The sequence below is a fragment of the Microvirga sp. genome, assembly GCF_014699075.1.
GTDB lineage: Bacteria > Pseudomonadota > Alphaproteobacteria > Rhizobiales > Beijerinckiaceae > Microvirga.
Window position 1 is genome coordinate 1 of sequence record NZ_JACXAB010000030.1, and the last position, 47842, is coordinate 47842.

At 59.5% G+C, this 47842-nt stretch carries 52 protein-coding genes and 1 pseudogene; 11 read left to right on the forward strand and 42 right to left on the reverse strand.

Annotated elements, in window-relative coordinates:
• The 3 genes from IC232_RS23685 to IC232_RS23695 form a co-directional block, all read left to right on the forward strand.
• Nucleotides 1-203: DDE-type integrase/transposase/recombinase (locus IC232_RS23685; protein WP_190847422.1), on the forward strand; the 203-nt coding region annotated here is incomplete at its 5' end.
• Between the two features lie 9 nt (nt 204-212).
• Nucleotides 213-776, forward strand: coding sequence for a carbon-nitrogen hydrolase family protein (locus tag IC232_RS23690; RefSeq protein WP_190847423.1), 564 nt, complete (start codon nt 213-215; stop codon nt 774-776).
• Between the two features lie 71 nt (nt 777-847).
• Nucleotides 848-1237, forward strand: coding sequence for an ester cyclase (locus tag IC232_RS23695; protein ID WP_190847424.1), 390 nt, complete (start codon nt 848-850; stop codon nt 1235-1237).
• Nucleotides 1238-1458: 221 nt separating this feature from the next.
• Here the strand turns inward: IC232_RS23695 and IC232_RS23700 are convergent, their stop codons facing one another.
• The 11 genes from IC232_RS23700 to IC232_RS23745 form a co-directional block, all read right to left on the reverse strand.
• Entirely contained in the window at nt 1459-1665 is a 207-nt protein-coding gene (locus tag IC232_RS23700; RefSeq protein ID WP_190847425.1) for a hypothetical protein, read from the reverse strand.
• Between the two features lie 106 nt (nt 1666-1771).
• On the reverse strand, nt 1772-1996 hold the full coding sequence (locus IC232_RS23705) for a hypothetical protein (protein WP_190847426.1): 225 nt from the start codon (nt 1994-1996) through the stop codon (nt 1772-1774).
• A gap of 72 nt (nt 1997-2068) precedes the next feature.
• Nucleotides 2069-2269 carry a hypothetical protein gene (locus IC232_RS23710; RefSeq protein WP_190847427.1) on the reverse strand — a complete coding sequence of 67 codons (201 nt, stop codon included), beginning with the start codon at nt 2267-2269 and terminating at the stop codon, nt 2069-2071.
• Nucleotides 2270-2278: 9 nt separating this feature from the next.
• Entirely contained in the window at nt 2279-2545 is a 267-nt protein-coding gene (locus IC232_RS23715; RefSeq protein ID WP_190847428.1) for a DUF6894 family protein, read from the reverse strand.
• 266 nt (nt 2546-2811) lie between these two features.
• The gene (locus IC232_RS23720; RefSeq protein ID WP_190847429.1) at nt 2812-2961 is read right to left on the reverse strand and encodes a hypothetical protein; all 150 of its coding nucleotides are present in this window, start codon (nt 2959-2961) and stop codon (nt 2812-2814) included.
• 434 nt (nt 2962-3395) lie between these two features.
• Nucleotides 3396-3650, reverse strand: coding sequence for a DUF6894 family protein (locus IC232_RS23725; RefSeq protein WP_190847430.1), 255 nt, complete (start codon nt 3648-3650; stop codon nt 3396-3398).
• Nucleotides 3651-4113: 463 nt separating this feature from the next.
• A complete protein-coding gene (locus IC232_RS33365; RefSeq protein ID WP_409564959.1) occupies nt 4114-4245 on the reverse strand; it encodes a DUF6894 family protein in 132 nt (43 codons plus the stop codon).
• Nucleotides 4191-4364, reverse strand: a complete 174-nt coding sequence (locus IC232_RS32545) for a DUF6894 family protein (RefSeq protein ID WP_246812366.1) — start codon at nt 4362-4364, stop codon at nt 4191-4193. Before IC232_RS32545 ends, IC232_RS33365 begins: the two co-directional genes overlap by 55 nt.
• A 313-nt stretch (nt 4365-4677) precedes the next feature.
• Entirely contained in the window at nt 4678-4884 is a 207-nt protein-coding gene (locus IC232_RS23735) for a hypothetical protein (protein WP_190847431.1), read from the reverse strand.
• Between the two features lie 480 nt (nt 4885-5364).
• Nucleotides 5365-5502 (reverse strand): hypothetical protein, encoded by a 138-nt coding sequence (locus IC232_RS32550; protein WP_246812367.1) that lies wholly within the window; start codon nt 5500-5502, stop codon nt 5365-5367.
• A gap of 473 nt (nt 5503-5975) precedes the next feature.
• Nucleotides 5976-6395 carry a GFA family protein gene (locus IC232_RS23745; RefSeq protein ID WP_190847432.1) on the reverse strand — a complete coding sequence of 140 codons (420 nt, stop codon included), beginning with the start codon at nt 6393-6395 and terminating at the stop codon, nt 5976-5978.
• Nucleotides 6396-6617: 222 nt separating this feature from the next.
• On the opposite strand from IC232_RS23745, the gene IC232_RS23750 reads away from it, so the two are divergent.
• The 3 genes from IC232_RS23750 to IC232_RS23755 all read left to right on the forward strand — a co-directional run bounded on the left by IC232_RS23750 (nt 6618) and on the right by IC232_RS23755 (nt 9408).
• Nucleotides 6618-8276, forward strand: a complete 1659-nt coding sequence (locus tag IC232_RS23750) for a pyridoxal phosphate-dependent decarboxylase family protein (protein ID WP_210335477.1) — start codon at nt 6618-6620, stop codon at nt 8274-8276.
• 88 nt (nt 8277-8364) lie between these two features.
• The gene (locus IC232_RS33370; protein WP_409564960.1) at nt 8365-8541 is read left to right on the forward strand and encodes a hypothetical protein; all 177 of its coding nucleotides are present in this window, start codon (nt 8365-8367) and stop codon (nt 8539-8541) included.
• A 483-nt stretch (nt 8542-9024) separates the two neighbouring features.
• On the forward strand, nt 9025-9408 hold the full coding sequence (locus tag IC232_RS23755) for a GNAT family N-acetyltransferase (protein ID WP_190847433.1): 384 nt from the start codon (nt 9025-9027) through the stop codon (nt 9406-9408).
• A 31-nt stretch (nt 9409-9439) separates the two neighbouring features.
• On the opposite strand, the gene IC232_RS23760 is transcribed toward IC232_RS23755, so the two are convergent.
• Nucleotides 9440-10623, reverse strand: a protein-coding gene (locus tag IC232_RS23760) for an IS3 family transposase (RefSeq protein ID WP_190847434.1) whose coding sequence is annotated in 2 segments (ribosomal slippage) — nt 9440-10359 and nt 10359-10623 — 1185 coding nt in all. Because the reading frame shifts where the segments join, the coding sequence is not laid out codon by codon here.
• Nucleotides 10563-11390, reverse strand: coding sequence for a sodium:calcium antiporter (locus IC232_RS23765; protein ID WP_190847435.1), 828 nt, complete (start codon nt 11388-11390; stop codon nt 10563-10565). Before IC232_RS23765 ends, IC232_RS23760 begins: the two co-directional genes overlap by 61 nt.
• A 700-nt stretch (nt 11391-12090) precedes the next feature.
• Between IC232_RS23765 and IC232_RS23770 the strand changes: the two genes are divergently transcribed.
• The gene (locus IC232_RS23770) at nt 12091-13101 is read left to right on the forward strand and encodes a zinc-binding alcohol dehydrogenase family protein (protein WP_190847436.1); all 1011 of its coding nucleotides are present in this window, start codon (nt 12091-12093) and stop codon (nt 13099-13101) included.
• Between the two features lie 186 nt (nt 13102-13287).
• Here the strand turns inward: IC232_RS23770 and IC232_RS23775 are convergent, their stop codons facing one another.
• The 7 genes from IC232_RS23775 to IC232_RS23805 form a co-directional block, all read right to left on the reverse strand.
• Nucleotides 13288-13572, reverse strand: a complete 285-nt coding sequence (locus IC232_RS23775; RefSeq protein WP_190847437.1) for a hypothetical protein — start codon at nt 13570-13572, stop codon at nt 13288-13290.
• Nucleotides 13573-13607: 35 nt separating this feature from the next.
• Nucleotides 13608-15128 (reverse strand): UxaA family hydrolase, encoded by a 1521-nt coding sequence (locus IC232_RS23780; protein WP_190847468.1) that lies wholly within the window; start codon nt 15126-15128, stop codon nt 13608-13610.
• Nucleotides 15129-15230: 102 nt separating this feature from the next.
• Nucleotides 15231-16280, reverse strand: a complete 1050-nt coding sequence (locus tag IC232_RS23785; protein ID WP_190847438.1) for an L-idonate 5-dehydrogenase — start codon at nt 16278-16280, stop codon at nt 15231-15233.
• The gene (locus IC232_RS23790) at nt 16277-17683 is read right to left on the reverse strand and encodes a TRAP transporter large permease (protein ID WP_190847439.1); all 1407 of its coding nucleotides are present in this window, start codon (nt 17681-17683) and stop codon (nt 16277-16279) included. The genes IC232_RS23785 and IC232_RS23790 overlap by 4 nt, the downstream gene beginning before the upstream one ends.
• Nucleotides 17684-17727: 44 nt before the next feature.
• Nucleotides 17728-18300 carry a TRAP transporter small permease gene (locus IC232_RS23795; protein ID WP_190847440.1) on the reverse strand — a complete coding sequence of 191 codons (573 nt, stop codon included), beginning with the start codon at nt 18298-18300 and terminating at the stop codon, nt 17728-17730.
• Between the two features lie 105 nt (nt 18301-18405).
• Complete coding sequence (locus tag IC232_RS23800) at nt 18406-19389, reverse strand: sialic acid TRAP transporter substrate-binding protein SiaP (protein ID WP_409564961.1); 984 nt, start codon at nt 19387-19389, stop codon at nt 18406-18408.
• A 5-nt stretch (nt 19390-19394) separates the two neighbouring features.
• The gene (locus IC232_RS23805) at nt 19395-20195 is read right to left on the reverse strand and encodes a FadR/GntR family transcriptional regulator (protein ID WP_190847442.1); all 801 of its coding nucleotides are present in this window, start codon (nt 20193-20195) and stop codon (nt 19395-19397) included.
• A gap of 550 nt (nt 20196-20745) precedes the next feature.
• On the opposite strand from IC232_RS23805, the gene IC232_RS23810 reads away from it, so the two are divergent.
• A complete protein-coding gene (locus tag IC232_RS23810) occupies nt 20746-21462 on the forward strand; it encodes a GntR family transcriptional regulator (protein WP_190847443.1) in 717 nt (238 codons plus the stop codon).
• Between the two features lie 175 nt (nt 21463-21637).
• Nucleotides 21638-22672: pseudogene (locus tag IC232_RS23815) on the forward strand (Ldh family oxidoreductase).
• Between the two features lie 416 nt (nt 22673-23088).
• On the opposite strand, the gene IC232_RS23820 reads toward IC232_RS23815, so the two are convergent.
• From IC232_RS23820 to IC232_RS23865, 10 genes are all read right to left on the reverse strand, one after another.
• Nucleotides 23089-23826: an ABC transporter ATP-binding protein gene (locus tag IC232_RS23820; protein WP_190847444.1), complete on the reverse strand. Its 738-nt coding sequence runs from the start codon at nt 23824-23826 to the stop codon at nt 23089-23091.
• A 3-nt stretch (nt 23827-23829) separates the two neighbouring features.
• The gene (locus IC232_RS23825) at nt 23830-24576 is read right to left on the reverse strand and encodes an ABC transporter ATP-binding protein (protein WP_190847445.1); all 747 of its coding nucleotides are present in this window, start codon (nt 24574-24576) and stop codon (nt 23830-23832) included.
• Complete coding sequence (locus tag IC232_RS23830) at nt 24573-25553, reverse strand: branched-chain amino acid ABC transporter permease (RefSeq protein WP_190847446.1); 981 nt, start codon at nt 25551-25553, stop codon at nt 24573-24575. Before IC232_RS23830 ends, IC232_RS23825 begins: the two co-directional genes overlap by 4 nt.
• The gene (locus tag IC232_RS23835) at nt 25553-26431 is read right to left on the reverse strand and encodes a branched-chain amino acid ABC transporter permease (RefSeq protein WP_190847469.1); all 879 of its coding nucleotides are present in this window, start codon (nt 26429-26431) and stop codon (nt 25553-25555) included. The genes IC232_RS23830 and IC232_RS23835 overlap by 1 nt, the downstream gene beginning before the upstream one ends.
• Before the next feature lie 156 nt (nt 26432-26587).
• Complete coding sequence (locus IC232_RS23840; RefSeq protein WP_190847447.1) at nt 26588-27724, reverse strand: ABC transporter substrate-binding protein; 1137 nt, start codon at nt 27722-27724, stop codon at nt 26588-26590.
• A 493-nt stretch (nt 27725-28217) separates the two neighbouring features.
• Nucleotides 28218-28934, reverse strand: a complete 717-nt coding sequence (locus IC232_RS23845) for an ABC transporter ATP-binding protein (protein WP_190847448.1) — start codon at nt 28932-28934, stop codon at nt 28218-28220.
• Nucleotides 28934-29650: an ABC transporter ATP-binding protein gene (locus tag IC232_RS23850; RefSeq protein ID WP_190847449.1), complete on the reverse strand. Its 717-nt coding sequence runs from the start codon at nt 29648-29650 to the stop codon at nt 28934-28936. Before IC232_RS23850 ends, IC232_RS23845 begins: the two co-directional genes overlap by 1 nt.
• On the reverse strand, nt 29628-30581 hold the full coding sequence (locus IC232_RS23855; RefSeq protein WP_190847450.1) for a branched-chain amino acid ABC transporter permease: 954 nt from the start codon (nt 30579-30581) through the stop codon (nt 29628-29630). Before IC232_RS23855 ends, IC232_RS23850 begins: the two co-directional genes overlap by 23 nt.
• The gene (locus IC232_RS23860; RefSeq protein ID WP_190847451.1) at nt 30578-31462 is read right to left on the reverse strand and encodes a branched-chain amino acid ABC transporter permease; all 885 of its coding nucleotides are present in this window, start codon (nt 31460-31462) and stop codon (nt 30578-30580) included. The genes IC232_RS23855 and IC232_RS23860 overlap by 4 nt, the downstream gene beginning before the upstream one ends.
• A gap of 120 nt (nt 31463-31582) precedes the next feature.
• A complete protein-coding gene (locus tag IC232_RS23865) occupies nt 31583-32773 on the reverse strand; it encodes an ABC transporter substrate-binding protein (RefSeq protein WP_190847452.1) in 1191 nt (396 codons plus the stop codon).
• Between the two features lie 228 nt (nt 32774-33001).
• Here IC232_RS23865 and IC232_RS23870 point away from each other — a divergent pair, with 228 nt between their 5' ends.
• Entirely contained in the window at nt 33002-34393 is a 1392-nt protein-coding gene (locus IC232_RS23870) for an amidase (protein WP_190847453.1), read from the forward strand.
• Between the two features lie 560 nt (nt 34394-34953).
• On the opposite strand, the gene IC232_RS23875 is transcribed toward IC232_RS23870, so the two are convergent.
• Nucleotides 34954-36291 carry an aspartate aminotransferase family protein gene (locus tag IC232_RS23875; RefSeq protein ID WP_190847454.1) on the reverse strand — a complete coding sequence of 446 codons (1338 nt, stop codon included), beginning with the start codon at nt 36289-36291 and terminating at the stop codon, nt 34954-34956.
• Between the two features lie 153 nt (nt 36292-36444).
• On the opposite strand from IC232_RS23875, the gene IC232_RS23880 reads away from it, so the two are divergent.
• The gene (locus IC232_RS23880) at nt 36445-36993 is read left to right on the forward strand and encodes a cupin domain-containing protein (protein ID WP_190847455.1); all 549 of its coding nucleotides are present in this window, start codon (nt 36445-36447) and stop codon (nt 36991-36993) included.
• Nucleotides 36994-37039: 46 nt separating this feature from the next.
• Here the strand turns inward: IC232_RS23880 and IC232_RS23885 are convergent, their stop codons facing one another.
• The 11 genes from IC232_RS23885 to IC232_RS23930 all read right to left on the reverse strand — a co-directional run bounded on the left by IC232_RS23885 (nt 37040) and on the right by IC232_RS23930 (nt 47470).
• Nucleotides 37040-38320 (reverse strand): D-amino acid dehydrogenase, encoded by a 1281-nt coding sequence (locus IC232_RS23885; protein ID WP_190847456.1) that lies wholly within the window; start codon nt 38318-38320, stop codon nt 37040-37042.
• A gap of 11 nt (nt 38321-38331) precedes the next feature.
• Nucleotides 38332-38454 (reverse strand): hypothetical protein, encoded by a 123-nt coding sequence (locus IC232_RS32960; RefSeq protein ID WP_281413421.1) that lies wholly within the window; start codon nt 38452-38454, stop codon nt 38332-38334.
• A gap of 226 nt (nt 38455-38680) precedes the next feature.
• Nucleotides 38681-39127 carry an Lrp/AsnC family transcriptional regulator gene (locus tag IC232_RS23890; protein WP_190847457.1) on the reverse strand — a complete coding sequence of 149 codons (447 nt, stop codon included), beginning with the start codon at nt 39125-39127 and terminating at the stop codon, nt 38681-38683.
• A gap of 86 nt (nt 39128-39213) precedes the next feature.
• Nucleotides 39214-39993: a FadR/GntR family transcriptional regulator gene (locus IC232_RS23895; protein WP_190847458.1), complete on the reverse strand. Its 780-nt coding sequence runs from the start codon at nt 39991-39993 to the stop codon at nt 39214-39216.
• Nucleotides 39990-41492 carry a M81 family metallopeptidase gene (locus IC232_RS23900; protein WP_190847459.1) on the reverse strand — a complete coding sequence of 501 codons (1503 nt, stop codon included), beginning with the start codon at nt 41490-41492 and terminating at the stop codon, nt 39990-39992. The genes IC232_RS23895 and IC232_RS23900 overlap by 4 nt, the downstream gene beginning before the upstream one ends.
• Nucleotides 41493-41576: 84 nt before the next feature.
• The gene (locus IC232_RS23905; protein WP_190847460.1) at nt 41577-42830 is read right to left on the reverse strand and encodes a Zn-dependent hydrolase; all 1254 of its coding nucleotides are present in this window, start codon (nt 42828-42830) and stop codon (nt 41577-41579) included.
• 21 nt (nt 42831-42851) lie between these two features.
• Nucleotides 42852-43562, reverse strand: a complete 711-nt coding sequence (locus IC232_RS23910; protein ID WP_190847461.1) for an ABC transporter ATP-binding protein — start codon at nt 43560-43562, stop codon at nt 42852-42854.
• Nucleotides 43559-44332 carry an ABC transporter ATP-binding protein gene (locus IC232_RS23915; protein ID WP_190847462.1) on the reverse strand — a complete coding sequence of 258 codons (774 nt, stop codon included), beginning with the start codon at nt 44330-44332 and terminating at the stop codon, nt 43559-43561. The genes IC232_RS23910 and IC232_RS23915 overlap by 4 nt, the downstream gene beginning before the upstream one ends.
• A complete protein-coding gene (locus IC232_RS23920; protein ID WP_210335479.1) occupies nt 44329-45324 on the reverse strand; it encodes a branched-chain amino acid ABC transporter permease in 996 nt (331 codons plus the stop codon). The genes IC232_RS23915 and IC232_RS23920 overlap by 4 nt, the downstream gene beginning before the upstream one ends.
• Nucleotides 45325-45335: 11 nt before the next feature.
• Complete coding sequence (locus IC232_RS23925; protein ID WP_190847464.1) at nt 45336-46190, reverse strand: branched-chain amino acid ABC transporter permease; 855 nt, start codon at nt 46188-46190, stop codon at nt 45336-45338.
• 74 nt (nt 46191-46264) lie between these two features.
• Nucleotides 46265-47470 (reverse strand): ABC transporter substrate-binding protein, encoded by a 1206-nt coding sequence (locus tag IC232_RS23930; protein ID WP_190847465.1) that lies wholly within the window; start codon nt 47468-47470, stop codon nt 46265-46267.
• Nucleotides 47471-47842 lie beyond the last annotated feature (372 nt).

Sequence of the window (47842 nt, forward strand, 5' to 3'; positions counted from 1 at the left end):
ACATCGTGGAGCAGGATCACCGGCGCATCAAGCGGCTGGCTCGCCTTGGATTGGGCTTCAAGAGCTTCGTGACTGCCGCGCAGACGATTGCCGGTTATGAGGCCATGGCGATGATCCGCAAGGGACAGGTTGCCGGTGCCTTAGCGAATGACATCGTCGCTCAGCGCGATTTCATTGCCACCCTGTTCGACGCAGCCGCGTAACCAGCGTCCTTGTCTGGCCTCCGCTCGACCTATGTCAGGAGTTGCAACAGAACCGTTCTATCTACGCTGGAGAGATACCCGCCCACGATCATCCTTGGCCTGATTGAGCGGCGAGGAGCATCATTCCTCAACTCGGCCCTCGTGATCCGCGAGGGGCGATTGCTGGGGGCTTACGCCAAGACTCATCCGAACGAACCAGGGTTCGACGCGGGAGCGGATTATCCGGTCTTCACCACCCATGATTGGTCGTTCGGCATCAATATCTGCAACGACGCCAACTTTCCCGATGCTGCCTTGAACGTCAGCCGCCAGGGCGCGCAGCTCCTCTGTTATCCCCTGAACAACATGCTGCTCCCGAAGAACGCAACAAAGTGGCGTTCAAAGAGCGTCAGCAATCTACAGGCTCGCGCTGTCAAGACAGGCTGCTGGGTTGTGTCGTCGGACGTTGTTGGTCACCACGGCAACCAGATGAGCTACGGCTGTACATGCATTGTCAGCCCGAGCGGTGATGTCGTCACTCGTGCTCCGGAGGAGGCAGCAGTACTATTCGATCTGAGCCCATTCGTCCCGTGAGGGCCTTCTATCACTCAGGTTCCGTAAATGGGCTACCGGAAATTACAGCTCACATGACATGAGAGGAAGACATGACCAGTGCCGAGCTCCGGTCGATCTATCAGGCATACCTTGACTGCCTCAACGTACAGGACTGGCCCCGCCTAGGTGAATTCGTGCATGACGAGGTAAGCCATAACAACCGCCCGTTCGGCGTAGCAGGGTATCGAGCAATGCTTGAGAACGATTTCCTGCAAATACCCGATCTCCGGTTTGAAGCTGAATTGTTGGTTTGCGAGCCACCCGTCATCGCTGCCCGCCTCAAGTTTGATTGCTCGCCAAAGGGCAGCTTCCTCAATCTGCCGGTCAATGGCCGCACTGTGTCGTTTACTGAGAACGTCTTCTACGAGTTCAAAGCCGGCCGGATCAAAAGAGTCTGGTCGATTATCGACAAGACTGCAATCGAAGCTCAGATTTCATAAGGCGCATTATCGGAACTTGGCCCTGGAGACGGCGAAGGCCCCGAGGGGCACCCGAGGCCTTGCCTATGGGGAAGAGCACCGAGCGCGTATGAGCCCGAGCACGGTGCTCGACCACCACAGGCCTTGATCGTGCGCCTGGCACCAGGCGCAGTCAACGGCAAACGCCCGAGGTTGAACCGCTTGTCAGAATGGGCTTATGCGAAATTCGCGGCTCTCAACTGCTACTTTGATGGTGCGTGAGCCTTGGTCATGTTTTTGGAGGTGTCGAACTCGGGATGGTTGCGGACTAACGTTTCCCGATCCCTGGCCAGGTTGTCCCAGGTGCGGGCCATCTCCAAAAGCTGATCGCGCTGCTCCCCCTCGGGCACCTGCTTGGCGAGGACCCGGCATTCTTCAGCGTGTTTTCTGTATTCGGCTGCGGTTTTCATGATTGAGGTGCCCCATAAAGCGGAGCCTTTTATCGAGCGCGATAGCGGAATGGCAACAGCCTCTGTCCTGTCAAAGTTGAGCATTCAATACAAAGCGTTATCGGAATTATTTGGTCCGAGTGAGAAAGTTGCGGATGGCTGAAGTGGCAGCAAACAAGACCGCGCCACCCAAAGCAAAGGCAGCATATTCACCTAACATATGTGCGGGGATCTGGTTCGTGATGGCATGATGAACATGGTGTAGGGAGGCGGCGATGATGCCAAACAGCGCTCCATACTGTGCGCTATCTGCATAGTCACAGCATCGCCCAGGCTGGCGTTCTTTTTTCATGGCGTCGGTCTGTTCGCTTTCCTAAGGTCTGGCGATGGGCGCTAAACCCCACCCCATGAAGGCTCACCGGGATTACGCCTCTGACTGAGACTTCGGCTTGGAGCCGTCGGTATGAGCCTTGCGCTCCTCTTCCTGCGCGAGCCGCTCAAGGCGCTCGGCTGTCTCAAGGAGTTGCTCACGTGCGTCGTTGATTGAGATCTTCTCAGCAATGGTTCGGATTTCCTGCGCCTGCCGGCGATACTCGGCAGCTTTCTCAAAGCGATCGGCAGACATGATTGACCGTCACATGACGTACGGTTGCCGCAGTCCGGCCCGTTCAACCTGGATCGACACGGTCACGGTGAAGACCGGCTGTCGCTGTTCATCCTTCACCTCGACCCGGATGTCCTCGGAGGTTGCACCCTGCCACAGGATCAACCGGTCCCGGGTCAGTTCGCCTACGGTGCGCAGGGCCTCGATCTCGGCCATGTGAAGGCTGTCAGCCTCGGAACCAATCTCGTCGCGGTTGGTAGAAGCACCCATGGTAAAGTCGAAGTAGAAGCGCGGCATCGGCGATGTGAACCGGTGAGAGAAACGACAGTCCGCCCGCCTGCTGGCGCTCTTGATAGGCCACCTTGCAGGCGAGCGGATTCGGCACCGGGATTGCCCCACGGTCCGTGAAGCCAGGTTATTAGTGGAAAATAATCAGAATGCCTTGCTTCTTTGGGCCAACGTCTTATTGGAGTGGGCCAGCCTGCTGCGCCAGCACCTGTTCCATACTGGACGTTATGCGAGATTGGCCGCGCGGTTTCGCCCGCGCCTTGATACCTGTCCCCTCAGCGTTGACCAGTTGGCAGTCCTCCTGGACCTGAACTTCCCCCGTGCCCGTAGGCAATCATCACGAACAGCAGCCCCGCCAAGGCAAAAACCAGCCCCATAAAGATGACGATCATGACGACCTTCGTCGTGCGACTGTCCTGTTGCAAGCGTCGTCTCCTGGGCTGTGATGAGCCGACAACGCCTGAGGGCTGTCACAAGTGGCAATCTCCTCATCCCCCTCGGCTTTGCCACGCCGGTTACCAGTGTGGCGGACAACCCCTCCGCCACACCCCCGAGGGAAAACCGGCCGATCCGTGCCTCTTCCCCACCGGCGCGGTCTGTGTCGGCTCACGCTAACGGCTGAGTGGCTGAAATTCGCAGGTTGCTTTCGCACGAGAGCGACAGGCGCAAGAACGCCCTGGCTAAGGCACTGTCAGGAAACCCTCAGCCAGGGCGTCAGCGGAGGGTAAGGTCCCCGCATTGAACCGGGCTGATACGCCACGCGCCCGGTGCAGGCATCCTGCATCGGGCGACGTAAATAATCCGTAGCAGCAAGCGCATCCCATACTTGGGGTTATGCGAAATTGCGGGCCCGTATTTTTCACGCGCGCGGGGGCTCTGGCTCCACTCGGTGGAGCTCCACTGACACCGTCACGGTCAGCACCCACTGGCCGTGTTCATTGCGCACCTCGACCGTGACCGCCCGGGCGTCACCTTTGGCCAGCCGGTCCCGCCCGATCTGCGCCGCTTCGGTCACAGCTTCGCGTTCGGCGGCGTCCAGGCTGTCGAGTTCACGGCCTTCGTCATCAGCAAAGAACCGTGGTCCGTCGCGGACGTCGAAGTAGAAGCGCGGCACCGCGCTTTCCTTCCTGAAGCAATACCTGCCAACTCAGGGCGGCTCGGGGCGCGGTATCGGAGCTCGAGAGGCACGAGAGAGGCGAGGTTCAAGTCTGGGCTTGAGAATACGCCTATTCGGCCACGCTTACAATGAAGCCGGGGTCAGGAGCCTTTCCCAGTTCCATACTGCAGCTTATGCGATGTCGCGCCGCGGTTTTCACTCACACGAGGCTGGTAGAACTTTGTCCGGTTCAAGGCGTACAGTGTCGTGTCATACCCCTCCGAACGAGATGAGCAACGCCGCAAGGTTGAGGGCGCCCTTGCCCGCCATGAGCGGCTGAGCCGCATTGCTCTCCTCTTAGCCCTGCTTCTGGGTGTCGGTCTTATGGTCTTGCTGATGGCGCGTATCTGAGACGCTCAGAGAGCGTCGCAGGCGCCTCGAACCCCATTCCATACTCGGTGTTTTCGAAATCGCGCGGCGCTTATTCCGGAGCCTTGGACGGGTATTCCATCGCCAATGAGAGCGCGGCCCGCAGCACCACCTGCCCAGCCTCATCCCTTACGCTGATGATGAAGACGCGCTCGTCCCCATCAGGGAGCCCGTCCCTGGCCATGTGCGGCAGGGTGGCTTGGGGGCCTCGCGCTTGACCGCCTCAAGGTCCTCCAGCTCCAGTCCCTCGTCATCGAGGATGAGGCGGTCACTGTCGTACGTGTCGAAGAAAAAGCGGGGCACTGGCACTCCGACACAGGAACAATAGACATCAACTACCCACCGGCGACCTCATCGAGGTTCCATACTGCGGGTGTGCGAAATTCGCGACCGCGGCTGGACATCAAGGACCAAGGTATAGCCGATCGTTAGACTAAGGGCAGATCTCCACCGTTTTGCCGGCTAGTACCGTGAGGATAACCGTCGAGTGTAGCCCCCAGCGTATCTGCGGTCAGACCGCTGGAGATAGCCCCGCCGTCTCCAGCGGTCGTAGCATCTCCGTTGCCAATGATGAGTTCCATACTGGGATTTGTGCGAAATTCGCGGCCCTCAGTCGCTACTTTAATGGTGCGCGCGCCTTGGTCAGATTTATTGAGGTGTCGCGTTCGGGATGGTTCTGGACCAACTTTTCCCGATCCCTGGCCAGATTGTCCCAGGTGCGGGCCATCTCCAGAAGCTGATCGCGCTGCTCCCCCTCGGCTAACTGCTTGGCGAGGACCCGGCACTCCTCGGCGTGTTTCCTGTACTCTGCTGCGGTTTTCATGATTGAGCCCCCATAAGGCGGAGCCTTTTATGGAGCATGATGACGGCACAGCAATAGCGTTCATCCTTGGACGAAGGTCTAATGCGGGAGGCGTGCCGCGGCCTAGGGGATCAGGTGTATCGGGCCGAAGCTCCACGTTGTCGAGGCGGTCGAGGCTACGCCGCTCAAGAGGAGAGAGCCTAAGATGATGATCCCGACAGGCATCCGCCGGTAGGCTCGGGAGAGGCGGACAGCTTCTTTGTGGTCTGGACTGGCAGACATGGGGCGCTCCCCTTCTCGGGTTAGCAGTTAGCCCGAAAGTGCTAACTAGATGGCTCGCACAATAAGACAAAACTGTGAACGTTGAGCTACTGACATAGCTTACAGATTCTAGTAGCCCCGCCGGCTTTTCGCTCAGGCGACAGCCTCAAGCGCCTGACCAGCCTCGGTCTCGCTGGCGAACACCTTGACCAGTTCCTGGCCGTTGGTGCCAATACAGTCCTAGTTGCGCACCAGGCGCACGATCCCGAATAGATCCCGCTCGATCAACAGCGAGTAAAAGCGCTGAATCCCCTGCCTCGGGTCGATCCGGTGCAGCACCAGATGGTGCTTGATCGGGGATCGCAGCTCGTCATGCATTAGGAACCCGAGGCAATGGCATCCAGCCCCGAATACTCTGATCGAAGTAGTTTGACGAGCCGCTGGCCGAGAAGACGCGCCAGGAGCCCACTTCGAAGACGGTGTTCGTTTCCCAGAAGCCAACCGTCACTGGGAAATCTGGTGGGTCCTCATCATCCTGGATCCACAGGAGGATGGGAGATCGATCGCGTGGCGCGGCGCTCACGTCGAGCCAACGGCTTCTTGGCATTCGTCCGTCTCCAATCCAATCAGGATCTAGCTCTGCCCTACCCTCATCCGCTCCGGCTCTGCCGAACGCGAGGCAGCGGCCGCCAGCCGACGACGTTCTGGTCGAAGTAGAGGTGTGTTCCGGAGCGCATCCCGAAAACACGCCAGACATTCGGTCTACATCGCAAATGTGCCATGACCGGACCTTCCTTGTTTCGGTTCGATTACGCGGAAGGCCATTGATGGAACGCGCGCCAGTAACGGTTCTACGGGCGTCGATCTGGTCCCGTTTCGAAACGCTCTTGGCTCTTGATGTCGGTGGTCCAAGGCAGGGCCGAACGGCACCAGATTTGTGCTCGCGGCACGAGGCCCCAACGCTGCCGGATCGTTCCAATCCGGAGGTTGTAGACCTTGGGTCCGTCACCCTCCGACGTCGAGTAGATGGGCGACCCACACTCGGGGCAGAACCCGTGCAGTCGTTTCGCTCCACTCGTTCCAATCTTCACGTAGTTCTTCACCTCACCCGAGAGCAGCGTGAAGGCACCTGTCCGTGTGGGAACAACGGCGCGGAAGGCTGATCCCGAGAGCGTCTGACAATCGGTGCAATGGCAGAGCCACGCCTTCTCAGGCTCGATCCCAGCCTCAAAGGTGATGAAGCCGCAGTGGCAGCGCCCGTCGACCTTCATGGCGCAACCCCTCCTCGTTCCAAGTTGATCCTACATCCAAATCGAACCTGCGTCGTGCGTGCGAAGGGGGATAATGTCATTCGGGTAAGACCCCTTAAGGGAATCGGACAAGGTTGCATCTGCACGCCTTGCGAAGACGCCTTCGGTGCCGGGGACGTGATGCAGTCAAGAACCAGTCTCAATGGCACCTCTAGTCGCGACCCGCCGCCGCTTTTGCACACTGTGTGGATTTCATCTATCCTGCGGGTGTTCTCCCGCCTGCCCGCCGTCCGGCGCGACCCGCCGCGCGGCTATGATGGAGGCGCACCGATGCCCCAGGACGATCTCCAGGACCAACCGCTGGGCGCCGTGCCGAGCGCGACGACAATGGAAGCCGTGAACGTGGCAGGTCCGGGTGGGGTTGCTCCACCGCTCGGCGACATGAGCACCGAAGGGTTCCGGCACTACGGCCGTTCCGTCGTCGACTATATCGCCAATTACTTCGAGGGCGTCGAACGGTTCCCCGTCCTTGCCCAAGTCGAGCCGGGCGCGCTCATCGCGAGACTCCCGACTGAACCGCCGGAAGCCGGCGAGTCGATGGAGGCGATCATCGCCGACGTCGACCGCCTCATCGTGCCGGCGCTCACGCACTGGAGTCACCCGGGGTTCTTTGCCTACTTCGCCACCTCCACCTCGGCACCCGGCATCTTCGGTGAGATGCTCTCGGCCGCGTTCGATACGAAGGCGCTGCTCTGGCGCGCCGCGCCGGCAGCGCAGGAGCTCGAGGAAGTCACCCTCTCGTGGCTGCGCCAGATGATCGGCCTGCCCGCGGCCTTTTCGGGGATCATCTACGACACGGCCTCGGTCTCGACCCTCCACGCCATCGCCGCCGCGCGCGAGGGCCTCGATCTGCGTGTGCGTGAGGACGGCATGAGCGGGCGCGCCGACCTGCCGCTGCTGCGCGTCTACGCCTCCGAGCAGGCCCACTCGTCGGTCGAGAAGTGCGTCATTACGCTCGGCCTCGGCCAGCGGTCCTTGCGCAAGATCCCCACCGACGCCGAGTTCCGCATGGATCCGGCCGCGCTCGCGCACGCCGTCGAGGAGGACCAGGCTGCCGGCCACCTCCCCTTCTGCGTTGTCGCCACTGTCGGGACGACCTCGACATCGAGCATCGATCCCGTGCCGGCCATCGCCGAGCTGTGCGGGCGCGAACGGCTCTTGCTGCACGTCGATGCCGCCTATGCAGGCTCGGCCGCGGTCGTCCCAGAGCTGCGCCACATCCTCGACGGTAGTGAGCGGGCCGACTCGCTCGTGCTCAACCCGCACAAATGGCTCATGACGCCCTTCGACCTGTCCGTCCTGTACACGCGGCGGATGGATTTGCTGCACCGCGCCTTCTCGCTCGTGCCCGAGTACCTGCGCACGCTCGACCAGGAGCAGGAGGCCGTCCGCAACCACTCCGAGTACGGCATCCAGCTCGGGCGCCGCTTCCGTGCTCTCAAGTTCTGGATGGTCCTGCGCTATTTCGGCCGCGACGGTCTCGCCGCGCGCATCCGCGAGCACTGCCGGCTTGCCCGACTGTTCGCCTCGTGGGTCGAATCCACGCCGGGCTGGGAACTGCTCGCGCCCGTCCCCTTGAGCCTCGTCTGCTTCCGCGCCTGCCCGCTCCGCGACGCCGAGGCGGTCGACGAGCGCGCCGCCCGCCTCGACCGCTTGAACGAGCAGATCATGCATGCCGTCAATGCGTCCGGCGAGGCGTTCCTCTCGCATACGAAGCTCCACGATCGCTTCACCCTGCGTCTCGCCGTTGGCAACATCCGCACCACTGAGGCTCACGTTGCACGGGTGTGGCAGCTCCTGCAGGACGCGTGCGATCGGCTCGACTCCGCCGACGGGGTTTGAGGGGGCCTCATGTCTGCGGCCATGCCTGCGGGATGAGGAGGGCCTGATGCCCCGCTACTTTTTCCATCTCAGACTGGGCTCCCAAATCATTGCCCATGATGGTGTCGGCCATGAATGTCTCGATGATGCTGCTGCGCGGGATCTCGCGCGGCTCGGCATCGGGCTCTTTGTCCTGGGCCCATTCTTGTACAGTCTATTCGAGCAGTACTGTTTCGAGGTCGTCACCGAGGGTGGAGTGATAGTCTCTCCATCCGGGGAGGGATGACATCATGACCCCGCCGGGTTCGCAGACATGCTCCACGGGGCCGCCGATGTTGACCCCGATCCGGAACCCGGTCCTCCGTCCGGTGGACCCTCCACCTACAACTCGGCAACGCCGCTCTGCACGGCCATCGCACAGGCGACGGCGTCGACCAGGATGGCGGCAATGCGTCGTTAGGAGCGGATCGTAGCCATCAGCGATGCCTGCTTACGAAGAGATGGTCGCCACAATTGTATGGCGGCTCCCCTTATCAATCCATTCAGTGGAATATCTGGGTTGGGTCGTGAAGTGGGATTCCCTGTGTTTTCGGAACGTCCGGTTCGATGAGGATTGCTGCCCTCCGGCTAGAGAGGCCTAGGTGTACCAAGATGCGACATTGCGGTTCTCCGGCTGGAATTTCCGATGAGCTCCTTTAGGGAATGCGCTTCACGCCCTCAAGGCGTCCAGATTTGACGATACAAGACGGATCACCCTGAGGGTGGCCCCATGTTGAAGCCATTCACCACAGAACGCTTGGCCATCCGTCAATTGCAGATCCAGGACGCCCCCGGGTTGTCCAGGATCAGCGACACCCCAGCCGTGAGCCAATGGATGGCTTTTATGGAGGATGGCTTCCCCCTCGAGAAGGCGGAGGCTCTTATTGCGAGCCAGAACGACACCAAGGAATACTTCTTCGCTGTGCGGCTCTCCGATGGAACGCTGATCGGGGCCATGGGGGTCATCGATCACCCGGATAAAACCATCGAGGTCGGCTACTGGTTCGGCGTCGATCATCAAGGCCGAGGCTACGCGTCGGAGGCACTCCGAGCGACCCTGGATCCCGTTGTGGCAACCAAGTTGAAATGTCACTTGAGGCGCAAAGTCAAATGACCCGCCCCCATGGAGAGGTCCGGTGGGAATGTTAATGGAGTGATGGCCTTTCCACCAGCCCGGACTGCGACGCTGGTGGCTGGGGTTGCTGAGCCGCCCGTGCGGACATGGCGGGCACGAAGACCTCCGGCGCCGGCGGTTTGTAGCCGAGGGATCCATGAGGCCTCAGAGTGTTGTAGTGCCGCCTCCAGCTTTCGATTACGACCTTCGCCTCCTTGAGCGAATAGAACATCTCCCCATCGAGCAGCTCGTCTCGGAGCCGGGCATTGAAGCTCTCGATGAACCCGTTCTCCCACGGACTGCCAGGAGCGATGTAAGCCGTCTTCGCTCCGACAGCGGCGATCCACTCCTGGACCGCCTTCGCGATGAACTCTGCGCCATTGTCTGACCGAACATGTCCGGGTACGCCGCGCAGAATAAAGAGGTCCGAGAGCACATCGATCACATCGACCGCTTTCAGCTTTCGGTTGACTCGGATGGCCAGGCACTCATGTGTGAACTCGTCGATCACGTTGAGCATCCGGTACTTCCTTCCGTCATGGGTGCGATCCTCGACAAAGTCGTAGCTCCAGACGTGGTTGGGCTGTTCGGCTCGCAGCCGGATACAGGATCCGTCAGATAGCCACAGACGCCCTCGCTTGGGTTGTTTGGCAGGCACTTTCAGCCCCTCCCGTCGCCAGATCCGCTCGACCCGCTTGTCATTGACGACCCAGCCGGCAGTTGAGCGCAGGAGTTCTGCGATCTTCCTGTAGCCGTAGCGGCCGTACTGGCGGGCGAGATCGATGATATCGGCGGTGAGCCGCTCCTCATCGTCCCGCCCGTGCGGAACACGCCGTTGCGTCGAGCGATGCTGTCCAAGCACACGGCAGACCCGGCGCTCGGACAGCTTCAGGGTGGATCGGACGTACTCGATGCAGGCGCGGCGACGGGCGGGGCTCAGAAGTTTCCCGAGGCGGCCTCTTTCAGGATCTGCTTGTCGAGCGTCAGATCGGCCACCGCGCGGCGGAGCCGGGCATTCTCCGCCTCCAGATCCTTCAGACGCTTGACTTGGTCCGTTTTGAGGCCGCCGAACTCCTGCCGCCAGCGATAGTAGGTCACCTCCGTCACGCCAATCGCGCGAACCGCATCGGCAACAGACTGGCCTTGTGAGACCATCACATCAACCTGGCGTAACTTGGCGACAATCTCTTCCGGCTTGTGACGCTTCTTCGGCATTGGGGTCCTCCTGTGAGCCTCAAGACATACTTCAAGGTGGACCATTTCAATGGGGGTGGATCAGAGTAGGATTCTGGCAGCGCACAGAGAAACCCGATGGCAAACAACCCCACCACCAGATCGGACCAGCCAAGTGCACTGCCAACCTTTTGCGCTGCGTAAACGCTGGCGAGGGCTCCCAAAGCGACTGCGGGAAGCCCAAACAGAACAGCCTTTCTGGCCGCAAGCGGAGCAGAGGGGCGCTCCTGTTGCCGCCACGGCTTGCGCCAGACGGCACGGCCAAAGAAGGCCACCCATGCGAGGAACAGGATAACGCCGTCGATTGGTTGGAGACCAGCCCACGCCGGAGGCAACGTCAGCAAAGCAAGGAGCAGAACAATACCAAGATACGGGAGAACCTGGACCGGCACTGCTTGTGGCTTGACGGTTGGTGTTCCGTCCTCGCTGATGGTGGATGGTCTGTTTGCACTGCGGTCAGCGTAGCGGCCTCCAAGGTATGCGAGGCCGAACGCGAGGGGCAAAGCAGGGACATTGGACCCAAGGGCTGCGCCAAGACCTACATCGGGCCAGCCGAATGCCACGCTCGCGACATTGACGGCTGTTTCGGGAGATGCGGTTGCAAGGCCCATCAGCGCGCCGCCCGCGGTCGCGGGCAAAGCGAAACGGTCGCGAATACGCTCCAGAAGATCAGCAGCGGACGACGCTCCCCATTGCATGACCGCGATTCCGACTGGGATGACGGCGAGCCATAGGACGAGTGCAAGCATGATGAAAAGTGCATTCCAGTGGAGTGAGGATGATTAGCTGCGCCGAGGAACGGGGCCGGTCGAAAGGCTTATAGCGGGCGTGCCAGCAGGACAACCATGAGAACCAAGGCCAACATGACTGCAATGTTCACGAGCGCCCGTGTGCTAACGCCCTCCATGTCTGACACCACGCCTAAAGCTTTGACGCTCCAAAAGGTTCACTGGAAGGGAGGAAAATAGCAGAGAGGGGTCTTTTTGGAACGCTCTTGGCTCGTCGCGATGTGCGGGATCAACTCTGGTGCACCGCTCATCCCTGATGATTTTTCCGCATAGGCTTGGGACGGTGTATCTTTGCCAGACTTTCAGGTCCGAAAGGTCTGGTGGGGTCAGCCTTTAACAATCCCCTCCCCACACAAATGTCTGCTTTCGCCCGGTCCGCTGCCTTCATCTCTTGAGCCGCATCAGTTCAGCGACATTTGCGCTCTTGCAACAAAACTTATTTCTTGACATGAGCATCCCTCACGGCGGCAGTGCGGATGGCCATTAAGGCCTTCCGGTTCGTGACCTACCGAACTGCGCGGGCGGCATCAAAATGGAACCCAGAAGCCTAGCGTCTAGCAGAATGACGCTACAGTAATATCCAGCACTAGCTTGGTCCTTTCGGCACAACGCACTAAGCTCGGATAAAGTAAACAGGTCCACCTACCAGGAGTGAATGCTGATGAAAGCTCTGAGATGTGATGAGCCTGGGAAGCTGAGCGTTATCCAGCGGGGTCTCCCGAAGCCCGGACCAGGCGAGATCCTGGTGCGCATCCGCCGGGTTGGGATTTGCGGAACCGACTATCACATCTTTCATGGAAATCAGCCTTATCTCGAGTACCCGCGGGTGATTGGCCACGAGCTTGCAGGCGAAGTGGCTGAGGCGCCGGCTAAGAGTTCATTGCAGATCGGCGACATTGTCTGCATCGAACCCTATCTCTACTGCGGTACGTGCCGCGCCTGCCAGCAGGGCAAGACGAACTGCTGTCAGAATTTGCAGGTGCTGGGAGTCCACCGCGACGGCGGGGCCTGCGAATATCTTGCAGTGCCCGAGCGCAATGTCGTGCCAGCAGCCGGTTTAGAACTGGACGAGGCGGCAATGGTCGAGTTCCTGGCGATCGGTGCTCACGGCGTGGAACGCTCCGGCGCAAAACCCACGAGCCGTGTTGCAGTGGTTGGAGCTGGGCCAATCGGAATAGCAGCAGCAATCTTTGCAAAGGCCCGGGGCGCCGAGGTGTCGGTTCTCGACATGAACGTCCGGCGACTTGCCTTTTGCAAGGACGAGATCGGCGTCGATCATGCATTCGAGGTGTCAACTGATATTGATAGTCGCCTCAAGAAAGCCACTGAGGGTGATTTCTTCGACGTCGTTCTTGACGCAACCGGAAGCTCCAAAGCGATGACGAAGGGCTTCTCCTATGTTGGTCATGGCGGCACCTATGTGCTCCTGTCAATCGTGCGGGCTGACATTACGTTCAACGACCCGGAGTTCCACAAGCGTGAGACGGCGCTGCTGGGCAGCCGCAATGCCACACGGTATGATTTTGAGACGGTTCTTAACGCCATACGAGATGGCAAGGTGCCGGTCGCGGCACTTGCAAGCCACCGTAGCAGCCTTGATGAGGCTCCAAGCCGTGTCCCGGCGTGGTCGAGTCCCGAGGCCGGTGTGATCAAGGCACTTGTCGAGTTGTAGCGCGATCCGGCCTCAGCCCTGCCCAGTCTCAGTCTCAGTTGATGCCGCGTCGGGAGAGGGCATTTGCCATGAGGCTCTTGGACACACTTCGCCAAGGATTATCCAGGATTGATCAGCCAACGGATCGAAATTGGGAGGTTCTCCTTCAGGGAACCCGCGAAGACTAGGTTCGATCCACTCGTCGGCTCATCCGCTGGACTGCTCGGGTCCGGGTTTGATCCGCGGAAGAGCGCGTTCTACATCCTGATCCGCCGTCTTCTGCAGCCTTGCATCAGGTGATCGCGCAGCGTCGTGCTCGCGCAGCACTTCGGCGACAGCTTCAGGATCAATCTCTTGAGCTTGGATGAGCAAGCGATCCGCCTCCTCGTTGTGGCCGATCGCTTGTTCATGTAGGCCCTGTTCCGCTAGTCTTCGAGCCTGCGCCGCTGAGCTTAGGTCCTCACTGGCCTGAACTTGCTTGTGATCTGCCACATTGTCCTCCACCCACTAGGCATAGTGGTCGATGATCACACGGTCACGCCAAGCGGCCACGGTGCGAACTCGGCGGAGCCAAAATCGTACAGCTCGCTTTTCGTGCGCTCGCCAGACGCAACCCGTAGGATCAGGTCAAAGATACGCTGCCCAGCCTCCTGCACGTTCTCCTCACCATCGACGATTGTGCCGCAGTTCACATCCATGTCCTCTTCCATGCGCCGGTACAGAGGTGTGTTGGTGGCGATCTTGATCGATGGCGACGGCTTGCACCCGAAGACACTACCGCGTCCCGTAGTGAAGCAGACGACGTTGGCTCCACCGGCCACTTGACCCGTGGCGGAGACGGGGTCAAAACCCGGGGTATCCATGAACACAAAGCCGCGCGCTGTCACAGGTTCGGCATACTTGATCACGTCAACGAGGTTCGTGCTGCCGGCCTTGGCCATGGCGCCGAGCGACTTTTCCAGGATTGTGGTTAGCCCACCAGCTTTGTTGCCAGGTGACGGGTTGGCGTTGATCTCCGCTCCGTGTTTGTGCGTGTACTCTTCCCACCAGCGCATCAGCTCAACCAGTTTCCCCCCGACCTCGCGGCTGACCGCCCGCCGGGTGAAGATGTGCTCGGCACCATATGTCTCGGTTGTCTCAGACAGGATCACCGTGCCACCATGGCGTACGACAAGGTCGCTGGCGATCCCAAGAGCTGGGTTGGCCGAGACACCCGAATAGCCGTCCGAACCGCCACATTGCAATGCCACCTTCAGCTCGCTCGCAGGCACCGTCTGGCGTTGCACCTTGTTCGACTCGGCCAAGACCTCTCTCACAAAGGCTATGCCGGCCTCAACGGTCTTGCGTGTGCCGCCCATGCCCTGGATATCCATATTGCGGATCCGGTCGGTGAGCTTATGCTCCTTCAGCAACCCGCTGATCTGGTTCACCTCGCAGCCGAGGCCGAGCACCACGATGTGGGAAAAGTTCGGATGGCGGGCATAGCCAGCGAGAGTGCGGCGCAGGAGCTGAAGGGGCTCACCTTCCGGCATGCCGCAGCCTGTTTTGTGAGTTAGCGCAACCACGCCATCAACATTCGGGAATTCTGCGAGAGGATCAAAGCCGGTGAAAGGGTGGCGCTTGAAGGCATCCGCCACCAAGTTGGCTGCATGGGCGCTGCAGTTGACCGAGGTTAGAATGCCGATGTAGTTGCGGGTCGCCACACGCCCATCCGGGCGGAGGATGCCCTCGAAGGTGGCCGGGGTATCGACATACTCCGTCGGCTTTACATCTTGGCCATAGGCATAGTCTTTGGTGAACTCACCCATGCCAAGGTTATGAACATGCACGTGCTGTCCCGGAGTGACTGGGGCTGTGGCGAAGCCAATGATCTGATTGTAGCGCCGCACCGCCTCACCTGCTGCGATCGGGCGCACGGCGACTTTGTGTCCAGCCGGGATCCTGTCAGAGGCTACGATGCCATCTGCAACTTGCGCACCCGGCAACAGTGTCGCGCGCGCTATGACCACGTGGTCGTGGGGGTGAAGGCAAATCACCGGAAGAGACATGGCAGCATGCATAGTCATAGAAGTACTTTCTCACCGCTCGCGAAGAGCATCTCGGGTGCACAATGACGGCGACCAGCAATTTCTTACATGAAGTAGTCAGACTTAAGAAGCTGTCAGGACGACTTTAACACTCCGCGAACGGTCTAGAGCAACGCGGAAACCTTCTGTAGCTTCGGAAAGCGGGCACTCAGAGGTGACGATGGATAGGACATCAATCTCCCGGTCGTCGATGAGACGGACAGCTTGCTCAAATTCATTGCCAAAGCGGAACGAGCCCTTGAGGTCTATCTCCTTAGCCATCACAGCGTTGGCAGGGATCGGGATCTGGCCGCCAGGTAAATTGCCGACTTGGACGACTGTCGCACCGCGACGCACGTTGGATATCGCAGAAGATAAACCGGAGGCCGTTCCAGAGACCTCAAAGGCCAAGTCAAAAGATTGAGCTTCAGCAAGCTCTTTCAAAGCATCCTCGCCCCCAGAGATATCAACGCTATGATCAGCACCCAGACGCTGCGCAAAGGCGAGCGGAGCGGCCGCGACATCGACGATCGCGACCTCCGATACTCCAGCTAATCGAGCCACAAGAAAGGTCAGAAGACCAATAGGTCCGGCGCCAAACACAATTGCTTTCCGCCCTTCCACTTGGCCAGCCCGACTTACCGCGTGAAGACAAACAGCAAGGGGCTCTGCCAGCGCAGCAGCAGCCATTGGCGTGCGGTTTGAAACTCTGACGCACTGGGCTGGGGTAGCGTCAAAATATGTAACAAAGCCACCCTGCATGTGCGGTGTCTTTGATGCCGATCCCATGAAATAGATGTTTTCGCATAGGTTCGGACGGCCTTCCTGACATCTTGCGCAGTGACCGCACCACCGTGATGGGTTGACTGCGACGCGATCGCCGATCTTGAGATCTCCGCTGTCTGCGGCGATATCCACGATCTCGCCAGCGATCTCGTGGCCAAGGATCAAAGGGGATTTCACAACAAAATCCCCGGTCCGACCATGTCGGTAGTAGTGCATGTCCGACCCGCAGATCCCGCCTGCGCCGAAGCGCACCCGAACCATGCCAGGGGCTAAAGGACCGATCGGCGCTTCTACCAGGCGAAGATCTTCCGCTCCAAAGAGCGTTGCAGCAAGAGCAGTTTCGGTCACTTTGCCACTCCCATCGTTCGCGGCAGCCAGAGAGTTAACTCAGGAATGTAGGTGATCGCGACAAGCGCAAGCATTAGTGGAATTAGCCAAGGCAGAATGGCCACGGTCGTACGCTCAACCGAGAGCTTCGCCACGCGAGCTAGTACGAACAGAACCATCCCGAGAGGCGGATGGAGTAGCCCGATCATAAGGTTAAGGGTGATGATCAAGCCGAAGTGAATGGGATCAATGCCGAGCTTGAGTACGATCGGAAGAAGGATCGGTACAAGGATGGTAATGGCCGCGATCGTGTCGATGAAACAGCCAACAAACAGCATCAACAGATTGGCTAGCAGCAGGAAGACCCATTTGTTTTGGGTAATACTGAGGATCGCGTCTGATAGGATCTGGGCAGCCTGACTTACTGTGAGGAGCCACGCAAAGATTGATGCGGCTGTCACGATGAACAGCACCGAGGCTGTGGTCTCAATGGTGTCAAAGGTTGCTTTGATCAGCGTCTTCAAGGTCATCGAGCGATAGCGCACGAGACCAAGGAAGAGTGACCAGATGACTGCGGCGACGGCAGCCTCAGTTGGTGTGAACAATCCGAGAGTCATGCCGCCGATCAGGATCACAGGCGCCATAAGGGCCATGACGGCCGAGAAATCGAAGTACCAATCGAGTGCAAGCAGGACCGCAAGTGCAATGCCAATTGCAACGTTGGTCGACAGGCCGAACTGGACCATAGCCCAGACAGCAACCGGAAACATCAGGACAACGATGACTTCGACCGTCGCATTCCCGAGTTGGCGCCAGGAGAATGGACTATCACTGCCCCAACCGTTCTTATGTGCAAAATATGCCACCGTTGCCATCATCATGAGTGTCATGACGACGCCGGGGATTAACCCTCCAAGGAAAAGTGCCCCAATCGAAACGTTGGCCATCATGCCATAGATCACGAATGGCAAGGACGGCGGTATGATCGGCCCAAGTGTCGCGGAAGCCGCGGTCACGCCGACGGCAAACTCAGTCGAGTAACCGTGGTCCTTCATAGCCTTAATTTCGATTGTGCCAAGGCCAGCAGCATCAGCGATCGCGGTTCCCGACATCCCAGAAAAAATTACCGAACCAATGATGTTGACTTGACCCAACCCACCCTTCATCCAGCCGACCAATGCGACCGCGAAGCTGTAGATCCGCCCCGTGACACCAGCAGTATTCATCAGGTTGCCCGCGAGAATGAAAAACGGCACGGCAAGCAGCGGAAAGCTCTCCACGCCGGCGATCATGCGCTGCGCCAGAACAACATCGGGCGCGGTTCCCGTGGCAAGGATGTAAATCAGGGACGACACAGCCATCGCTATCGCGACTGGGAGGCCGAGGAGCATTAAAGCGAGAAACGAACCGATCAGGATAAGCATGGGCGAGCTCCGACCAATCTCAGGACAAAGGATTATTGAACTTGTTAGATCGGGGCTGCGTCAAAGGCCTCTGGTTTCTCCAGAATCGAGTAGCCGCGGCGCCAGTTATCAATCGACACCTGAACTGATCGCAGGAACATAAGGATGAACCCAACGAAGACGCTGCCATAAACCCAGTTCTTCGGCAGCATGATTGTGGTCATCGTCTCGCCTTCGACAATCGCCATGAAGTTCCAAACCAGATAGGCGGCATAAGCGAAAAAGAGCGTACGTATGGCATCGATCATAGTTGCCAAAGCCCGTGCTACCCTTGCTGGCAGGTAGCGGAAGAGCAGATCAACGTGGATATGGCGGCCCAATCGAACGCACATCGCGGCTCCAAGAAACACCACTGCTACCAGGCAGTAGGTTGCAATTTCCTCGGTCCACGCGAAGGAGTCATTGAGCACGTACCGCGTGAAGAACTGCAGAAAGACCGCAAATGCCATCAGCCAGAAGATCGCTAATGTCGCCCAGTCCTCAATACCGTACTGCTTGAGATCGACCTCAGGAGCGGGTTCCTCGAAAGCGTGGGCCAGTTCCTCAGCCGTGATCTCAGTATGAACCTCGGGCTTCATCCCGCTCACTCCGGAATTATTGTTGAATAGTGGATACAGTTGACATTTCTCGGCCAGGAAGCTGCCAGGGGAGTTGATATCCCCTGGCAGAGCAAACACGAGCGTTTACAACGCAGGCTCGCTCTTGATGGCTTGGATCTTGTCGTAGTCTGCCTTGCGATATCCAAAGGACTCGAATGTGACGTTCTTCAAGACGTTCTGCTTAAAGTCTTCCTTGTCGACTTCGGAAACCGTCAACCCTTTTTCTTTGAAGAAGCTGACGAGTTCTTTCTCCTTGGCCTGAATTTCAGCTGTGGCGCGAGTTGCTGCTTCCTGGGCAACCTCCGAGAAGATTTTCTTGTCCTCGTCAGAAAGCTTCTTCCACAGATTAGCGGACACTACCGTGTTGAGATGATCGACGATGTGCCCTGTCAGGGCGATGTGTTTCTGCACCTCGTAGAACTTCTTGGCCTCGATTGTAGTCAGAGGGTTCTCCTGAGCCTCGACAGTCCCGTTTTGAAGCGCGAGATACACTTCTGCGAATGCGATCGGAGCAGTGTTGGCACCACACGCTCGGGGCATTGCCAGGTAAGCTGGCACGTCCGGAACACGGATCTTCAATCCTTTCATGTCAGCACACGTCTTGAGGGGCTTGTTCGACGATGTGTGCCGCGCACCATAATAGGTCACTGCAAGGATCTGGTGTCCGGTCTTATCCGTGTAACCCTTGGCAAGCTCCTTGAATACGTCGCTTTTGGTGTAAGCCAAGAGATGATTCGCATCTCGGAAAACGTATGGGTAATACGTGACTCCAATGGGCGCATAGCTTCGGGCGGCAAAGCTGGACCCTGAAATGATCATGTCGACAGAACCAAGGGATAGACCCTGATTGATGTCAGTTTCTTTGCCAAGCTGCGAGGAAGGATAGACGTCAATTGTGTAGCGCCCGTTGGTACGCTTGGCGAGTTCGCCAGCGGCCCACACTGACTGCGTGTGGAATGGCTCGTTAGGCTCGTACACGTGAGCCCACTTCAGCTTTGTTTGGGCCTGAGCAGCCCCTCCTGTAATCGCGAGGCCAAGTACAGCTGCTGCAACCGCCGACCATTTCATTGTCTTCATATTTTCCTCCTGCTGGTTTTCGTTTGTAGCTCGTGCGGGCTTTCCGCTCGACTGCTAAGGACGGGCGTGACCTTGCCCAATCGGTGTGACGGCACTGCAACTTCGCCGAAACCTCGTGAGAAGCGCTCTTGAGAGAGCTTCAGGTGTTGTCTCATCGCCTGCCGCGCTGCTTCAGGATCACCGGCTGCGATGGCGTCGCGGATGACCCTGTGCTCAGCGAGCGCTTGGCTCCAAGTGTTCGCATCCTCGAAATAACTTGCGAGGCGCCGGAAGTAGGGATTCATCCGTTGATCAAAGAGCTGCCCAATGAACCGGGCTAGCATTCCATTCGAAAGAAACGCTGCGATTGCTACGTGGAATTCGCGATCAAGCGAGATCCACTTATCACTGCCGCCCGATTTCTCCATTTGAGCCAGAATTCGGTCAAGAGTACCAACGTGCTCACAATCTGCGAGGATAGCCGCTTCCGCTGCCACGGAGGGCTCTAAGATCTCACGGGCATGCAGAATTTCGAACGGGCCTTCGATCGAATTTTCGCCAGAATGTTTTGTCGCCCTCAAGGCTGACGTTCCCAGAACGTAGATGCCGGAACCGACATTGATACGAACAAGACCTTCGACTTCAAGGGCGATGAGCGCTTCGCGCACACTTGTGCGAGAGACCTGGAGGCGATCGGCAAGCTCGCGCTCAGAAGGCAGCCGCCCGCCAATCGGGTACTCACCGCTATCGATCAGATCGCGTAAATGCCTGGCAATTTGTCGGTAAAGCCGCCGTGACTCATCGACCTTGAGTGACAAGGTCTCCCTCCTGCGATCGCGTCCCGCCCCAAACGGATTATTTGCGGCCGTCTCCCTAGATTGGTCCGGCCAATTTTCTTAAAAAAGATAGCAATGTCTGTAGTGTGTCAAGTGAGATTAGTTCAGCGTAGGGGCTTGGTAACACGCCTGATCTACCGATCTTAGACGACTAGGATCGTTATGATTTGCCGCCTCTGGATTTGTCGGCAATGGAGAACGGGCTATTGGAACTTGGTAGCGCCAACAAGCTTCAGAACACGAAAGAAATTGCAACATAATCCTTAGACTTTTGGCTGATTAGTACTCTAGATTCGGCCCTCTCTTCTACGGTCAAGCATATAAGTTTCATTCCGGATATTTGGCCCTTGTGTGAGCAGGGATTAGGCCTGGTCGACGTACGGCATAGACCTGGTTCTCATAGCAGCTTATCAGTCACAAACGATGTAGACAGTCTGCCCTGGCGCCTGAACTCCGAGGAATGGGTTGCAAGCATCACCGTATCAATCCGACTATGGTGCTTGCGGTACGTAACTGTTAACACTCCCGCACCATGCAAGCACCCGACAAGAATAGTAAGTATACGTTCCTTTCTCGTCTCCAGTTTCGGCCCCGCGGAAGTACTTTGGAGCAGGTGGAGCAGTCATTGCGAACTGCAGTTCTTTCCTTGGACTTCGCCCCGGGCGAATTTATCGACAAAAGAGCCGTCTGTGCCCGACTTGGCGTTTCGATGTTTCCTGTTTCGGAGGCGCTCGCGCGCTTAGCCTTAGAAGGCCTCGTTGAGGTTCTGCCACAACGCGGCACCTGCGTAACTCGAATACGTCTGTCTGTGATTAAGGAGTTCATGCTAATCCGCCAAGCTTTGGAGGAGCTGGTGGCTGCGACAGCCGCTCACCGCCTCTCGCCTTCTACGTTGGACTTGCTTCGGGATAATCTGCAGGCTCAAGAGCAGGCTGTTGCGCGGAACGATCCATCGGAGTTCCATAGCCTTGACCTAGCGTTTCATAACACTCTGGTAGAGGCGCTGGAGCTTCCGCGGATTGCAGCGATGATCGAGGTATCACGAGCGAACGTTAATCGAGCTCGTCGCCTTCTCTCTTCGCCGCGTCGTCACATAGCTACCCTCATTGAACATCGCGAGGTGCTCCGTGCCCTTGAGGCTCGTGACGCTGAGGCAGCACGGCGCGCTATGAAGACCCATTTGGAAGCTGTCATGGAGGAGTTACAACGTGTGTCAGGTCAAAACCCTGAGATCTTCACGCCGGAATAGAAAATAGTCCGATTGCTGCGGCTGTTTTCGCTTGCCTGGCATCCGACGTTGCCTCGTATGTGGCGGTTCAGAGATTTATGCTCACGGCGGAGTTAGTCTCTTCGCTAATTTCCAAGATTAACTGGACATCATAGACAAGCGAAATTTCGAATGGGCAAAACCAGAAGAGATTGATGTGACAGACCTTACCATTGCTCCCCTGGATCAGCTTGAATCCCAGACTTTTGCGGCGCTTCAGAACGCCGGCGCCGACGAAGCTTCAGCCGGTGCAGCCACTCGTGCCATGCTGCACGCCTCGCGCCTTGGGATCGACAGTCACGGGGTTCGGCTTGCGCTACATTATACCCGCGTGCTGCGAAGCGGACGTGTCAATCCAACGCCAAAGATGCAGCTCCGCCGCACGGCCTTAGGCTCTGCCGTTCTCGATGCCGATAACGGCCTCGGTCATGCGGCTGGTTATGCGGCAATGGAGCTGGCCTGCAGTTTGGCGAAAGAAGCTGGGGTTGGTGCAGTGGGAGTGATCAACTCGTCCCATTTTGGCGCGGCCGGAGCCTATGCGCTTGCTGGAGCCGACGCTGGCTTCATTGCAGTCTCGATGTCGAACACGGACTCGATCATTGGGCTTCATGGCGGAGCTGAGCGGTTCCACGGCACAAACCCCATCGCTATTGGGGCACCCGTTCCAGACCAAAAGCCCTGGCTTCTAGACATGGCTACGTCGTCAGTTCCCTTCAATCGTGTGCTCCTCTACAAGACCTTGGGCTGGACTCTGCCCGAGGGTGTCGCCGCCGATCAATCAGGCCAACCGACCTAGGATCCTGCCCTTGTCGAGATGCTGATGCCACTCGGAGGGATTGATTTCGGGTTCAAGGGAGCTGCCTTGGCCGGCATGGTGACCCTGTTTTCGGCAATACTGACCGGCAGCACCCTAGATCATGAGATGATCCGTATGGCTGAGACGCATGATTTTGAGACACCTCGCCGGATGGGGCACTTTTGCCTCGCCATCGATCCGGCTCGGTTTGCCGGCCGGGCCCTCTATGATGAGGCCATCACACGTTATCTCGCCGCACTGCGGACGAGTGCTGCCCGTGAGGGACAGAGCGTTATGGCTCCAGGCGATCGAGAATGGGCGGTCGAGGTCGAGCGGCAGCGCAGCGGCATCCCAGTGGATCGGGAGACAGCGCAATTCCTGGGATTGATCCCATAAGGAACCCTCGACAACAGCTCTGGAAGCAGCGCTACAGCAACGCGCCCTGCATTGGATTATGATTCGGCACGGGAAGTGGTTTTGAAGCAAACTGATAGCGGCGACGCGTTGGCTCCGTCAGAACCGCCATTGCTCTAGAAAGTGTCAACTGTCCCCTGAGAAGCTCTTGTACAGTTGAAAGCATCCGCCCTTGTTCAGAGTGCTGTCGGCGGTCAAAACACCCTCAGTGTGCGTCGTAGAAAAGGGCAGACAGGGCATTAACTCGCTCAAGGGTCCGAAACTTTGCATCTGTAGCGAGGTCTCGGCGAGGATCGTAGTAGCCCAGCGTTCAAAAGTTGGTGCCGCGCGCCCTTTGTCGTCCGTCAGACATCTTGTCGATGTAGCTGAGTAAGAGGAAGTTGCGGTCCCTTGGCGCTTTAACGAGAAGCGGCTGCGGCATCGTCATGTACGTGGCCACCGAGAAAGAGTTGACCAACGCGCGGGTCCGCCAGCATCCTCTTCGCGTCGTCGTGCATACGGGTCTGGCCAAGCTCAAGCACCAAGCCATAGTCTGATAGCGCGAGCGCAGCCTTGGCGTTCTGCTCTACCATCAGGATCGTCACGCCGCTGTCGCGCAGGCGTATCAGGGTTTGGAAGACCTCCCGCACCATGTTCGGCGACAAGCCGATAGAGGGCTCGTCGATGAGCACCAACTTAGGATCGAGCAGAAGCGAGCGGGCCACCTCGAGCTGCTTCTGCTGCCCGCCGGAAAGCTCGATCGCCTTACGATTCTTGAACTCCCGCAGCATAGGGAACTGGTCCATCACCGCTTCGATGCGTTGCCTCACCCTGGCTTGGTTGGAGGCAGTGATCCCACCAAGCTCGAGGTTGTGATAGACCGAAAGCTGCGGCACCACATTGCGGCCCTGCGGCACATAGGTCACGCCGTGGGCGATCATCTGGCGCGGCGTCTGACCCGCAACGTCTTGGCCATCCAGTAGGATCTGGCCCGAGTGGATCTGCAGCAGGCCGAAGATCGCCTTAAACACAGTGGACTTGCCCGCGCCGTTGGGACCGATCATCGTGGTGATCGACGCCTTCGGGATCCTGAACGTGACGCCGTTCAGAATCGTGATCTTACCGTAGCCGCCATGGACGTTCTGCAGTTCAAGCATCAATCAGCCACCGAGATAGGCATCGATTACAGTTTGGTTCGACCGAATCTCGTCCGGTGTCCCCTCGGCAATGACTGCACCTTCGGCGAGCACGATCACGCGGGTGCAGAGGCTCATCACGAACTCCATATTATGCTCAATCACCACGAATGTCGTACCGTGCTCGGCATTGTATGCGGCGAGCCGCTCCCTCAGATGTGCGAGCATCGTTAGGTTCACGCCGCCCGCCGGCTCGTCGAGCAGCACAAGGGCTGGACCCGCCATGAAAGCCATAGCTGCATCCAGCAGCTTTTGCTGACCGTAAGACAGCGAGCCCGCCAGCGTGCCGCGCAAATGGTTTAGGCGGAAGAACGAAATCATCCGCTCAGCGTCTGCCGTGAGGCGCGCATCAGAGGGGCCAAAGAGTCGGGACAGCATTGTGCCGCGATGCTCCTGCCCCGCCAGGACGATATTGTCGAACACGCTCATCTGCGGGAATACGGCGAGCTGCTGGAAGGTGCGGCCGACTCCGAGCCTGTTCAGCTTCGACGGCCGTAGGCCGGAGACGTCGCGGCCGTTGACATGGACCTGGCCCGCATCAGGTTCGAGCTGACCGAGGATGCAGTTGAAGAGCGTCGACTTGCCGGAGCCATTCGGCCCGATCAGGCCGAGAATCTCGCCCTTGTGTACATCGAAGGACACGCCCCTGACGGCCTTGATGCCCCCGAAGCTCTTCTCGATGCGGCGGACAGAAAGGACTGGCTGGCTCATTTGAGCTGCGCCCCCTGCTGGAGATCGGCGCGGGCGACAGGCCGCGCGATGAATCGGTCGCGGATGCGTCCCCAGATGCCGATCATGCCCGACGGGACGAAGATGAGCATGACGATCACGAGCACGGCATAGATGATGAGGTAGTAGCCTTCGGTGAAACGCAGGATTTCGGGCAGCAGGATCACGACGCCCGCGCCTAGGAATGGGCCGAAGAAGTATCCCGCACCACCGACCGCGACCATCAGTAGGATGCGCAGGGAATGGGCGAGCCCGAAGGAGCCCGGCTCGATAAACTGCACGAGCGATGCAATCAGTGCCCCGGCAAGCCCGCCGTACATGGAACCGATCGCGAAAGCCAGAAGTGTGATGCGGCGGGTGTCAACTCCTAAGCTCTCGGCCCGAATCGGGTTCTCGCGCAACGCTCTGAAGGCGCGGCCCCAGGGCGAGCGAACGATGCCCCACATCGCAAGCGCGGCGATGATCGTCACCATCAGCGTGAAGTAATAGAAGGGCAGCGACCGCATTGTCGAAAAAAGACCGAAAGTCGGCCGTGGAATGCCGACCAGCCCGTAGGTTCCACCTGTCAACCACTCCTCGTTGCGCAGCACGAGGAAGACCAGCGTGTTGAACGCGAGCGTCACGAAGGCGAGGAAATGACCCTTTACGCGCAAGGCCGGATAGCCCAACCCGAACCCAACGACGAAACACGCCAATACGCCGAGTGGCATGGCCGCAAGCCAATGCCAGCCTGACAGCGTGAGGAGCGCCGTCGTATAGGCCCCGATAGCCATGAAGGAAGCCTGCGCCAGCGAGATCTGGCCGGCATAGCCCAGTGTTAGGTTGAGACCCATCGCGGCGATCGAGAAGATCAGCCACGAGGTCATCACGTAAATGATGTAGTTACCCTGTCCGAGAGGCGCGCCAATCGCGAGTGCGATCAGAACCAGGATCAGGACGCGGCGAAGCCAAGCGTTCATCAGACAGCCCTCCCCTCAGGCGTGCCCAGAATACCTTGCGGTCGGACCAGGATGATGAGGATGAGAAGGATCAACGGCAGCGCAGCGCGGTATTCGGCTGTGACGTAGGTAGCCACCAGGTTGTCCAAGACGCCGATCAGCAAGCCACCCACCAGCGCGCCGCGGATCTGGTTGAAACCGCCGACAATGGCCGCGATGAAGGCAATGAGGCCAAGGGTTTCGCCATTGGAGAACTTTGCGAGATAGACTGGCGTGATGAGGAAGGAGGCGAGCGCCGCGAGCGCTGCGTTGATCAGGAACGTGTAGAGGACCATTCTCTTCACATCGACGCCTAGGATCTCGGCCACAGCCGGATTCTGCGCGGTTGCCTGCATACAGCGGCCAGTTCGGGTGCGGTTGAGGAAGAGCGTCAGCAGGACAACGATGCCTAGCGAGAGAACAAGGTTCAGGATATCCTGCAGTGAGACGACCGCGCCGAAGATGTTGATCGGGTCGCTGGGGAGCACGGATGGGAAGGGCTGCCCCTCAGCGCTGTAGAACTCCTTCACGCTCTCCCTGATTAGAATGCCGAGCGCGATCGTGGCAATAACGAGTGTGATGCCGCCATGCGGCAGGATAGGCTCCACGACCAGCTTCTTGAATGCTGCTCCCAGTATGAGGATCGACATGGCGAGGCCGAACAGCAGCGCGCCCCAGAGCGGCAGATCGAAGTAGTTCAGGCCGACCAAGACCAGGAACGCCGGAAGCATGACGAACTCGCCCTGGGCGAAGTTGATCGTCTGGGCGGCCTGCCAGACCAGCGCAAAGCCGATCGCCACAAGCGCGTAGATAGATCCAGTCGCGAGGCCGGACAACAGTACCTGCAGGAACTGGGACATCATTTGTTTTTGCCTGAAGGCTGTGGCGACCGGCGCGGCCGGCACGAGAGCATCGAACCTAAAGGTGGAGCCCACATTCTAAGCCCAATGCCCCCTTGGGAGCGGCGCATCGTTCAGGGAAGAAAAGCATCTACTTTCCCGATGATGCGCTAGCGATCAGTTAGCCGGAACGGTGCCGATCACTACCGGTGAGCCATTGCGGACCTGCACCATGAAGCTCGGACGGGACACCTCACCGCGGTTGTCCCAGCAGGTATCGAGCAGGATCCTCGGATACTTAGTGGCTGGCAGGCACAAGCCGTGCATCTTCTCCGAGAAGGCCTCGCCATCAAACTTGCCGACGAGTTCGGTCACGTACTTGGTCGTCCAGGCTCCGATATAGCCCTTGATCGCATCGTGGGTCGGAACTCGCTTAAAGGTCTTTACGAACTTCTCTCTGAAGGCTGCAATCCCTTCGACCTGATCGGCAGTGGCCGTGATGCCGACGTGAGCGATCGCACCCTCAGCCGCGGGGCCGGCCAGCTCGATCACCTTGGCCTCCGTCAGCGTTACCTCGCCAACGAGCGGCATGGAGAGGCCCTGCTTCTTCGCCTCGATCAGGAAACGGGCGGACTCCTCTTGGTTCATATAGACGAACACAGCGTCAGCACCCGACTGCTTCAGCTTGGAGACATCCGACGCATAGTCGGTCTGCGCCTGCTCGGATGGCACGTCGGTGACAACCTCGATCCCAGCCTTCTTCATTTCGGCGATAAACACGTTGCGTCCGCCGCGGCCGAACTCGTTGTTCACCCAGGCGACGCCAACCTTCTTGGCCTTCAACGTGTCCTTGAAGTAGGGCACCAGAGCCGGGACGCCCTTCTGAGCGCCGGAGGAGGTGCGGAAGACAAACGGGTTGCCCTTCTCGACGATTGTTGGCGCCTCAGAACCGACGAATTGCGGCACGCCGTTCTGCTGCGCTACTAGCATGTTGACCAGCGTTGAGCCGGAATAGATCGTGCCCCAGATCGCATAGGCGCGTCCATCGATCGCCTTCTGCACCAGCGCACGTGATATCTGCGGATCGGTCTGCGTGTCGTACTCGGTGACCTTGACCGGCTTGCCAAGAATGCCACCTTCCGCATTGATCTCGTCCACGGCGATCCTGATGCCGTCACGCCAGTTAGTGCCCGCCGGGGCGCCGGCGCCGGAGAGCTCGACGACAACGCCGATCTCAACGGCCTCTTGGGCCTGCGCCGCCCCTACTAGGGTCAGCAGCGCCGTGCTCAGCGCAAGAACGAATTTGGAATACATCGGTGATCCTCCCTACCCTCTGTTAAGCCAGCGTTGTCTCGTTCGCGCCGTCTGAACCGGTTCAGCAGACAGACAACGAATTTAGCCGTCCTGAAATTTTGTTGATCCTTTGACGACCTAAGCCGTAACGTCAATCGCAAATATCGGCGGATATTGATAGATAATGATAAGAAATCTGATACTTAATAACGTTCTAAAGCCGTAAGGGGATTGTCGAAGGCAGCTTTCGCGATGAAGACTGGACATCCAACCTCGCCGGTCGAGTTTTCGAGATGGGCAGAAAAGACCAAGCGAGCCCAAGTAAGTTAGAACGCGAAATTCCCACAATACAGGGAACGTGAGTTCTCTCGATGCCCGACGCTCTAAAGAAGGACCTTGTGACTGCGTCCGGAGCACAAGACCCCACTACCAAGCGTCAAGACGCTCCTGAGAAGCTGTTATACAGTCCAACTATGCGCCTTTGCCTGTTGCTCTTGCACCTAACGGTCACAGATTACAGGCCGAGATAAGCCTTACGGATCATCGGGTGCCCCTGTAACTCCTCTGACGGGCCATCGAGCACCTGCTTGCCGTTCTCAAGCACGTAAACGCGGTGACTGACAGCGAGCACCTGCTTCACGTTCTGCTCCACCAGCAGGATTGGAAGACCAGTCTCGGCGACCCGTCTGATCGCTGCCATCACCTCTTTGACGAAAAGCGGCGATAGCCCGAGACTTGGCTCGTCCATAATCAGCATTTTTGGCCCGAGCATAAGAGCACGTGCAATAGCCACCATCTGCTGCTGTCCGCCGGATAACTGACCAGCCATGGCGTTGGAGTTGCGAACAAGGTCCGGGAAGAGAGTTTCAACCTTCGCCATGTTCTCGTCCCGGACAGCCTTTGCTTCAGGCAAGTAGGCCCCCAGCATCAAATTCTCCCGCACGGTCATATTCGGAAACAACTGACGGCCCATAGGCACATGCGCCAATCCCTTACGAGCCATCTGATGAGGCCGTGCTCCCTTGATCTCCTCGCCGGCGAATAGGATGCGTCCGCTCCACGGAGCAATCATGCCTGAGATCGCCCTGAGGATTGTCGATTTGCCACTACCGTTTCCACCAACGAGGCCGACCAACTCGCCGCGATCCACATGGAGAGAGGCACCAAGCACCACCTTCAGCGCACCATAACCAAGGTCGACATTGTCAACCTGCAGAATTGCCTGCCCCATCAGTCGGTCCCCAAATAGGCTTCGATCACGCGCTCATTGCTCGTTACCTGTTGCGGAGTGCCTTCAGCGATCTTCTCGCCACTGGCGAGTACAATGACATGATCGGATAGCTCAATGATCGCCTCCATGATGTGTTCGACCATCAGGACCGCGAGACCTTGCGCACTTAATGATCCCACGAAAGCGATCATCTCCCGCAACGCAGGAGGATTCAGACCCGCCATGATCTCGTCGAGAAAGATCACCTTCGGCTTTACAGCAAGCGCCTTCGCCAGCTCCAGCCGCCGTCGGCGCGCAAGGTTGAGATCTAGTGCGGGCTGGTGAGCGCGATCCGCCAGCCCCACCTGCTCGAGGACGCTCATAGCGAGGCGCTCCGCCTCGCTCCGCCGTTTGGCCGTCAGAAACGCGGCAACGAGCACATTCTCCAGGACCGTCAACTCCTCAAACGGCCGTTCGGTCTGGAAAGTCCGGCCGAACCCCAAACGGGTCCGCTTAAATGCCGGGAGCGCGGTGATATCCCTATCGAGCAAGGCGATCCTGCCGGAGTGCATGGGGGCAAAGCCCGTCACCGCATTAAACAGTGTGGTCTTGCCGGCTCCATTCGGGCCGATTAACCCAAGGATCTCGCCGGAGCCAAGGGACAGGCCAACATTGTTGACGGCCGTTACCCCACCAAACTTGACGGTAATGCCGTCAGCCCTGAGCACGTTTGGCATAGAGCCTCCGAATATGTCTGCGGGCCAGCTCCCCGACAATGCCGCGGGGAACGAAAAGCACGACCACCAGGATCAGGATCCCGTAGATCAGCATGTTCGCCTCAGCGAACGTAGTACGGAACATCTCTCCCGCTCCGATCAGCACGATGGCGCCGACTGCGGGTCCCCAGATCGTCCCGCGCCCACCGATGATGGCTGTGAGGGCGATCTGCACCGATAGGAGAAGGGCGAAAATGACGTGCGGTTCAATGAACGCTAGTACGATCCCGTAAATTCCCCCGCCGATCGAGGTGAGCGCAGCGGACAGCATGAACGCCTTCAACTTCGTCGCCGTCGGATCGATGCCCGCTGCCATCGCCGAGTCCTCGTCTTCGCGAACAGCCCGTAGCTGATAGCCGAACCGGACCCGAGAGATCACGATGACGGTAGCAATCACCACTGTTGCGAAGGCGAGCGCCATGTAGAACTGGGCCGTTCTGGAGAAGAGATCGATGCCAAACGGCTCCGGGAGGGTTGCAATGAATACGCCCGTAGCGCCTCCGGATAACCATTCCTCGTTAATGGCTACCAACCGGAGGATCTCCGCAACTGCGATGGTGGAAAGCGAAAAGTACGGCCCACGCAGGCTGAAGGTCAGCCATCCCCAAAAATAGGCGAGGACTGCCGCAACAGCGGCTGCCATGGCCATTGTCCACCATGGCGCAAGTCCGAACTGGCCCTCGCCAATGGCGACAAAATAAGCTCCGAGGCCCACGAACGATGCATGGCCAAGGCTCACCTGACCATTCCATCCGCCGAGCAGGTCCCAGGATGTGGCCCAGCCGGCAAACAGCAGGACAGAGATCGCAATCGTCAGATTGTTAGGGAAGATGGCCGGGTAGGCCATGCCGACAGCGAGCAGCACGCCCAGTCCAATGAGATGCTTTGTCATACGCGTTTCACCGTCCGTCCAAGCAGACCCTCAGGCCGGAAAAGCAGGATCAGCAGGAACGCAATCAATCCATAAGCCTCACGGTATTCGGACATGAAGTAAGAGGCGCCCAGAACCTCAACCACACCCAGCAGAATGCCTCCGGCAATCGCTGCACCGACGTTCCCCAACCCACCGAGAACCGTCACGACGAAAGCCTTCAGGGTGAACACGGCCCCCGTGTTGGTCGGAGTTGCGAACAGGAGCGGGATGAGTGTGACACCTGCCATGACCGCCAGCATCACGCCGAGACCAAAGACGATGCTATGGATCCGCCGCGTATCAATGCCGACGAGCTCGGCGCCAAGCCGGTTTTCCGCAGTGCCGCGGATGGCACGTCCAACTTCGGTCCGGTTGAGCAGCGCATAGAGTGCCGCGATCATGATGACCGTAGCGATCCCAGCGAGGAGCAGGACCATAGAGACATTGACCCCGGCAATAGAGAAAGTTGATGAGGCATATGACACCTGCACGGAGCGCGGCTCGCCACCAAAGGTGAGCAGGATCGCGTTGCCGATGATCAATGAGATCCCGAGCGTCGCCAGAAGCGCCGATTCCGGCGGCGCATCGATGACGCGTGAGAGGATGAAGCGCTCAACGATGACCCCAGCAAAGAAGCCGATCGGCATCGCGAGAAGCAGCGAAAGGTATGGATCCCATCCGAGCAGAGCGTTGAAGAGGACAGCACTGTACATGCCCAGCACAACGAAATCGCCGTGCGCGAAGTTGATCGTGCGCATGACCCCGAACACAAGGGTTAGGCCGATTCCGATGAGGGCATAAACGCCTCCCATCAGAACGCCGTTAGCAATGTTCTGGAGGAAAATATCTAACCCGGCCATTCTTGTTCCTGATTGCTGTCAGGCGTTTATCCGCCGTATGAACATGCGCGGCGGTGAGCCAGCCTGTTATGTGATTGCAGCTCTGGCTGAGCCGGCGGCTGTGCCGCCGGCTCCTTTAGGTTAGCGGGTCGACCATTCCGGCGTGGGGTGTTGCGCCTGCTTCGCAGCAAGATCATCCGGGAACACCGTGACGTGCTTGCCATCCTGGATCTGCAGGATAAGGCTTCGGATCGGGTTCTGGCCCTGGAACCCGTCAGCGCTCTTGAAGCTTACCGTCGTCACAGGCGTCGTGATGTCAGTGGCAGCCAGCGCCTCGCGTACGGAGTCACGCGACTTGGGGTCAGCACGGCGCAGCGCATCGGCCGCGACCATCAGCGCGAGATAGCCTTCTGCCTCATAGAACGAAGGCTCACCGCCGGCCTTGGCCTTCAGGCGCTCATAGAGCTGCTGAGCACCGGGATACTTCACATCCTGGCTCCAGCTTACAGCTGTTGCAACATAGTCAGCCGATTTTCCGACTTGCTGAACGAAGCTTGGAAGAGCCGCGGACGTATCGATGGCAATGACCTTGGCGTTGAGACCAACCTCACGCATCTGCCGGGTGATCGCGACACCATCCTCTGCATAGGACACGATATAGAGTATATCCGGATTGGCGCCGCGGAAGCGATTGAGGATCGGCCGGAAATCAGTGACCCCCTGATCATAAGACTGGTCACCAACGACCTTGTACCCACGCTCCGAAGCCAGACGCTTGCCTTCCTTCGCCAGTGAAGTCGGCCACGCGCCATTACCGTACAGCATGGCGACCGTTTCAAGAGGCACATCTTTCTTTGTATTCTTGAGATGGTCGAAATAGTCGAAATAAGCTCTCCCGACGATCGTCGAGTTATGCTTGGCGCGGAACACCCACGGCGAACCCGGCTTCGTGATGCTATCGTCGGCGCTGCCCAAAACGATCATCGGAACTTTTTGGCGTGTCAGGAACTGGGCAAGTGGTCCTGTGATCGAGGAAGCATAGGAGCCGATGACAAGCGGAACGCCCTTGCTGGCAAAACTCTCAGCTGCGGCAAGTGCACTCTTCGCTTCGGACCGGTCATCCTGGATCGTGAGGGTGAGCTGCTGACCCTTGATGCCTCCGTTCGCATTGATCTCGTCAAGTGCAACCTGAAGGCCGGTTCGATATCGTTCGCCAAATGCTGCAAAATTACCAGAAAGGCTGTTGATGACGCCTAGCTCAACCTGCGCCTGAGCAGGAACGCCGATCACGGACAGAGTGGCCGCTAATGCAGCGGCGATTGCAATCCTCATTTGTTTCCTCACCTTTTTATCTGCTTCACTAGGAAGTCTATTGCTGCAGGAAAGAGCCTCCTTCTGCAGTGACTTAAGCCTAGTGCGCGTCTTCGAGCTCTGCCAAACACTTTTTTCCTCGACAGAGCTTAGCTGGATATTATCCTCCGCTTAGAAACAACGTCAGTCATGGTTCACATACCTGCGCTGCGGAAAGTGACGATGTTTTAATATTACGAGGGACGCTAAATGGTCATGTTGGAAGATGATCCACTTGCTCAGGGAGGGCTCTCTGATTTCTCCCGACGGTTTCGAGCCGGCGAGATATCATCTGAACAGGCGACGCGGGCTTATCTCTCCCGCATCGAAGTGCTCGACCCACGACTCGGCGCATTCCAGCATGTTGCCCCCGAGCAGGCGCTTGAGACCGCCCGCGCAATCGACGCGCTCTATTCGGCCGGCACTGATCTTGGTCCGCTGATGGGCGTACCAGTCGCCGTGAAGGATCTGTTCGTTGTCGAGGGTATGCCCACGACAGCGGGCACCAAAATGAACATCGATGACATCGCTGGACTAGAGGGCCCCCTGGTCAAAAGTTTGCGACAGGCAGGATGCGTTATCCTTGGTAAGACAAAGACCGTCGAGTTCGCCCTCGGCATTACAGGGGTATCCAGTGCCCAGGGCACACCTATAAATCCATGGGACGCGCAAACTCCGCGCCTGCCTGGAGGCTCGAGCTCCGGTTCAGGCGTCGCAGTTGCTGCCGGTTTGTGTGCCTTCGCCATTGGCTCGGATACGGGCGGTTCAGTCCGCGTCCCCGCCGCGTTCAATGGGATATTCGGGCTCAAGACGACACCCGGTTTCTTCTCGACCGACGGGGCCTTCCCCTTGGCCCCTCATTTGGATACGCCTGGCCTGCTAACGCGCAGTGCCCGAGACGCGGCGATTGCTGTGGCTGCGCTCACAGGCGAACCGGAAGCCCGCCCTCTTCCGGTCGAGGCGCTTCGGCTTGGCATTCCTCAGGAGTACTTTTTTGATAACCTCGATCCAGTTGTCGAAGCGCAAATTAGGGGTGTGATGGAAGCCCTGTCGGCTGCAGGGTGCCGGTTGAGGCCCGTGTCTGTTCCCGAGGCGAGCGAACGCGAGCGCTATTTCCCCGCTGTTCTCCCGGCCTGCCTCATTGCGACCATCGGCCGAGATCGCTTCCTTGCCGGTCGCGACCAGATGGATCCAATTGTTGCGAAGCGCGCAACGTCTGGCCTTGATGTGACAGCAGCAGATTATCTGGCTCTTGAGGCAAAGCGAACTAGGTCTCGCCAGAGCGTGTCCGAGAAGTTCTCAGGATTCGACGGTTGGGTCACTCCGACGACCGCAACGCCTCCACCTTCCGTGGCTGACCTGGATGACGAACAGAAGGCCCTTGACCTTGCTTTGGGTATGACCCGCAACACTCAGCCTGCGAATTATTTCGCGTGTCCTGCCGTGAGCATCCCTCTGCCGCAGAAGCCTGGGAATCTTCCAATAGGACTGCAGATTATTTGTCCTGAGGGGGCTGATGTGCAGGCACTATCGGTTGCACTGGCGATTGAGGAAGTGCTCGGCATATCTGAGGCTCCAGACTTGACTAACTTCCTGAGCTAACCAGGCGCAAAACTGTCGAGGAAACACTTTTTTGAATAGCAGCTCCTTCTAGGGGACTGATGCCTATTCCAAAGCTCGCTTCCGCTAAACGCCGCTAGCTCGTCGAGCAGACGAGTGGGGTTGATTGCGAACATCCATATGGCTCAAAGTGGATTGGCGGAGGGAAGTTAGCAGATACTCAGTTCCAAGGTTTGGCGGGGACAAGTTGGTCCGGAAGGGGCTTATGCAAGATCCACGTCGTCCTGTGCTGGCCTCAACCGATCCTGCAACCTCACCACCGGCCCTTGTCGCCGCTATAACCCTGTTCTCGCCTCCCACTAAATTCGCCGACTGCAATATGCGCGTTCGCGAATGCGTTGATCACCGCCGTTGCGCACAAGCGATCGGCTGCTGTCGGATAACTGAAGGACGTGATTGAAAGCTTGCTTTGTACTTTCCGTCATCGACCACCCAAACAATCCGTGCAACTCGGTCGCGGAAACACGGATGCCGTATCCATATCCTGGATGCGGCATTTGTTCGTTATGCAGCAGTGTCTGACCTGAGAAGTAGCGTTGAGATCAAGCAACCCGCTTCAAGGAGTCCGACAAGGTGTCAATGATGGCGTCGATCTGGGAGGTCTCAATGATCAGGGGTGGCGACAGGGCGATGATATCGCCCGTGACACGGATCAGCAGCCCCCTCTCGAAGCAGTCGACGAACGCATCGTAGGCCCTGCCCCCAGGAGTTCCCGCGCGGCTGTCCAGCTCGATACCGGCGATCAGGCCGATGGTGCGAATGTCAGTGATGTTCGGCAGTCCCTTCAGGCTGTGGATGGCATCATGCCAGTAGGTCTCAATCTCCGCCGCCCGGGTGAGCAGGCCTTCTTCGCGATAGATCGAGAGGGTCGCCAGTCCGGCAGCACAAGCGGCCGGATGACCTGAATACGTGTAGCCGTGGAACAGCTCGATCTGGCTTTCAGGTCCATGCATCAGCGCATCATGCACCCTGCGGCTTGCGAACACGGCGCCCATGGGAATAGCACCATTGGTCAGACCCTTGGCCGTGGTCACCAAGTCCGGAACGACACCGAAGGAGTCTACCGCAAACGGTGCGCCAACACGTCCGAAGCCTGTGATGACCTCGTCGAAGATCAGCAGGATGCCGTGGCGGTCGCAGATCGCCCGCAAGCGCTCAAGATAGCCCTTCGGCGGGATGAGAACGCCGGTGGAACCCGCAACCGGCTCGACGATCACCGCCGCAATGGTTTCCGCCCCGTGTAGAGCGACCAGACGCTCAAGATCATCGGCAAGTTCAGCACCGTGCTCGGGCTGACCCTTCACAAAGGCATTGCGGGTCGGATCGTGAGTGTGCCGCAGATGGTCTGCACCTGGAAGCTGCGGGAACACGCGGCGATTGTTCAGAATGCCGCCAACGGTGATGCCCCCGAAGCCAACCCCGTGGTAGCCGCGCTCACGTCCAATAAACCGTGTCCTCGTGCCCTGACCGATCGCACGCTGATAGGCGACGGCCATCTTGAGTGCCGTGTCGACGGACTCCGATCCGGACCCGGTGAAGAACACACGGTCGAGGCCTGCGCTCGGCCCACCTGGCGCGATCTCGGCCAGACGTTCCGCGAACTCGAAGGCAATAGGATGGCCCATCTGGAAGGATGGTGCGTAGTCCATGGTGGAGAGTTGCCGGCCTACTGCGTCAGCAATCTCGCGGCGGCTGTGCCCAGCGTTCACGCACCACAGACCTGCGGTGCCATCGAGAACCTGACGGTTGTCATCGCTCGTGTAGTACATCCCCTCCGCCCGCGTGAGCAGGCGGGGCGCTGCCTTGAACTGGCGGTTTGCTGTAAAGGGCATCCAGTAGCTGTCGAGCCGGAAGCTGTTGTGCCGTTGGGGAGCGTTCATGACCGAGATCCTTTCGATGGCGGATCATGGCCATGATCGAAGGAGGCCAACAAGTCCTTTTCTTTATTCTGCTAAGCCACTGACATTGCTTGATGCCGTTGGGTGTGTTTGTCTTATTTGGAACAACAGAAACACGTAGGGCATGGAGCTGCGATGGAATTCGATCTGGGCGGACGACTCCGCTATGTCCGGGGGGTTCATAACCTGTCTCAGCGCGAGCTTGCCAAAAGGGCCGGCATCACGAACTCGACCATCTCGTTAATCGAGTCCAACCAGACCAATCCCTCGGTCGGTGCGTTGAAGCGCATCCTCGACGGCATCCCGATCGGACTGGCGGAGTTTTTTGCGCTGGAGCCGGAGAAGCCGAAGCAGGCCTTCTATCGTTCCGACGAGCTGGTCGAGATCGGCAAGGGCAAGATCTCTTTTCGACAGGTCGGAAACAACCTGTTCGGCCGTGCGCTTCAGATCCTGAAAGAACGCTACGAACCGGGCGCGGATACCGGCAAGGTACCCCTCACGCATCAGGGTGAGGAGGGTGGCATCATCCTGAGCGGACGGCTGGAGGTCACGGTCGAAGGCGAGCGGCGGATCCTAGGGCCAGGTGACGCGTACTACTTCGAAAGTTGGCGGCCCCACCGGTTCCGCTGCGTTGGTCCCGTGCCCTGCGAGGTCGTCAGCGCCTGCACGCCGCCGACCTTCTGACTTTGTGAGGGGCGTCCAACCTTGAAGCGGCCGGCGTTAGGTAGGATTACGCGGCTTGGAAGCGCCACTCGGTTCTGTAACGATCGGCGGCGAGATCCTTGTGAGAAACCTCCGGCGCCCGGCCGGTGATCAGATCGGCGAGAACACGCCCGGAGCCGCAGGCCATCGTCCAGCCAAGGGTGCCATGGCCGGTGTTCGTGTACAGGTTCTTGTATCGTGTCGGACCGACCACCGGGGTGCCGTCTGGCGTCATCGGCCGCAGTCCCGTCCAGAAGCTGGCTTGCCTGACGTCGCCGCCCTGCGGAAAGAGGTCTGTGACCGAATGCTCAAGTGTCGCCCGCCGCGGCCCCCGTAGGCGCTGGCTGAAGCCGGCCAGCTCCGCTGTGCCGCCGACCCGGATCCGATCGCCTAAGCGCGTGATCCCGACCTTGTAGGTCTCGTCCATCACGGTCGAGACCGGTGCCGCATCCACATCGGTGATTGGCATGGTCAAGGAATAACCCTTCACCGGATACACCGGCAGATGGATCCCTAAGGGCTTCACCAGATGGGGCGTATAGCTACCCATCGCTGCCACATAGGCATCCGCCGTGAACACCTCGCCGCCGTTGATCTGCACCCCGATAATCCGCTCCCCTTCGGTGAGCAGCTTTTGGACGGAGGTGCTGTACCGAAACCGGACGCCCAGCTGCTCGGCCATGGCAGCAAGCCGCTGGGTAAACAGATGCGCATCCCCGGTTTCATCGCCGAGAAGACGCAGTCCACCAGCGACCTTGCCTTTCACCAGACCCAGGGCCGGTTCAACACCGACGCATCCTGCCGGATCCAGGATCTCGTAAGGCACGCCATAGGCATCGAGAACAGCCGTGTCCTCGCCAATCCCGTCAAGTTGCTTTTGCGTGCGGAAGAGCTGAAGTAGCCCCTGCTCCCGATGGTCATAGGTGATACCCGTCTCCTGCCGCAGCTCGCGCAGGCAGTCCCGGCTGTACTCAGCCAGACTGACCATCCGGCTCTTGTTGCGTCGGTAGGCGTCCTCGGTGCAGTTGGCCAGCATATGGGCGAGCCAGCCCCAAAGGCGCAACTCGGTGCGGGGCCAGAGCACCAGGGGCCGATGCCTCATCAGCAGCCACTTCATCGCCTTGATCGGAATGCCCGGAGCCGCCCACGGAGCGGAGTAGCCGGGTGAGACCTGTCCTGCATTGGCAAAGCTCGTCTCCATGCCGGCAGCGGGCTGGCGGTCCACCACCGTCACCTCATGGCCTTGCCTGGCGAGATAGTAGGCGGACGTGACGCCGATGACGCCGCTGCCGAGAACGAGAACGCGCATGGTGTGTATCCTCAGGAATGGATGTACTGACGGTGGTAGCGGGCACCTAAGCTGTTGAGCAGTTCGTAGCCGATCGTGCCGGAGCGGCCGGAAGCCGTCGCCGGCGGGACATAATGGTCCACTGCAAAAGGCATCGAACGGAAAAGCTGCACTGCGCGCACCTCTAAGGATGCTCTAAAGTGACGTAAATCGTCCTGAATATCCTGCCGAAGCGTCGTAGGGTTCGCGTATTTGCCTGATGATGGCTTTATAAAATTCGATGCAATCGAACTTTCTGTCCTTATGGACAACGTCCTGCAATCTTTCTCAAGGAAAGCCAAGGTCGGCCATGTGGCTGCCGCTCGTGTCTGGGATTGAGCACTAAAGATCCGGCGGCTTGATTACAGCCCGGATCGCGAAACTCGAGTGAATACGGGCGACGCCCGGCAGGCAGGATAGAACGTCCGTGTGAATGCGCTCGTAGCTCGCCGCGTCGGGCACGGCCACACGGAGAAGATAGTCCGACGTTCCGGTCATGAGATAGCACTCCCGGATGTCGGGACATTGGCAGGCGGCCTTCTCGAAGCGCCTGAGATACTCGTCCGTCTGCCGTTCCAGGGTGATCTGCACGATGACGACCGTTTCCGATGCTGCGGCCCGATCATTGATCAGTGCGGAATATCCGCGGATCGTTCCGCTCTCCTCAAGAAGCCGAACACGGCGCAGGCACGCCGACGGAGATAACCCGACCTTCTCGGCCAGGTCGGCATTCGTGATACGCCCGTCGGTTCGGAGAATGCTGATGATGCGCTGGTCTATCGCGTCCATGGCGGCTCAAGGATCGATGACATTGAACGACTGCAACTGAGACGGCGTCATCGCACAGCTCAGTCGCCTGTGCAAAGTGACCGATCTCAGCCGGTGCTCAGCAAATCGGAGCGGAAGGATGCATCGAGGCGCTGCATGAAGCTTTCCGCGCAACACATGTGCTCGCGCATGATCCGGCTGACGCCGCTGCGATCCTTGACTCGGAAGGCCGCCACGAGATCCCGGTGGCTCGCCACGTTGTGCTGACCAAAAGCCTCGTGCTCGTCGTAGCGGTCGCTGCGGAACTCGACGAGATCGCGCAGGAGCCCGTTCAGGAAACGGCAGATGAAGGCGAGCAGGGGATTGTCGCAGCTCTCGCAGAGAATGTCGTGGAACTCGATCTCAAGCCGACGGCCCGTGACACGATCGCCGCTGTCGCGGGCTTCGACGCATTGCTTGATATTGGTCTCGAGTCGCTGCAATTGGTCCTCTGTCAGACGACCGACGACACTTTCCGCGAGAGACACCTCAAGGCCGCGCCGAAGCACGTAGATCTGTTCGAAATCCAACACTTGGAAATGGAGGTAGCTGCGCAACTGCTGCATGGCCGCGTCGATGGAAACGGGCTGGATCTCAGCGCCGCCGTTCGGCCCGGTCTGCATCTTCACAAGCCCCTGGACTTCAAGGGCCTTCAGCGCTTCGCGAAGAGTACCCTTCGCGCAGCCGTAATGCTGCATCAGGGTTTTCTCGTTGGGTAGCCGGTCACCCGGCTTAAGGCCCTCCCGCGCGATCCAGCGCCTCAGGTCTTCGGCGATCTGATCCGAGAGTTTCGTGCGCTGCATCCGTCCGCGCCCGCGGGCCAGAACGCCTTCATTGTCTCTTCTCATAGTCGAACCGCCTCAGGTTTCCACGGGATGTCTTCCTGGAGAGGGTATACCGGGCGGGCGAGCTTTTCGAAACGAAATAACTCGTAGTCCGAGCTCGTCACCCCACGGCTTGCACATTCGACGACGGCTCTGGCGATGGGTTCGAAGACGGGACGGCAATACATGCGGGATTTGAGGATCAGGTAGCGGCACGCACGGGGGTCGAGACCGACACTCGTGAACACCGCAAGGTCCCACGGCTCGTGAGGCTGCTCGGTGATGAGTACTCGCGCCCGGCCGGTGTCCAGCACGGCGGCCCGCCCCATGAGGCAGCGCATGCCCGTATAGGTTGGCCCGCTGATTGTATATTCGCCGTCGCCTAGAACGCGAATTACCCCGGCGAGCTCCAGCGGGCGCTTGGAGACGCCGATGCGCGGCATCGCCACGCGGTTGCCGATCCCGAGCTCGATCTGGGCGCCAACTCCTGCGTCCATCATTGCCGCCACGGCTTCAGGATCGCAGATCGGACCAACGACGATGTCATCGAGCCCCTGCGCTAGCGCCTCGCCGAGTACGTCCATAGTATCGCAGGTGCCCCCGGACATGCAGTTGTCGCCATGATCGAGCAGCAGGACGGGGCCTTGCCCCTCTCCCTCGGCGGCGGCGCGCGCCGCGACGACCGACTGGTGGAGCGGCTCCTCGTGGTACACGAACTCGGCGCGGCGCTCCCATAGGAACCCGCCGATCTCGCGCGCGGCCTCCGCGGCGAGATCAGCCGACTCCGCGACCGTGATCACCGAGACGCCGGCATCCGCGATGTCGGCAATGGGAAAGCCGCCGAAAACGCTGACAGCCAGCACGCCGGACCTCTCCTCCGCGGCTCTCGCAGCCTTGATCGCATCCTGCATGGCTCCGGGAACGCCAGTGTTCATCTTCAAGGTATGGGCCAGTTGTGGCGGATGGCACCAAGCCCGCTTCGGCGCGAACCCCTCGTCGAGCATGCGTCCAACGAGCCGCACCGCATGAGCACCGGTTTCGTACATGTCCACATGCGGATAGGTCTTGAAGCCGACGAGCACGTCGGCATTTGCAACCATTCGTTCAGTGATGTTGCCGTGAAGGTCGAGGGCGACGCCGAGCGGCACATCGGGTGCGATGGCACGGATGCGGGCGAGGAGCTCGCCCTCTCCATCCTCTAGGCTCTCGGTCACCATCGCCCCGTGAAGATCCAGGAGAACGGCGTCGCATCCGTTCCGGACCGCATCGACGATGGCTGCCGCCATGGCTTCGAAGGCGTCGTCCGCCACGGGACCACTCGGGTTGGCGGTGGCGAAGACCGGCGTCGCCACCTCTGCCCCACGCTCTTCCGCAGAGGCGAGAAAGGCGCCCATGGCAGTGCGCGAGCCCCTGCCAGCTTGCAGGGCATCCGCTCCCCAGCGGGGAGCAAAGGATGCAAGCGGCGTCGGCACCGGCGAGAACGTGTTGGTTTCGTGATTCATGCGGGCGACAACGAAGCGCATGCCTGTCTATCCTTGTGAAGGCGCCGGCCAGCGCCATGAAGTCCATGCATCCGGACGAACCCGGAGCGGTTGGTTCGAGATGCGTCAGCTCAGGCGTTCGATCCCGCGCTCGTCGTAGTCGAGAACCGCGCCGAGGAGCACCTGCACCCCAGCGGCGCATTCCTCGAAGGACGTGCTTTCTTCCTCGTTATGGCTTAGCCCGCCCGCGCAGGGCACGAAGATCATGGCGGTCGGCGCGACTCGGGCGATGTAGGCCGCATCGTGCCCCGCGCCCGAGATCATGTCGCGCGCCGGATACCCAGCCGCCTGCGCGCTCTTTCTCACGGAAGCAAGGCAATTACTATCGAACCTGACGGCAGGCGACTCCCAGACCTTCTTGGCTTCCACACCGAGGCTTCCCCTGCCGGCCATCTCGTCGACCGCGGCCAGGAGCTTGCGCTCCATGACGTCGAGTACTTCATCCTGCGGATGGCGGAAATCCACCGTGAAGAACACGTGGCCTGGCACGACGTTTCGCGAATTGGGCTGAACTTCAATCAATCCAACGGAGCCCACGGCGGAAGGAGCATGCTCCAGCGCAATGCCCTCAACCCGATCAATAAGCCGCGCCGCCCCCACGAGGGCGTCGTGCCGCATGGGCATCGGGGTCGAGCCTGTATGCGCTTCTCTTCCTGTGACGGAGATCTCGTACCAGCGCATGCCTTGTACGCCTTCGACGACTCCGATGACCTTCTCCTCCTGTTCGAGGATGGGCCCCTGCTCAATATGCAGCTCGAACATCGCTCCGAACGTGACCGATCCGGCCTTGGCGGCACCCCGATAACCGATCGCCTCGATGGCCTCGCCGAACGTGACGCCCTGACGATCTTCCCGGCTGTCCGCATAGCCCCGGTCGAAGACGCCCGCATAGACGCCTGACCCGAGCATCGCGGGCGCAAAGCGCGAGCCCTCCTCGTTGGTCCAGTTCACCAGCATGAGAGGCGCGTTCGTCTCGTAGCCGGAATCCTGAAGGGTCTTGAGTACCTCCAGGCCGCCGAGCACCCCGAGGATCCCGTCGAACTTTCCGCCCGTGGGCTGTGTATCAAGATGGCTGCCGATCGCGATGGGAGGAAGATCGGCGCGCCGGCCGGGGCGAACGGCGAACATGTTGCCGACCTCGTCGACCGTCACGGTACAACCGAGCCTCTCGCACTCCTGCTTAAGCCAGTCGCGCACCTGCCTATCGGTGTCCGTCAGGGTCAGGCGCGACACGCCGCCCTTCGCCGTTCCGCCGATCTTGGCGGTGTCCATCAAGCTGTCCCAGAGACGCTGGGGATTGATTTGAAGATTGGGAATCATTGATTTTACCAGAGCGCGGGGTCAATGGGCCTTCACGCCCAGGTAGCGGTCCTTCGTCGCTTCATCGGCCGCGAACTCGTCATGCGTACCGTGATAGACGACACGGCCGAGCTCCAGGATATAGTGGCGGTCGGCGAGTTGCGTACAGACGGCGAGGTTCTGCTCGACGAGCAGGATCGGGATTCCGGCCGCGCGGATCTTCTTGATCTGGTCGACGATCTCATCGACGATGACAGGGGCCAGTCCTTCGACGGGCTCATCCAGCATCAGGAGCTTCGGCGCGTTGAGAAGGGCTCGGGCAATCGACAGCATCTGCTGCTCGCCGCCAGAGAGCTGGCCGCCTCCGTTGCGGCGGCGCTCTTCGAGGCGCGGGAAGATCCTGTATACGTCCTTCAGCGACCAAGGTGACCCCTTCCGCTCCGCGATGCGCAGGTTCTCCTCGACGGTGAGCAATCCAAAGATGCCGCGGTTTTCGGGCACGAGGGCGAGACCGCGCTGAGCGATTCTGTGAGGACGCCATCCCGTGACGTCCGTTCCGGCGAAGCGCACGCGTCCGTCGCTCGGCGAGAGCAGGCCGCTGATGCTCTTCAGGGTCGATGTCTTCCCGGCCCCGTTCCGGCCGAGCAGCGTTACAACCTCGCCGGCCCGCACCTCGAGGGTCACTCCCTGAAGGATATGGCTCTTGCCGTAATAGCCATGCACGTTTTCGATCTCGAGCAATGCCGTGGTCATGCGATATCACCCGTGATCATGTTGCCGAGATAGGCGCGCCGCACTTCCGGATCGTCTCGCACCACGGCGGGCGGCCCCTCTACCAGCACGCGCCCCGCACGCATGACCGTCACGGTGTCGCTGATGTTCATGACGATGCCCATGTTGTGCTCGATGAAGAGCACCGTATGGTCGCGGCCCAGATCGCGGATCAGGGCCTTCATCGCCTCTACGTCGTCGATGCCCATTCCGGATGTCGGTTCGTCGAGTAGGATCAGCCGCGGCTTCGCGGCGACCGCCATCCCGACTTCGAGCCGCCGCTGCTGCCCGTGTGAGAGTTCGCCCGCCGCCCTGTCCGACACATGGGTCAGCTCTAGGCGCTCCATCACTTCGTCCGCGACGGCGAGCGCGTGGTCACGCGGATCGACTCCGCGCCAGGGTGCGAGCGCCTGAAGAGGATTGCGCCCCTGAGCCGCCAGGCGCAGGTTCTCGCGAACGTTCAGGTTCTGGAACAGGCTCGTCACTTGGAAGGAGCGCGCGATGCCCAGAGGCACCCTCTTGTCGTCGGACACATGGGTGATGTCCTGCCCGTCGAGGGTGATCCGCCCGCTCGATGCTCGCACGCGGCCGGTGAGGGCATGGAACAGGGTGGTCTTTCCTGCTCCGTTCGGGCCAATCACGGAGTGAATCGTGTTGGGCTTAATCGACAGGGTGACGTCCGAGAGGGCGAGGAAGCTGCCATATCGGACGCTGAGTTTGTCGGCTGCAAGGATCGGAGTCTGGGTGCTCATATACCCCTCCCCTCGGATTCCGGCTGGATGGGCGATTCGATGGAGGAGTTGATGGACGACTTGCGGCCCATGGGCAGGGCCTCGACCAGCCGTTCGAGGAGGCCCCAAAGACCCTTCTGCATGAAGAGCGCCACCACGATGAGGAGCCCGCCGAGAAGGAGAAGCCAGCGCGGCCAGATCGACGAGAGCAGATCCGAGACGATCACGTAGAACCCTGCTCCAAGCACGGAGGCGAACAGGTTTCCGGTGCCGCCGATAATCGTCATGATCAGGATGCTCTCGCTCATGTGGTAATCGATGTTCGACAGAGGCGCGACGCCGATGAGGAGAGCATGGAGCGCGCCGGCAAGCCCTGTCACCGCGCCGGAAATGGCAAAGGCCGTGATCTTGAAGTTGCGGACGGGGAAGCCGATGGCGCGCGCGCGTTCCTCATTGTCGCGAACCGCCAGCAGGGTACGCCCAAACGTGGAGCTCGCAACCCGCTGCAGAGCCGCGAAGAGAAGTAGAAAGAGCACCGCCACGAAGGCGTAGTAGGCCCAGGACTCTCCCAGAGAGAAAGGTCCGATGGCGGGCCGGGGAATGTTGAGCAGGCCGTTGTCGCCGCCGGTAATGTCCTTGAACGTGTAGGCGAGAAAGTAGAAGAACTGGGAGAAGGCGAGCGTCAGCATGACGAAATAGACGCCTTGCCGGCGGATCGAGAGCCAGCCGACTCCCGTAGCGACGACGGCTCCCGTGATCGCCGAGAGCACGAGCGCCAGAGCGAGCGGGAGTGAGGTGTGCAGCAAGGTCAGTCCGGCAGCGTAGCTCCCGAGTCCGAAGAAGATTCCCTGGCCGAAGGATAAAAGACCTGTATAGCCAAGGAGGAGATTGCATGCGGCCGCCGCCATGGCGAAGATCAGCACCTCGGACGCAAGCGTGCCAGACCGCATGAAGAGCGGGAGCGCAATGGCTACAAGAGCGGCGAGAAGAAAATGTAGAGAGGCGCGGTTCATGATGGCAGCCCTCATGCCCGGCCGAGCAGGCCGCGCGGCATCGTCAGGATGACGAGACCCATACCGAGATAGATCATCAGGCGGGCGCCCTCGGGCCAGAGCGTCGTCATGATGCTCTGCACGATCCCCACCAGAAGCCCTGCGATGAGCGCGCCCGTGTAGCTGCCCATGCCGCCGATGACGACGACCACGAAGGCGATGCCGAGAGCCTCGACACCCATGAAGGGCTCGACGCCGCGGATCGGTGCCGCGAGGGCTCCGGCGAGGCCCGCAAGGCCCGCGCCGAGGGCGAAGACGGCCGTGTTCACCCGCAGGATGTCGATGCCGAGCAACGAGACCATGTCAGTCGATTCCGAGCCTGCGCGCACCACTGCGCCGAGCCGCGTGCCCTCCAAAAGCCACCAGAGGCCGATGGCAAGGACGAGGGTCAGCCCGATGACGAAGAGGCGGTATTGCGGATAGATGAAATCGCCCAGCATAAGCACGCCACTGAGCGCGCCCGGAGTCGAGACATTGCCGCCCACTGGCCCCCAAAGGATGATGACCAGCTCCTGCACCATCAGGGCGAGTCCGACGGTCACGAGGATGTGGAACGTATGCGGCAAGTGATAGATGCGCCGCAGCAGGACAGATTCCGTCAGGGCCGCGAGCCCCGCAACGATGAATGGCGCCACAAGAAGCGCCGCCCAGAAATTCAGGCCGCGCTCGGTCATGTCATAAACAAAATAGGCGCCCAGAAGATAGAATGCGCCGTGGGCGAAATTCACGAAATGAAGCAGCCCGAAGATGATGCTCAGCCCCACCGCGAGCAGGAAGTAGAGCATTCCCAGGCCGATGCCGTTTACCAGCTGAAACAGATATATCACGCGGGCACCTGATGTTGGAGCCAATCAATGGTTGCAAGAAAGAGGGGACGGCCGCGTGCCGTCCCCGCCGCTGGTCAGGCCATCTTGCACTGGGCTTGCTCCGGAGACTGGAACGACTTGCCGAAGCTGATGATGTCGGCGTAGTCGTCCTTGTCCTTCATGGCACTCTTGGCCTTCCCCTTCAGCAGGTAATAGTTCTTGATCACCTGGTGGTCCGCCGCGCGGATCTCCTCGTCGCCGGTCAGGCCAGCATACTTCATGCCCTCCATGGCCTGGGTGACCGCCGGGCCGTCTGCGCTTCCCGCCTTCGCGGCCGCGTCGATCAGGATCTTCGTGGTCAGGTAGGCGCTGGCGAAGGCGTAATTCGGGTTCATCTTGTGCTTGGCCTGCACCTTGGCGACCAGCTCGCGGTTAAACGGCGAGTCGATGCCGTGCCAGTACTGAGCCCCGAAGTAGACGCCCTCCATCAGCTCAGGGCCTAAGGCTTCAAACTGTTCAAGTCCCGAAGCCCAAGCCAGCAGGATCGTCATGCGATTCTTCATGCCGAAGCTGACGGCCTGACGAAGAGTATCGGACGACTGGGAGCCAAAGTTGAGGATGAGGAGAGCATCGGGCTTGGCCGCCATGGCATTGGTCAGATAACCGCTGAATTCTTTTTCCGTGAGGGAGTGATAGCTGTTGCCGACATGCTCGATCCCCTTCTCCTTGAAGATCGCTTTCGCGGCGTTGAGCAGGCCGTCGCCGAACACGTATTGCGGCGTGATCGTGTACCAGCGCTTCGCGTTGGGAAGCTGCTCGATGAGCGGACGCACGGTCTGCTCGATGGCGCCAAACGTCGGCACGCTCCACCGGAACGTACTCTTGTTGCACTCCGAGCCGGTGATCTCATCGGCGCCTGCTGTGGTGATGAAGACCCCCTTCCCTTTCGCGACCTCCTTGCCCATGGCAAGGGCCTCGGACGACAGGATGCCGCCGGAGAACAGCGTTACTCCGCGCTCCATCGCCTCCTGAACTTTGCGAACGGCTGTGGCCGGTTTTCCTTCCGTGTCGATCTCGAGATAGCTCAGCTTACGGTCTAAGACCTTGCCGACCTCCTCAACAAGCATTGCGGTACCCATGGAGCCAAACTTACCATTGGCAGCGAAGGGCCCCGACATTGGAAGCGGCGCGCCAATGGTTATGTCCCCGCCGGCAGCGAAGGCCGGCCGGAGCCCCGTAGGGAGGAGCAGTGAGCCCACGGCGACGGATGAGAGTTTCAGCAGATCACGACGGTTGAGCATGGATACCTCTGGGCGGCTATTTGTTCTATTTATACGAATAGTTATTATAGAATTGAGCCTGTCAAGGGGCATCAGGATGGCCACTACGGGTCGCCGGGCACTAGTAGGGCCTCGAGGGCGGGTATGACCCGAGCCGAGTGAGAAACCGTCCTTAGAGTCGGGTTCTGTTGCAGCTTTGAGGGTCTCCTTGCCTGGGCTATGACGTGCGGGCGGTGCGAGGGGGCTGGCGGTGAAGCAGGATCAGAAGAACCCGTTCAAGGGCCGGCAGTTCACGGCAGAGATCATCCTGTGGGCAGTCCGCTGGTACCTGCAGTTCCCGATCAGCTACCGTGATCTTGCATTCATGTTCTCTGACCGGGGTGTGCAAGTGAA

What these genes read in the sequence shown, in the direction of transcription:
- IC232_RS23915 (WP_190847462.1), bottom strand. Translation starts at nt 44,332, where the DNA reads ATGAGCACCCAGACTCCGATCCTTGCAGCCGACAAACTCAGCGTCCGA.
- IC232_RS23810 (WP_190847443.1), top strand. Translation starts at nt 20,746, where the DNA reads ATGCAAGCACCCGACAAGAATAGTAAGTATACGTTCCTTTCTCGTCTC.
- IC232_RS23790 (WP_190847439.1), bottom strand. Translation starts at nt 17,683, where the DNA reads ATGCTTATCCTGATCGGTTCGTTTCTCGCTTTAATGCTCCTCGGCCTC.
- IC232_RS23695 (WP_190847424.1), top strand. Translation starts at nt 848, where the DNA reads ATGACCAGTGCCGAGCTCCGGTCGATCTATCAGGCATACCTTGACTGC.
- IC232_RS23705 (WP_190847426.1), bottom strand. Translation starts at nt 1,996, where the DNA reads ATGAAAAAAGAACGCCAGCCTGGGCGATGCTGTGACTATGCAGATAGC.
- IC232_RS23830 (WP_190847446.1), bottom strand. Translation starts at nt 25,553, where the DNA reads ATGAACGCTTGGCTTCGCCGCGTCCTGATCCTGGTTCTGATCGCACTC.
- IC232_RS23735 (WP_190847431.1), bottom strand. Translation starts at nt 4,884, where the DNA reads ATGAAAACCGCAGCAGAGTACAGGAAACACGCCGAGGAGTGCCGGGTC.
- IC232_RS23835 (WP_190847469.1), bottom strand. Translation starts at nt 26,431, where the DNA reads ATGTCCCAGTTCCTGCAGGTACTGTTGTCCGGCCTCGCGACTGGATCT.
- IC232_RS23895 (WP_190847458.1), bottom strand. Translation starts at nt 39,993, where the DNA reads ATGAGAAGAGACAATGAAGGCGTTCTGGCCCGCGGGCGCGGACGGATG.
- IC232_RS23800 (WP_409564961.1), bottom strand. Translation starts at nt 19,389, where the DNA reads ATGAAATGGTCGGCGGTTGCAGCAGCTGTACTTGGCCTCGCGATTACA.
- IC232_RS23765 (WP_190847435.1), bottom strand. Translation starts at nt 11,390, where the DNA reads ATGCTTGCACTCGTCCTATGGCTCGCCGTCATCCCAGTCGGAATCGCG.
- IC232_RS23900 (WP_190847459.1), bottom strand. Translation starts at nt 41,492, where the DNA reads ATGCGCTTCGTTGTCGCCCGCATGAATCACGAAACCAACACGTTCTCG.
- IC232_RS23710 (WP_190847427.1), bottom strand. Translation starts at nt 2,269, where the DNA reads ATGTCTGCCGATCGCTTTGAGAAAGCTGCCGAGTATCGCCGGCAGGCG.
- IC232_RS23840 (WP_190847447.1), bottom strand. Translation starts at nt 27,724, where the DNA reads ATGTATTCCAAATTCGTTCTTGCGCTGAGCACGGCGCTGCTGACCCTA.
- IC232_RS23855 (WP_190847450.1), bottom strand. Translation starts at nt 30,581, where the DNA reads ATGACAAAGCATCTCATTGGACTGGGCGTGCTGCTCGCTGTCGGCATG.
- IC232_RS23715 (WP_190847428.1), bottom strand. Translation starts at nt 2,545, where the DNA reads ATGCCGCGCTTCTACTTCGACTTTACCATGGGTGCTTCTACCAACCGC.
- IC232_RS23820 (WP_190847444.1), bottom strand. Translation starts at nt 23,826, where the DNA reads ATGCTTGAACTGCAGAACGTCCATGGCGGCTACGGTAAGATCACGATT.
- IC232_RS32550 (WP_246812367.1), bottom strand. Translation starts at nt 5,502, where the DNA reads ATGCATGACGAGCTGCGATCCCCGATCAAGCACCATCTGGTGCTGCAC.
- IC232_RS23860 (WP_190847451.1), bottom strand. Translation starts at nt 31,462, where the DNA reads ATGGCCGGGTTAGATATTTTCCTCCAGAACATTGCTAACGGCGTTCTG.
- IC232_RS23845 (WP_190847448.1), bottom strand. Translation starts at nt 28,934, where the DNA reads ATGGGGCAGGCAATTCTGCAGGTTGACAATGTCGACCTTGGTTATGGT.
- IC232_RS23755 (WP_190847433.1), top strand. Translation starts at nt 9,025, where the DNA reads ATGTTGAAGCCATTCACCACAGAACGCTTGGCCATCCGTCAATTGCAG.
- IC232_RS23770 (WP_190847436.1), top strand. Translation starts at nt 12,091, where the DNA reads ATGAAAGCTCTGAGATGTGATGAGCCTGGGAAGCTGAGCGTTATCCAG.
- IC232_RS23880 (WP_190847455.1), top strand. Translation starts at nt 36,445, where the DNA reads ATGGAATTCGATCTGGGCGGACGACTCCGCTATGTCCGGGGGGTTCAT.
- IC232_RS23865 (WP_190847452.1), bottom strand. Translation starts at nt 32,773, where the DNA reads ATGAGGATTGCAATCGCCGCTGCATTAGCGGCCACTCTGTCCGTGATC.
- IC232_RS23905 (WP_190847460.1), bottom strand. Translation starts at nt 42,830, where the DNA reads ATGATTCCCAATCTTCAAATCAATCCCCAGCGTCTCTGGGACAGCTTG.
- IC232_RS23745 (WP_190847432.1), bottom strand. Translation starts at nt 6,395, where the DNA reads ATGAAGGTCGACGGGCGCTGCCACTGCGGCTTCATCACCTTTGAGGCT.
- IC232_RS23875 (WP_190847454.1), bottom strand. Translation starts at nt 36,291, where the DNA reads ATGAACGCTCCCCAACGGCACAACAGCTTCCGGCTCGACAGCTACTGG.
- IC232_RS23825 (WP_190847445.1), bottom strand. Translation starts at nt 24,576, where the DNA reads ATGAGCCAGCCAGTCCTTTCTGTCCGCCGCATCGAGAAGAGCTTCGGG.
- IC232_RS23870 (WP_190847453.1), top strand. Translation starts at nt 33,002, where the DNA reads ATGGTCATGTTGGAAGATGATCCACTTGCTCAGGGAGGGCTCTCTGAT.
- IC232_RS23910 (WP_190847461.1), bottom strand. Translation starts at nt 43,562, where the DNA reads ATGACCACGGCATTGCTCGAGATCGAAAACGTGCATGGCTATTACGGC.
- IC232_RS23920 (WP_210335479.1), bottom strand. Translation starts at nt 45,324, where the DNA reads ATGAACCGCGCCTCTCTACATTTTCTTCTCGCCGCTCTTGTAGCCATT.
- IC232_RS23850 (WP_190847449.1), bottom strand. Translation starts at nt 29,650, where the DNA reads ATGCCAAACGTGCTCAGGGCTGACGGCATTACCGTCAAGTTTGGTGGG.
- IC232_RS23795 (WP_190847440.1), bottom strand. Translation starts at nt 18,300, where the DNA reads ATGAAGCCCGAGGTTCATACTGAGATCACGGCTGAGGAACTGGCCCAC.
- IC232_RS23930 (WP_190847465.1), bottom strand. Translation starts at nt 47,470, where the DNA reads ATGCTCAACCGTCGTGATCTGCTGAAACTCTCATCCGTCGCCGTGGGC.
- IC232_RS32960 (WP_281413421.1), bottom strand. Translation starts at nt 38,454, where the DNA reads ATGCCTTTTGCAGTGGACCATTATGTCCCGCCGGCGACGGCTTCCGGC.
- IC232_RS23885 (WP_190847456.1), bottom strand. Translation starts at nt 38,320, where the DNA reads ATGCGCGTTCTCGTTCTCGGCAGCGGCGTCATCGGCGTCACGTCCGCC.
- IC232_RS23700 (WP_190847425.1), bottom strand. Translation starts at nt 1,665, where the DNA reads ATGAAAACCGCAGCCGAATACAGAAAACACGCTGAAGAATGCCGGGTC.
- IC232_RS33365 (WP_409564959.1), bottom strand. Translation starts at nt 4,245, where the DNA reads ATGGCCAGGGACGGGCTCCCTGATGGGGACGAGCGCGTCTTCATCATC.
- IC232_RS23890 (WP_190847457.1), bottom strand. Translation starts at nt 39,127, where the DNA reads ATGGACGCGATAGACCAGCGCATCATCAGCATTCTCCGAACCGACGGG.
- IC232_RS23780 (WP_190847468.1), bottom strand. Translation starts at nt 15,128, where the DNA reads ATGTCTCTTCCGGTGATTTGCCTTCACCCCCACGACCACGTGGTCATA.